The following is a 54544-nucleotide window of genomic DNA, read 5'->3' as shown; positions in this document are numbered from 1 at the left end:
TGTACGCGCGGAAGCCCATGGACTCGTAGAGCCGTTTGGGGAGGGGATAGGCGGCGTCTCCGCGCGAGTAGACGACGGCGCGCCGGCCGCCCGCATCGGCGAAGGCATGCAGTACGGCGGTGCAGACGGAGCGGGCGAGGCCGAGGCGACGGTGGCCCGGATGTGTGCCGACCGGTTCGAACTCGCCGGTTCCGTTGGCCTCGTCGTACCAGCCCTGGCAGTAGGCCACGACGTCACCGGCGGGTGACACCACGACGAGGTCCAGTTCGGGGCGGTAGGGCCACGTCTCCCTCATGCGGGCGTGCCGCTCGGCTGTGACCCGGGTCGACCCGAAGGCGGCGCGGTGCGCCGCGGCCCGCCCGGCCACGTCGGCGTGGTCCCGCTGGGCTCGCATCGTGTAATCGTCCGGCAGGCGGGGCGCATCCGGCAGATCGATGAGCGGACGGTCGAGACACACCATGAAAGGGCCATCGGCGGCACGGGCGTAGCCGCGCCGTTCCAGCGCGGCGGCCAGATGCGGTTCGGTCTCGGCGACCTCGGCACTCAGCGGGCCGGCGGCCACCCGTTCGGCCCAGTCGAGCACCTCGTCGGCCAGTTCGGGGTGGCCGGGATCCACCTGGAGCATCAGGCCGTCAGGCGATTCCAGCCACCCCCACGCCAGCGTCCGGTCCCCGTGTGTCCAGATCGCCGTCGGGCATTCGGCTTCCCGGTCGAGGGACAGACACCAGTTCCAGGTGAGGTCACCGATGTGCCGATATCCGGTCGCGGGGAAACTCCGGACGGCCAGAGCCTGCATGGCGCGCAGCGCCACGGGACCGGCGTACTCGCTGCGTCGCATGGCCGCCATGCTGCCCAACCTGCTCTCGGACCGGCAACGAGTTATCCCGGCGCCGGACATCGCGGCCGATGGGCAGGCCGCCGTTCCGCCCGACGGGTCAGGTCACCGTCCCGTGCCCCCGAAGGAACACTCGTCCTTCGATCCCAGCCACCTCTTGACCGATCCCCACGCGGAGAGGCTGTCGGCGATGCAGGCACCGTCGACGCTGTTGGACACGCCGGGGAACCCACTCGCGGCCCGGGCCACGGCGGAGAAGTCCGCACCCGGTCTGACCTGGATGCGGAAGGCCTCGGGAAGGTCCGACGGGACGACCGTCCATAAGAGTTCCGGCTTGTCGGTCATGTTCCTGCGGAAGTTCTCCCATGCCTGCTGCTGGTCTTCGAAGGAGACACTTTCCACGTCGGGCCGTCTCTCCAGCGCCCGCCGAAGCTTCTCCCGTTCCGCATCGGTCGCCTCGCCGCTCTTGCAACTCGCGAAGACGTCGTCCTCCATGCAGAGGAAGACCGACACCACAGGCCTACCGGATGACTCGACGGCGCTCAGGGATACGGCGAGGGTGCTCTCCTCCTGCGGTTCCGGGGACGGCGACGCGAGCCGTACCAACCCGAAAGCCGTCACGGTCACGGCCAGAGCCGCGGCGGCGATCTTGAATCGGCCTCCTCCGGCACGCGGCGCGGGCAACGGGAGGTCGTCGTCCCGGACGGTCCGCGCGCGGGCGGCCATGGCGTCACGCAGTCGATCCTCGATGGCGCTCATACGTCCTCTCCAGATTCGTCTTGTCCGTCTCCCAGTTCGCGGAGCAGCCTGGCCAGGGCTCGTGCGGTCGTGGACCTGACCGTGCTCCGCCTGACGCGCATGATCTCCGCGATCTCGGACTCGGGCAGGTCGAGGTAGTAGCGCAGGACCAGGGCCTCTCGCTGGCGTCGCGGCAACCGGCCGAGCGCCACCAGCACCTCTCGTCGTGACTCTCCGACCAACGCGGCGGTCTCCGCGGAGTCGACCAGGTCCGTGACCCGCTCGGTCCGCCGCAGGGCGACCGCCCTGCGGCGGAGCACCGATCGGGCGGCGTTCAGGACACAGGTCCTCACGTACGCGAGTGTCGTGACGCCCGGCCGCCACTTGCCGTGCAGCCGGGCGAACACGTCCTGCACGATGTCCTCGGCTGTCTCCTGGTCACCGACGAGGAGCACCGCCAGCCGGACCAGGTGGAGCCGGTGGTCGCGATAGAGGGCGACCACCTCGACGTCGGGGGAGCCGGGGATCAGGACTGACGGAGTGGGCGCCTGGGGCACCCGCTCCGTCAGTCGTAAGGTTTCACCGTCCATGTCGTATGAACGCGGGCCTCCGCCGATCCGCTGCTTCTCCACTGAATTCGCCTGGTTCCTCGGCCGTGACGGGGCTGCCGCCTTCGGCGGTGTGGCTGCGCACCGTCCCGCCGGCGGCTGTCCCGTACCGCCGAGTTACGAGGCCGGGTTTCGGGGGGATTCCGGGCAGAAGCCCGTCTCGAAGAGCTTGGTGAAGGTCTCCAGGAAGTCGTTCCAGTCGCCGTTCAGGTTGCTCACCATCGTGTGGGTGCCCTGGCGGTTGCCCATCACGTACGACATCGAGCCCTGGATGAAGCCGCCGCCGCCCCAGACTGTGACCCCGCACGGAAGCGTCTGGGAGTAGACGCCGAGGCCGTACCTGGTGTTCGGGACCCAGCCCGAGCCTTCCGTCGACACGGTGGTGAACATCTCCTTCTGCTGGGCGGGAGGGAGGAGGCGGCCGTGCAGCAGCGCGCTCAGGAACAGGTGCAGATCCGAGGTCGTCGAGATCATGCCGCCGGCGGCCCAGGCCCAGCTCAGGTCCATTTCGGTCACGTCGTGGATCTCCGCGTCGGGGCCGGTCCGTCCCAGCTTCGAGTAGTGCCGCGCATGCGGGTCGCGGATCGTCTGTTCATCGCCTGGGAGGTAGGTCCCCGTCAGACGCAGCGGGCGGGCGATGCGGCGCTCGATCTCATCCGCGAGAGTCGAGCCTGTCGCACTCTCGACGATCATTCCCGCGAGGTTGTAGTTGACCTTGGAGTAGATGAAGCGCTTCCCTGGCTCTTCGGGGCGCGGGGTCTCCTGGCCGAGGATTGCGTCGGGGAGTCCGCTGGTGTGGTTGAGCAGTTGCCTGATGGTGATCTCGGTGCCGTCCGCGCCGAGGGACTCCTCCACGACGCCGGGCAGCCACTTGGCCACCGTGTCATCGAGGGCCGGCTTTCCTTCGGCCGCCAGTTGCAGGACCACCGTGCCGGTGAACGCCTTGGTGAAGCTGCCGACGCGAAAGTGCTCACCTGGTTGGCGTTTACGGCCGGTCGTCATGTCGGCCACCCCCGCCGTGCCGAACCACGGTGTCGCGTGGCCGTCTCTGATCTCGGCGACCATGCCGGGGCCGCCCCCGTCGGCCACGACCTGGTCGAGCGCGTGCTGAATGTCGGCGTGGCCTCGGCCGCGGTCGGCCGCGGGGGTCATCAGGCGCTCCCGGCCACAGTCGGCGCGCCGGCGAGCAGGCCTGTGCGGGCATGGAACATGGACATTCTGCCTCCTTGGGCATGGAAGAACGGTCGGAGACGGCGGGGGTCAGGCATGGCTCTGCCGCCGGCGACTCGTTACTCGCTGTCGTCGTCGGTGATGGTGTCTTGGACGCGGGTCAGCAGGTCCGTACGGTCGACGCCCGCCAGGGCCAGGGCGCGTGGCACCGTGCCGGCCTCGGCCTGCAGGATTCCGAGCAGTACGTGCGCCGACCGCAGGTCCTTCTTGCGGGGAACCGAGGCGAAGCCGCGCTCAAGGGCGAGCTTGCCCGTCGCGCCCATGGTGGGCAGGCGCTTGAGTGTGGCGCTCGGCCGGGAGAGGCCGAAGGAGTCGCGGAACACTCCGACCGTGCTCAGGCTGTGGTCGAACTCCCGGTCGAGAGCAGCCTGGATCGCCTCGTGGTCGAGGCCGGCGGCGGCCAGGACGCGCTGCGGGGCGGTGCCCTCCTGGGCCGCGACGGCCAGCAGCAGATGCTGCGCCTCGACCGTGGCTGATCCGTGCCTCTGCGCCTCGACCGCTCCTTCCATGATGATCGTATGGATGTACTCGTCGAACGGGCTCATGGTGAACGTCTCCTCAGCTTGACGCCCGCGGCGATGAGCCGCTTGGCGTGCTTCCTGTGGACGGCTTGACGGGTCACGCCGAGTGCCTCGGCGACGTGCGGCCAGCTCCAGCCCGCGCGCATCGCCTGTTCGACGGCGGCGTCCTCCAGCTGGTCGGCCAGGCGCCGTAGTGCCACTACGGCCGCCAGCGCGTCGGCAGGGTCCTGGGGGACGGGGATGTCGGTCGCGGGCATGTAAGCAACATTAATTGACTAATCTGGAGATAGTCAACATGAGTTGCTTATAAGGGCCGCTCCATCGCAAAAACCCGGCCATGGTCGGCAAAGGGTCGGCCGACGAGGCGTTTCGGACCGGCGAGCGGTCACATAACACGTCGACGAGGGCCCCGTCGCCGCGCCCGGCCTCGTACGTGTGGACCCGCGAACGACGTCGCCCCCGCCATAGAGGTGCCGGCCTGGTTCACCCGCCCCGAGCGATCCATGACGCCCGCGCCCCGGAACGTGGACCAAGGAGTCGGAGGAATCATGAGCCAGTCGGTGCACAACAGAATCGAAACCGTGCCGCATCGGGTGAATCGCCTGTCCATCGCGGTCGGCGAGCCGTTCGACGTCTTCCGCGCCAGGTACGAGAGCGCCGTCCCCCGATTCGAGGCCGAACGCTTCAGGCGGCTCGTCGAGGACGAGGCCGACTGGGACACCATTCTCCAGGCGACGGCCGAGAACGCCCCGCACACGTTCATCATCTACTGGGCGGGAGACTTCAACGCGCTCATGCGGCTGGCGGGGGACCGGTTGCGCTGCGTCGAATACCTGATGGGCAACCATACGATCGCCCAGCGGATGTTCCACCACAATCCCGCCATCCTGCTGTACGCCCCGCTCCGCACAACGATCCACGAGGACGCCGCGGGTGAGACCTGGTTCACGGTGGAGCAGCCCAGCAGCCACTTCTCCAGCTTCGGCAGTCCGGACATCACCGAGGTCGGCCTCGAACTCGACCGGGAACTCGCCGCACTGCTCGAGTACCTCGACGTACCGGTCCCGGCCGCCCTCACCTGACGGCGGCGGCGCTCGCACCTGATCAGGGCAGACAGGTCGTTCAGCTAGCGAGGCGACGTGCGAGCTCGAGCAGGTCCGGCAGCCTCAGTACCCGGCCGTCGAAGCCGGGCAGGGGAACGTGCAGAGGTTCGGTCCAACGCGCAGGGATGGCGTCCACTCCGTAATACGCACCCGCAAGCCCGCCCGTGACGGCGGCGACGGTGTCGGTGTCACCGCCGAGGTCCACCGCCGCGCGGAGCGCGTCCTCGTAGGAGGTGGTGGTGCGGAAGGCCCAGACGGCCGAGCCCAGGCACGGCCACACGGCGCCGTTGAACTCTGTCGCCTGATCGGGGTGCCAATCATCGGCCAGGACAGTGGCATATCTGCGGCGGTGGTCAGGGTGAACGAGGGTGAGGGTGCCGGGGAGGGCGGCCAGCGGATCGCCACCGCGCAGCGCCACGCGGACGAGTTCGTGGAAGACGGCGGTGCCCTCCCAGGCGGCGCGGTCGCCGTGAGTGAGGGCGGCGACGCGGCGAGCCGCGTCCATGGTGGCTTCCCGGCCATCGCGAGCGAAGTACACCGCGGAGGTCGTGGCTCTCATCAGGGAGCCGTTGCCCGCCGCTCGCTGGTTGGTCTGGAAGTGGTGCGCCGCTGCGCGGTCCCATGCCAGGCCGTTGGTCAGGACGTCCTCGGTCTGCAGGCCGATGTCCTTCGGGTCCGACGTCGCCCACCTCTGGAAGCGGGCGAACATGTCGGGGAGGTCCAGGCCACGGCGTTCCAGCAGCGACTCCGCGATCAGAACGGCCATCTGTGTGTCGTCGGTGGCCTCACCGGGGTCCCAGCCGCCGCCACCACACATCTCATCCCTCGACGTGCGCACGGGGAAGCGCGCGGAGAACGCTCCTGCCGGTCCGAACTCGAAAGGGGCTCCCAGAGCGTCACCGACCGCGGAACCGATCACCGCACCGGCGACGCGCCGGGCATGATCAAGGTTCTCGGCACGGGCCGGGGCGGGTGGGCTCAACTCTGCTGGAGCACCGACAGGATGTTGCCGGCGGGGTCCTTGAACCAGGCGATGGGCGGTCCGACGCGGCGGAAGATGCCCTTGTCGTCCGCACCGTCGTAGAACTCGAAGCGGACTCCCCGTGAGACGAGTTCGTCGACGGCGGACTCGATGTCGTCGACGGGGAAGTTGAGGATCGTGAACGTGGCCGGCGTGTGGTCCGGCTTGGGGTAGATCAGCGTGTTCCGGTCGCCGGCGATGTGCAGCGTGAGCATGCCGTTCTCCTCGGACACCCGGATGCCGAGGGTCTCGCCGTAGAACCGCTTGGCCGCCGGGATGTCGTCCACGGAGAATCCGCTGAACGCCCTGGTGTGCTCGAACATCTCGCTCCGATCCAGGTGCCGGGCCGAATGTGGGGCGGGCCCACACTATCCAGATCTCCCGCCGATGGGGCGTCGGCGGCGGAAACACTTGATGATCTTGAGCTGGCCGGCGCGGCCGGCGTGACGGACTGGTCCGCTCACGCGGGGGCCCGTCGAGACGATCGAACAATCAGCGAGGGCGCCGGTGGAGGGAGTCCAGGAGGGCCAGGTCGTCCTCGGACAGACGCAATGCGCCGGCGGCCACGTTGGCGGCCAGGTGGTCCGGGTCGCCGGTGCCGGGAATGGCCAGCACGTGCGGCCCGCGGTGCAACGTCCACGCCAGCCGGACCTGTGCCGCGCTCATCCCGTGTGCCCGCGCGACGGCCAGCACCTCCTCGTCGTCGGCGCCGGTGGTGCCCGCCGTACGCCCGGCGCCGGCGATCGCGTAGAACGGGACGAACGCGATTCCCTGTTCACCGCAGGCGCGTACGAACTCGTCCTGGTCGGGCCGCACGCCGATGCCGTACATGTTCTGCACGCATGCCACCGGGGCGATGGACTGGGCCTCGGCGAGGTGTCCGGGGGTGACGTTGGAGATGCCGAGATGGCGGATGAGCCCGGCGTCGCGCAGTTCGGCCAGCGCGCCGAAACGCTCGGCGATCGAGCCGGTCCCGACGATGCGCAGGTTGACCACGTCGAGATGGTCACGGCCGAGCTGGCGCAGGTTCTCCTCGACCTGACCGCGCAGTCGCTCGGGGGTGGCGTGGGGCAGCCATTCACCGGAGGGGTCCCGGCCGGGCCCGACCTTGGTGGCGATGACGAGATCGTCGGGGTAGGGGGCGAGTGCCCGGTTGATCAGCTCGTTGGCCGACCGCAGCGGAGAGAAGTAGAACGCGGCGGTGTCGATGTGGTTCACCCCGAGCTCGACCGCTCGGCGCAGCACGCTGACGGCCTGGCCGCGGTCGCGGGGTGTGGCGCCGGCGGTGAGCGCCTCGCCGGTCTGCGTCAGGCGCATCGCGCCGAACCCGATCCGGTTGATCTCCATGTCGCCGAGCTTCCAGGTGCCCGATGCCGCCGCAGTGATCGTCTGTGAGGTCATGCCGGAATGATCCCCGCGCGGTAGGGTGGCCGCCATTGATTCAGACATGTGTTAATCGTGGAGGTGGCCGCGCTGGCGGAGCTGGCGTTCTCGGCGAGCGATCTGGCGCAGATGCGGTTCGCCGTCTCGCCGATGTGGGAGGTCGGGACCAGCTTCAAGCTGCTGAGCTCCGGCGCGGCGCATGCCGTGCACCGCCCCTGGATCGAGCAGGTGCGCCCACGGGTGGCCGCCGCCGGGCTGTTCCGGGGGTGGCTCGCCGAGCTGATCCCGACCTCGGGTTACGTCCCCGACTTCCTCAATCCGGCTCCCACCGGACCGGCCCTCGCCCTGCCGGCGGAGTTGACCCGCCTCCTGGCCACTCCCGTCGGCCAGGTCCGCCATGACCTCGACCGTCTGTCGCGCCACCAAGGAGGCCTGGGACCCCGGCTGCGGACCCTCTACGCCGAGCCGCAGGACCGTATGGCGCGAGTCGCGGAGGAGATCGAGACCTATTGGGAGCTGGCGCTCGCCCCCTACTGGGCGCGGATCCGGACCGTGCTCGACGCCGACGTCTTCCACCGGGCCCGGCAGGTCGCCGAGCACGGCGCGGCCCACCTCTTCAACGAGCTGCACGCCTCGGTGAGCTGGGATGACGACACACTGCGGCTGATCCGCCGGCAGCGGACCCTGTCCCGTGAGACGGCCGGCCCGGGACTGCTGCTCATTCCCTCGGTCTTCACCGGGCCGGAATTGCTCACCCGGGTGACGCCGCCGGACCCGCCGCAACTCGCCTACCCGGCACGCGGCATCGGCTCGCTCTGGGAACCCCAGCCGACCACCGGGCTCGACGCCCTCGCCGCCGTCCTCGGCCGCTCGCGGACCCGGCTGCTGGCCGAACTGGACGCCCCGGCCTCCACCGCCGAACTCGCCCGGCGCACCGGCCTGTCCCCGGCCGGGGTGTCCCAGTACCTCACCGCGCTGCGCGACGCGGGCCTGGTCAGCGCCCACCGGGCCGGCCGTTCGGTGTTGTACGCCCGCACCTCCGCCGCCGTGTCCCTCCTCGCCGCCTCGCCGGACAGACGGGCAGCCTCGCCGCTGCCGAGACCGGCATCCCGACATCTTTCATCGCCTTGACTATAAAAGTGTTCGGTGGCAGGCTTTCGACCTGTTCGCGAAGGGCCGGGGTCGCCCGGCCGCCGGTCGACCATGACGGAGACGGGGAGCACCGATGGCCCACGAGTTCGAACTGCGCAAGGAAATCGAGCTGGACGCGACGCCCGAACAGGTGTGGGAGGCCATCTCCACCGGCCCGGGGGTCGACTCGTGGTTCATGGGCCACAACGAGATCGAGCCGGGTGTGGGCGGCACGATCCGGATGACCGTGGCCGGGCACACCGACGAGTCCACGGTGACCGCGTGGGAGCCGGAGAAACGGCTCGCGCACCAGAGTCCGGTCGGGGCCGAGGGGGCCTTCATGGCCTTCGAGTACCTCATCGAGGGACGAGCCGGCGGCAGCACCGTGCTCCGGATGGTGCAGAGCGGAGTGCTGGGCGGCGACTGGGAGACCGAGTACGACGCGCTGAACGAGGGCTGGAACGTCTACCTGCACAGCCTGGCCCAGTACCTGGCGCACTTCCCCGGCCGGCATGGAGCCGTGGTCACGGTCGTCAAGCCACAGGCGGCCGATCGCGACAGGGCGTGGGCCGTGATCAAGTCGGAGCTCGGCCTGGCCGGAGAGATCGCCGTGGGCGACCGTGTGCACCTGGAGATCAAGGGGGCCGCCCCCGTCGAGGGGGTCGTCGACTACGCCGGCCTGCCCACCTTCATCGGCGTGCGCACCGCCGACGGGCTCTACCGCTTCATCCACTCCGGGCCGCAGCGCGGCGACGTCGTGGTCCTCGGGCATCACATCTACTCGGCGGACGTGGACCGTGATCAGGCCCAGCAGACCTGGCAGTCCTGGGTGGACGGGCTGTTCGCCTAGCCGTCCGAGCCGGGTGTCCCATCCGGGAGGGGGCCGGCCTCGCCTGCCGTACGGCGGGGCCTCCGGCCTCGGGCGACCTCGGTGCCGAGCGCGTCGAGGCGCTGGGTCCAGAACCGGCGGAAGTGCTCCAGCCAGATGTCGACCTCGCGCAAGGGCGCGGGGTCGACGGAGTAGAGGCGTCGTGTGCCGGCGGCCCGCACGGTGGCGAACCCGCTCTCCCGCAACACCCGCAGGTGTTGCGACACCCCGGGCTGGGAGATTCCGAACTCGTCCTGGACGATCGTGCCGATCTCACCGGCCGAGCGCTCGCCGCCGGCGAGCAGTTCCAGGATCCGGCGCCTCACCGGGTCTCCGAGAACGTCGAACGCGTGCATGGACGCAGCGTCTCAGCTGTGGCTTATATAAATCAACTTCGAAGCTTGCCGTCCGGCCCAGAAGATCGTAAACCGAAAGCGCGCCCGGAACGCCTCCGGGCGCGCTTTCGGTTTGAGATCCGATCAGGCGCTGTCACTCGCCGTGTAGTACGGGTAGCCGTATCCGGCCACCTCTGAGGTCGGCCTGGTGCGGATCTGCACGGCGTTGCCGGTGTTGCCTTCGACCGTCTGGATGGTGCCGTTGCCGTTGTCCTTGATGACAAAGCCGACGTGGTTGATCGAGTCGATGCTCTTGCTGCCGCTCCAGCTGAAGAACACCACGGCGCCCGGCTTGGGGACGGTGCCCCAGCGGCCGTTCTGCGCGAACCAGCGTGCGTGCGTGACGGTGTAGGCGTCCGCTCCGAGGACGGGCTGGATGCCGAGCTGGTTGCCCACCCAGGAGACGAACATGTCGCACCACTCAGCGTTGGCGTAGTCGGCCGGGCGCCCGCCGTCGCGGGCCACGGTCTCCCTGGCGCGCGGCGAGGACATGTACCAGGCCTGGAACTTGGTGCCGCCGCCGAGAGAGTTCTCTCGCACGCCGACCTGGCTTTCGGCCAGCTTCAGCAGTTGAGACGGGCTGACCTTGGGCAGTCCCGCAGCCTCCTTGGCCAGGGGCGTCGTGTTGTCGCTACCGGCCACGATGTGGTCGGAGTTCTGGGCGTGAGCCGTTGCCGCCATCGGTCCGGCGGCCACCGCCGAAGCGAGAGCGCCGGTCACGAGAGCAGCGTTGATGCAGGTCTTCAGGGCTCGCATGCTGGGGTCTACTCCCTTGCTTCCAGGCCGCCTACCGGGTTAGCTGACGGGTTCGGGCTGGAAGGCGCCCTACGGCACGATGTGTGCCGATTCACCCCAGGAGAGGTGGGTCCCCGGCTCCGCGCTGGCGCGGACTCGGCGGTGGACGGTCCTTCTTGACGGAAGGAACCGCCATCCGAGAGGGCACATCTGCCGTTGATTGAAACGGACAGGTATGCCCTGAGTTACCTAAAAGGTAATAGACGCATCCATACCGGTCAAGTAAGGACAAGTCAGATTTTACTTGTCAGCCTTCGACAAACGCTCGGATGATCGGGCGTGGCAGATCCTTCCCCTACTGCTGCGGGGAAAGGGACATCGGGTAAAGAAGTCGCGCGATCACCCGCGGGTCACCGGGGTTTTACGGTTTTCCGCCATCGGAGCCGGAGGTTCGCCACCATGGTGGCCGCATCACCGGCTGCCCAGCGTTATCGGCATGATCACTCTAGACGGATTGTGTAAACGCTGCGGTGACCGGACGGTCGGCGCGCTCCTGGACGCCCGCGCCCCGCATCCCGGGCACAGCGGGCACGCGCATCACCACCCACGCCGACCCGATGAGCAGGCTGAGCCCGCGCGAGGCGGAGGTGCTGAGAGACCTCGCGCAGGGCTACGTCAAACGCGGCGATCGCCGAACCCCCGCATGTGTCGCTCAACACCGTCGAAAGGCACGTCAACGCCATCATGGACAAGTTCGACCTGCCCCGTGATCCCGGCTACAGCCGCAGGATGCTCGCCATCCTGCGGCTACCTCGACGGCTGAGGCCCGTCAGCGCCAGCCCTGCGGGTCGACACCTCCCGGCACCGGGACGGCCGCGTCGTACGGCTCCCGCGTGAAGACGAACGTGTTGAGGTCCAGGTGCACACCGCCGTCGGTCCTGACGACCTGGAGCGTCTCGCCCGCGTAGTAGCCGTCGAGCCCCAGCCAGGTGCCGTCGGCCCGGGCGGCGAAGCGGGAGGCCCGGCCCTGGGCGCTCACCGGGGTGAGCGACAGCCCCCGCCCCGGCAGCACCCGGCAGACATATGCCGTCGGGCCCCAGTACCACGGCCCGGTCAACGCCAGGAGGTCCTCGTCGACGGGGGCCGGCGACCATTCGGCCGGCAACGGCGGCTCGTGCTGGGTCAGGATGTCGAGCAGATCGGTGAGCAGGGAGGCGCGCATCCCCGAGGTGGTGTTCGCCAGGAACAGCACGCCCGTGCCGTCCGCCGGATCCGCCCAGACGGTGGCCAGGAAGCCCGGCATGGAACCGGTGTGCCCGGCGAGCCTGCGAGAACCGGCCGGGCCGGTGTACCGGCTCAGCTGAAGGCCGAGGCCGTATCCCCGCGTCCAGACGTCTCCGTCCTCGACGGCGGCGGGCTCGCGCATCTCCGCGACCGTCTCCGGCCGCAGCACGCCGCCGGTGTCGCCGCCCACGAACGCCGCCCATCGGGCCAGATCGGTCGCCGTCGACCAGAGCTGCCCGGCCGGCGCCATCGCCCCGTGGTCGTTTTCCGGCTCGGGGAGCAGCACGTCGGCCCACGGGTGGACGGCGAAGCCGGTCGCGTGCGGCGCTCGCGGACGCGGAGTGGTCTCACGCATGCCGAGCGGTTCCAGGACCTCCTCCCGCAGGACCTCCCCCCATGGGGCCGAGCGCCTGCGCGCGACGATCTCGCCGAGCAGGGCGAAGCCGACGTTCGAGTAGTGGTAACGGCGGCCGGGCCGGTGCCTGGCCGACTCCGATCCGAGCGAGCCGATGAGCTCGGCCGCGGGGACTCCCGGGGTGCGTTCCCACCATTCACCCGGCGACTCGGCGGTGAGCCCGGCCGTGTGGGAGAGCAGCTGGGCGATCGTCACGTCGCCGACCGGCGTTCCCGGCAGGAGCTTGTCCAGGGGGTCGAGCAGGTCGAGCTGCCCCTCGTCGCGGAGCCGCATGATCAGGACCGCGACCATGCTCTTGGTGATCGATCCGATGCGGTACTGCGTGTCCTCGCCGGGCTGCTCCCCGCCGACCCGTCCGCGGCCGCCGAACCACGCGACCCGGCCGTCCCGGACCAGCGCCGCCACTATCGACGGAATGCGCGATTCCGCCTGTTCGACCGCCAGTCTCCGCAGCAACGCGCGAGCCGTACCCTCGAGAACCATCTTCGCGACCCTCCCCGTTTCGTGATCGGTCCAGGCTAACGCGCCCCCTGTGCCGGGCCGCCGGGTTCCCGCCGATCCTGGTGCCGGCAGGGACAGGAACGGCCCGTTCGAGCCGGATAGCATCGGCGTCATGGCTGTGACCAGCACACTCGGTGAATATCTGCGGGCCAGGCGTGAGCTCGTCCGTCCCGGCGAGGTCGGCCTTCCCGAGGGGGAGCGGCGCCGGGTCCCCGGGCTGCGGCGCGAGGAGGTCGCGCTGCTGGCCGGGATCAGCACCGAGTACTACCTGCGGCTGGAACAGGGGCGCGACCGGCACCCGTCCGACCAGATCCTCGACTGCATCGCGAAGGCGTTGCGGCTCGACGGCGAGGCGTCGGCGTACCTGCACGACCTCGCCCATCCGGTGCCGCAGAAACGGCGCAGGACCGCACGCCCCGAGCGCGTCAGCGACAGCGTGCGGAACCTGATCGGCAACTGGACGACGACGCCGGCGTACGTCCACGGCCGCAGCGGGGACGTCCTGGCCGCCAACCCGCTGGCCGTCGCGCTGTCACCCCACTACGCGCCCGGCTCCAACACCCTCCGCGCGGCCTTCCTCGAGCCGGAGATGCGCGTCTTCTACCGCGACTGGGACGACATGACCGCCAAGGCCGTGCCGTACCTGCGGTCGGTGATCGGGGCGGGCGTCGACGACCCGCGCCTGGTCAACCTCATCGGGGAGCTGAGCCTGGGCAGCGAACGCTTCCGCACCCTGTGGGCTCGTCACGACGTCCGGCACAAGACCAGCGGCCTGACCCGGCTGCTGCACCCGCAGGTCGGCCCGCTCGACCTGCGCTACGAGAAGCTCGCCCTGTCCGGCGCGGGCCAGATGCTGATCACCTACCACGCCGACCCCGGCTCCGACTCCGAGCAGCGCCTCCACCTCCTCGCCACGCTGGCGGTCCCGCCGGAAGCCGCGTCCATGCTCGCGGTTGAGGCATAGCCGGCCCCGGCCGGACGTCGGCGAGTGAGCACAGGCCCTCGGCCACTGCGGAAGAATGCCGTGCATGACCAATCCTCCTGGCGGCCCCTCCGGCGGGTCCGGCACGGGCTCCGAGGGAGGCAGGCCGCCGGGCGCGGTCCTCGAGGCGGTCCTCGAACGGATCACCTACGCCAACGAGGAGACGGGGTACACGATCGCGCGGGTCGCCACCGACCGCGGCGGCAACGAGTTGCTGACCGTCGTCGGCCCGCTGCTCGGGGCGCAGGTCGGCGAGTCGCTGCGGCTGACCGGCCGGTGGGGCTCTCACCCCCGGTACGGCAGGCAGTTCGAGGTGTGGTCCTACACCACGGTCCTGCCGGCCACGATCCAGGGAATCCAGCGGTACCTCGGCTCGGGGCTGATCAAGGGCATCGGCCCCAAGATGGCCGAGCGCATCGTGGACCATTTCGGCACCGACACCCTGCGCGTGATCGAAGAGGAACCGGGCCGGCTCGTCGAAGTGCCGGGGCTCGGCCCGAAGCGGACGAAGATGATCGGCGCCGCCTGGGAGGAACAGAAGATCATCAAGGAAGTGATGATCTTCCTGCAGGGCGTCGGCGTCTCCACCTCGATCGCGGTGCGGATCTTCAAGCAGTACGGCGACGAGTCGATCGACGTGGTCCGCAAGGAGCCCTACCGGCTCGCCGACGACGTGTGGGGCATCGGCTTCAAGACCGCCGACACCATCGCCCAGGCGGTGGGCATCCCGCACGACAGCCCCGAACGGGTGAAGGCCGGCCTGCGCTACACCCTGTCGCAGGCGGCCGACGACGGCCACTGTTACCTCCCCGCGCCCAACCTCGTGGCGGACGCGGTGAAGATCCTCGAGGTGGCGCCCGACCTCACCGCCACCTGCCTCGACGAACTCGTCGCCGAGGAGGGCGTGGTCCGCGAGGAGGTGCCGGTCGGGGAGGGCTCCGTGCCCGCCGTCTACCTGGTGCCCTTCCACCGCGCCGAGCTCTCACTGGCGGGCACGCTGCGCGGGCTCCTGGCCTCCGGCCACGACCGGATGAAGGCGTTCGCCGACGTCGACTGGCCCGCCGCCCTCGACTGGCTGCGCGGCAGAACCGGTTCCGACCTCGCCCCCGAGCAGGCCCAGGCCGTACGGCTGGCCCTGACGGAGAAGGTGGCCGTCCTCACCGGCGGCCCCGGCTGCGGCAAGAGCTTCACCGTCCGCTCGGTCGTCACACTGGCCAAGGCCAAACGGGCCAAGGTCATCTTGGCGGCGCCCACCGGGCGCGCCGCCAAGCGCCTGTCGGAGCTGACCGGCCACGAGGCCACCACCGTCCACCGGTTGCTGCAGTTGCGCCCGGGCGGCGACGCCACGTTCGACCGCGACAATCCGCTCGACGCCGACCTGGTCGTCGTCGACGAGGCGTCCATGCTCGACCTGCTGCTCGCCAACAAGCTGGCCAAGGCCGTGGCACCCGGCGCGCACCTGCTGTTCGTCGGCGACGTCGACCAACTTCCCTCGGTCGGCGCGGGCGAGGTGCTGCGTGACCTGCTGGCCGCTCCGGAGATCCCCCGGGTACGGCTGACGCAGATCTTCCGCCAGGCGCAGGAGTCCGGGGTCGTCGTCAACGCCCACCGGGTCAACACCGGCCAGTCCCCCCTGGTCAGGGATTTCCCGGACTTCTTCCTCTTCCCCTGCGAGGAGCCGGAGGAGATCGCCTCCCTGACGGTCGACGTGGTGGCGCGGCGCATTCCGGCGAAGTTCGGTCTCAACCCGCGGCGCGACGTCCAGGTGCTCGCTCCGATGCACCGCGGGGCCGCCGGCGCGGGAGCGCTCAACATCGCCCTGCAGGAGGCGCTGACGCCGGCACGAGAGGGCATGCCCGAGCGCCGCTACGGCGGGCGGGTCTTCCGCGTGGGCGACAAGGTCACACAGCTGCGCAACAACTACGACAAGGGCGCCGCCGGGGTGTTCAACGGCACGGTCGGCGTGGTCACCGGCATGTCGCCGGAGGAGAGCAAGCTGACCGTCCTCACCGACGAGGACGAGAACGTCGACTACTCCTTCGACGAACTCGACGAGCTCGCCCACGCGTACGCGGTCAGCATCCACCGGTCCCAGGGGAGCGAGTATCCGGCCGTCGTCATCCCGCTCGCGACGAGTGCGTGGATGATGCTGCAGCGCAACCTGCTCTACACCGCCATCACCCGGGCCAAGAAGCTCGTGGTCATCGTGGGGTCCCGGCGCGCGCTCGCGCAGGCCGTACGGACGAAGGGGGCGGGCCGCCGGCACACCGGCCTGACCCATCGCCTCGACGCCCCGGCGCGACCCTGACGACCGGCCCGGGTGCCGCGGCCCGCCCTCGGGACCGGCTCTAACGCCGGAGTTCGGCCTCCAGCGCGGTGAGCTGGTCGAGCGTGCCCTGCTGCCGCCAGGAGGGCTGTTCGTGCCCGTCGAGGAACGTGCCCTGCTCGGTGAGCAGCAGCCGGGTGCCCTCACCGTCCGGGGTGAGCTCCACGGCTGTGACGGACACCGTGGCCATGGTGTCGCCGGACTTGAGGACGGAGGCCGCGACGATCCGCTGGTCGGGGATGATGTCGTGGTAGACGGACTCGAACGTCAGCGCCGAGCCGTCCGCCGCGTGCCCGCGGGTGACCTCTCTGCCGCCGATGCGGAAGTCGAGCTCGTGCTCGGCGGCGGGTCCGGCGAACCAGCGGGCCTTCGCCTCGGGGTCGGCCCACGCGGCGAAGACGCGGGCCGGTGACGCCTTGTAGACGCGTTCGAGGGTGAACGTGGTGTGGGTGACGGAACGGTCGCTCATGATGTGCTCCTGTTCTCTGGTTCCTGGCCTGGTGCCGCCTGGGGATCTTCGGTCAGGTAGTCGCCGAGTCGGTCGAGACTCCGCTCCCAGGACGTGCGCTGCCGCGTGATCCACTCCTCGGCGGCCCGCAGCACCTCCGGCTCGATGTGGCAGGTGCGGACGCGGCCGGTCTTGCCGGACCTGACCAGGCCGCATGCTTCCAGGACCTGCAGGTGCTGCATGACGGCCGGCAGGGACATGTCCAGCGGCCTGGCCAGATCGCTCACCGAGGCCGGCCCGCGGACCAGCCGCTCGACCATGCTCCGGCGGGTCGTGTCCGCCAGCGCCTGGAAGACCCGATCCAACTCATACTTAGGCACGTACTTAACTATCCGTTGCGAGGGCTCAATAGTCAAGTGGTTGCTTAACCATTCTGGAATTGGCCCGCCGGGGGAGGATGTGCCGTCCACGGGCAGAGGGGGCACACGCTTCGCCTCGCACCGAAACGTCGCGCGCCTAGCGTTCCGGGCATGACACACGAACCTCCCGTGATCACACGGCACGCCGACGTTCGAGCCGTGTTGTCCGATGCGCGCTTCGAGGTGCCCGCGGCCTCGCCCGTGACGGACGGCACACACGGCATCGCCTGGCTCCGGGGAGCGGTGAGCAGGTTCAGCAACGGGGAGGAGCACGCCCGGCGCAGGTCACGCGCGATCGGACTGCTGTCCCCGATCAGTCCAACCCGACTGCGCGCGGACGCTTTCGACCTGGCCTCCGCCGACCTGGCCTCCGCCGACCTGTCCTCGTCCGGGCCCTCTTCTGCTGAGCCGTCTTCCGCCGGGTCGTCCTCGCCCTGGTCGTCCTCGTCTGGGCCGGCCGAGGCGGTCGTCGTCGACGTGATGGCACGGCTCGCCCGCCGCGTACCGGTCGGCGTTCTCGCCACGCACCTGGGCATCGTCCCGGAGCGCCGGGAGGAGGCCGTCGGCGCCGTCACCGCGATGGCCGCCGCCTACCACCCGCGGCCCGCTACGGCACGGCACGGCCCCGGGGCCGATGAGCGGGACGAACATGCCGACCGGGCCGTGGTTGTACTGGCGGACCTGCTCGGACACCCGGAGCCGGAACGGCTGGCCGCCGTGGCGGCGCTGTTGATCCAGGCGTGCGACGCGACGGCGGGCCTGATCGGCAACGCTCTCGATCTGCTGACGCGACTGCCGCGCGCCGTGGTCGCCCGGTGGCCGGCCGAGGCGATCCTCACGGAGGCTCTCCGCCACACCCCTCCCGTACGGCTGACGCGCAGGGTGGCCACGGCGGACACGATCGTGGGCGGAGTGCTCGTTCCCGCGGGCACCGTGGTCGTCCTCGACCTCGCGTCCGCCAACCGCGATCCCGACGCGTTCCCTGATCCTCACCGGTTCGATCCCGACCGGTTCGATCCCCGAAGATCCGATGCCGATCGCCGGCACACGGGCGAGGACACGGAGGGCGAACCTGCCGGCTGTCCGCATTTCGGATTCGGCGCCGGAATCAGGTCGTGTCCCGGCGATGCGCCCGCGACCGCCCTCGCGGCGGGAGTGGTCGAAGCAGCGGCCTCGTGGGTGCTTGTCAACCCGGAGATCCACTACGAGCCGTCGCCCAATCTGCGGGTTCCCGCACGCCTTGATCTGCGGCGGACGAGCCCCGGAAAAACAGCTGACTGACGCTCATGATCAGGTTTGACGCGGACTTTACCGGTGATCGAGATAGGTGTGAACATTCGGCGACCAAACTGTGACCTAACCGACCCAGAAATTGCACATATCAACGGCTACCCCTAATAAGGTCTTGTGTGCACTTTGCGCCCATGGGGGAGAAGTTGTGACGAGCACTCACACCCGGTCTAAGTTGCCCATCGCCGGGGTCGCCGTGGCCATGGTCACGGCATTGGCAGCATGTTCCAGTGGGTCGGGATCGGGATCCACCGTGTCGCCGGGGGGCGACTCCGGTGAGTCCACGCCCGCGAAGCCGGTACCGACCATCAAGATCAGTCCGGTCAAGGGCACCGCGAAGGTGCGCCCGGACAAAGCCGTGGTCGTGACGGCCGACAACGGTTCCCTCGAAGAGGTCGTCGTCCAGGCCGGCGGCGTGCCGGTCGAGGGTGAGTTCGACTCCACTCGCACCAAGTGGACGTCGAAGGGCCCGTTGAAGCCGTCGAGCAAGTACACCGTGTCGGCCAAGGCCAGCGGTGAGGGCGGCCCCGCCGAGGCGACCAGCCAGTTCAGCACACTGAAGCCCAAGTTTCCTTTGGCCGTCGCCGACATCACCCCGGGCGTCAAGGGCGAGTCGGTGGGTGTCGGAATGCCGATCATGGTGACCTTCAACCAGGCGGTGACCGACAAGGCGTCCGTCGAGAAGGCCCTGAAGGTCAAGGCCCAGAAGCCGGTCGACGGTGCCTGGCGCTGGATGAGCGCCAAGCAGGTGATCTACCGTCCCGCCAAGTACTGGCCCGCCCACCAGCAGGTGAAGTTCACCGCGAACCTCGCGGGCGTGCGCGGCGGCAAGGACATGTACGGCGTCAAGAACTCCAGCGCGACCATCAACATCGGCGCGGCGTTGATCAGCACCGTCAACGTGAAGACGCACATGATGTACGTCAAGAAGGACGGCAAGACCGTCCAGACGATGAAGATCAGTGCCGGCAAGGGCGACACCCGCGAGTACACGACGACCAGCGGCATCCACCTCACGATGGAGCGCGCGAACCCGGTCACGATGATCTCTCCGGGTAAGAAGGAGGGCGACCCCGGCTACTACAAGGAGATCGTCAACTACGCCGTCCGCATCTCCAACAGTGGCGAGTACGTCCACAGCGCACCGTGGTCGGTCGGCTCGCAGGGCTACGCCAACGTCAGCCACGGCTGCGTGAACGCCAGCCCGGCGCAGGCCAAGTGGTTCTACGACAACTTCCACCGCGGTGACGTCGTCAAGGTCACCGGCACCACCCGCATCCTGGAGTCGTGGAACGGCTGGGGCTTCTGGCAGATGCCGTTCAAGGAGTGGGAGAAGGGCAGCGCGCTCAAGTAGCGGCGCCTCGGCATCAGGGCCCTCGGGTGTTCACCGGAGGGCCCTTTTCGCTGCCCTCGGCAGGGGGTCTGACGTCGGCGGGGGTGGCGATCCTCCTTCCACGCCGAGCGCCTTGGGACAATGCCAGGTATGCATGGCAATGCGATACGGCTCCTACGCCGGCTCGGCGCGGAGACCGTCCCCCACCCCGGTGGCATGTTGCTGGACCATCTGATTCGGGTGCGTGACCGCCTGACCCGCTGGAAGGCCTCACCCGCACTGCGGACAGCCGGACTGTGCCACGCCTTCTACGGAACCGACGGCTTCCCGACTGGCCTGCTCGGCCTCGCCGGGCGGGACCTGCTCGAGGAGGTCATCGGATCGGAGGCCGAAGACCTGGTCTACCGGTACGGCGCCTGCAATCGTGCACACGTCTACCCCCAGTTGGGGGTCGCCGACCCAGTCGAATTCCGCGACAGGTTCACCGGCCGGACCGCGCCGATCGCGGCGGCCGAGCTGGCCTGGTTCGCCGAGCTGACCGCGGCCAACGAGCTCGACCTGGCCGACCACGACCCTGACTTCGCCGTGAAGTACGGATCTGATCTGCTGACGCTGTTCACTCGCGCCCGGCCGCTGTTGTCGGTGGCGGCCTGGACAGACTGCCAGACGATCCTGGCCGGGAAGGAGGTGGCCGATGCGGATTGACCGGCTCGATCACCTGGTGCTGACCGTCGCCGATCTGGAGGCCACGGTCGACTTCTACACCCGGGTACTGGGGATGACCCCGATCACCTTCGGAGGTGGCCGCCGGGCGCTGGTCTTCGGCCACTCGAAGATCAACCTGCACCAGGCGGGTCAGGAGTTCGAACCCAAGGCCACTCACCCGATCCCGGGCAGCGCCGATCTGTGCTTGATCACGACAGACTCGCTGGAGCAGGTGATCACCGAGCTGACCGCGCACGGTGTGCCGATCGAGGAAGGGCCGGTCCCGCGCACGGGCGCGATCGGCCCGATGGACAGCGTCTACCTGCGCGATCCCGATGGCAACCTGATCGAGATCAGCGTCTACTCATCGGGTTGAACGCCGGGGATCTCCTGTCGGTCAGCCTGTGAGGCCGAGCCGTATCGCCCGGGACAGGGGTGTGGACTCGCCGGCCCGCAGGGGCTCGGACAGGAAGAACGGGACCTGCGACATGAACCTCGGCCGCGTCCCGTGGTGCGGCTGGGCCGCGTGGACCAGGAACGGGTGGCACAGGTAGACGTCGCCGGGCAGTCCGGTGGCGAGGGCCACCGGACGGTCCGCGCCCGCCGCATCCATGACGGGGCCGGACTCGAGGAACGGCAGGGCACGCTCAGCGTACGGCTCCAGGACGCGGGCCGTGTCGAGATGGGAGCCCACCCGGATCCGAGTGGGGGCGTCCTGCTCGGTGACCTCGGAGTAGAGCAGCAGCGCCAGCATGGTGTGCGGTCTGGCCGAGATGATCCCCCAGGCGCCGTCCGGACCGGGATCGTTCTGGTCGATGTGCCAGCCGGTGTCCCCGGCATCCTCCGGGTGCGGGAAGCGGATCGGTGCCATGCCGACGGTGCCGCGCGGGAGCCAGCCGCCCTTGCCCGCGATCTGATCCAGCGCCGCGGCAATCTTCGGGCCGCGGATCGCCTCCCCGAACGGGCCTTGTCCCGTCTCGTCGACCGCCCAGATGACCGGCTTGACCCACTCCGACGGCCTGTCCGGCGACAGCCCGATCTGCTCCCAGAACGACTCCCGGATACGGTCGCCGACCGCCCGCGGGAAGGCCTCTTCGACCTTGATGAATCCGTCCGCCACGAACCGCTCGACGTCCACGTCGACCGCCGGGCCATCCACCGTACTCATGCCATGAACGCTAACGATCCGGAGCCCCCACGTCTCCTCATTATTTTCGGCCGCCGGGCCGAACGGCGTTGCGGCCCAGACTTCGGCCCAGACTTCGACTCTGGACAGGGCTCGCACCAGAGCACAGACGAAAACTCAGACCAGGACTCAGACCAGGGCGAGTTGCCTGGCCGGTGATCGGCGGCGGCGCCACCGTCTGGCCGACTGCCCGATGCCGTACGCCTCCGTCAAGCTGCGGACCTGGTCGGCGATCCGGCGCCGGTAGTCGGCGTCGGCCGTGGGGCCCTTGCCGTACAGCGCCTGGTATCGGGGGACGAGCCCGGGGTGTTCGCGCTCCAGCCAGCCCATGTACCACTCCCGGGCCCCGGAGGGGAGCCGCAGGACGACCGGGGTCACGCTGACCGCGCCCGCCTCGGCCGCCCGCCGCACCGTGGACAGGAGGTGGTCGGCCGAGTCGGTGATCAGGGGGAGGATCGGCGCCATCAGGACACCGCAGGGGATGCCGCCGTCGTTCAGCGCGGCGCACACCTCCAGCCGTCGCTGGGGGGTCGCCGCGCCCGGCTCGACGGCCCGGCGGATGCGGTCGTCGACGAAGCCCACCGACACCGAGGCGTTCACCTGGGTCATCTTGGCCGCCTCGCGCAGCACGTCGAGATCGCGGAGGATGAGCGGGCTCTTGGTCAGAACGGTGAAGGGGTTGCCCGCCTCCGCGAGGGCGCGGATGACGCGGGGCATCAGCTGGTAGGTCTCCTCGGCGGGCTGGTAGCAGTCGCCGGTCAGCCCGAGCGCGACCGGATCACCGTGCCAGCGAGGTGAGGTGAGCTCGCGGCGTAACCGATCGGCCAGGTTGGTCTTGACGACGATCCGCGAGGCGAAGTCCTCTCCCGCGTCGAGCCCGAGGTAGCGGTGGCCGCGCCTGGCCATGCAGTAGCTGCACGCGGCCTGACAGCCGCGATAGGGGCTGACCGCCCATTGATAGGGAAGCTCCGCGGCCTCGGGGACCTTGTCGATCGCGACCCGGGCGGGCACCTCGTAGCAGGTGATTCCGTCGAAGGCCCGCATGACGGCCTGCCGTTCGACCCGGGGCCGCGAGGGCCCTCCGTCGAGGAGCGACTGCTGAACCCCTGGAGTGATGGCGGGGCCGGGAGAGGCGTCGCGACGCATGGGGATCAGTAGAACACGCATTCGACCCTGACGCCAAGTGCCGCGCCGTACGGGAGTGGCCCCCGCCCGGCGGGGGCATGGAGGGACAGGATTCGCCGCCTGGAAAGAGTGGCGAAATGCCCATGGCCCTGACCATGGGAAACCCTTAAACTGGTACAAGCGTACCGCTTAAGTGGAGGTTCCCATGGCGTGGATCCTGCTCGTCGCCGCCATCGCCACGGAGGTCCTGGCCACCTCCGCTCTCAAGTTGAGCAACGGGCTGTCCAACGTCGGGTGGACCATCGTGGTCGTCATCGGATACGTGGCGTCCCTCGTCCTGCTCGCACGTGCCCTCAAGCTGGAGATGCCGGTCGGCGTGGCCTACGCCGTGTGGGCGGGCATCGGCACGGCGGCCATCGCCCTGATCGGCACGTTATTCCTCGGCGAGGGGATGAACCTGACCAAGGCCGCCGGTATCGTTTTGATCATCTGTGGCGTCGTGGTGCTGAACCTGGCCGGCTCCCACTGAGCCGGATGGCACCTCGAGTCGGTACGTCGCATCGGCTCTGTTTCGTGAGGTCGTTCCTTGGATGAGGTGGACGAGCGGCGCGAGGGGCACGCCGGCGCGGAGGTCGTGACCCAGCGGCGGCGCAGGCAGGAACGTGCCCTCCGCCGTCGCGAGGCGCTGTTGGGCGCGGCCGCCGATCTGCTGGGGGAGGGCGGCTTCGCCGCCGCGACGCACCGTGCCGTCGCCCGGCGGGCCGGGATCCCCCTCGCGGCGACCACCTACTACTTCGCCGGTCGTGACGAGTTGCTCGCCCAGGCGTTCGCCCTGCTCGTCGAGCGGGAACTGGCCGACATGCGCCTGTCGCTGGAAGACGTGCGCGAGCGGTCTCCCGAGGTTCTCGCGGACAAGCTCGCCACGGTCTACGCCGTCGACCGGCCACGGCAGCTCGGCCTGTGGGAGCTCTATCTGCAGGCGGGCCGGGATCCGGCTCTTCAGGACGTCGCGCGGGCGTGGACGGACGGCTGCGACGAGATCGTCGCGTCGGTGCTCGAACGGGCCGGATACGCCTGCGGGCGGTCCGAGGTCCGGTTCGTCACCACCGTGTTGTCGGGTCTGTGGCTGGAGGACATCGTGGAGGCGCGGCCCGAGGGCCTCGAGCGTGCCCGCGACGTGGTGGCCCGCGCGCTCAATGCCATCAGCTGACCCCTAGGCTCCGTGTCATGATTTTTCACCTTGCACTGGCGGCCGACTGGGAACACGCCGAGAAGGCGGGCGAGTATCGGGTGTCCACCCTCGGCCGCACGCTCGACGAGGAGGGCTTCATCCACGCCTCCGCCGACCTGGCCCAGGCCGAGGGGGTGGCCCGGCGTTTCTATCTGGACGTCACCGAGCCGCTGCTGCTCCTGGCCATCGATGAGAGCCTGCTGAACTGCCCGCTGAAGTTCGAGGTCGCCGAGGGGACGACCGAGGCCTTCCCTCACATCTACGGCCCGATCCCCGTCGCCGCCGTCACCGACGCGACCCCCTTCACCCCCCGCCCGTAGCCACGCACGACCGTCCATGGTGATCACGCACCCTCGGTCGTGATCATGCGCAGGTTCGGCGGAATACCCCTTGAGCTGGTACAACGCGAATCGTGATCATGCACGGATTCGGCATTGGACCGTCCGACCTGGGCGGACACATTCGGTGATCATGCAATCGGCCAGGAAATGCATTTGCGGTAGATCCAGCGATTCGCTACTTATTACCGGTAGATGCCCCAACGGAACCGCGGGGCCGATGATCGATGAGAGGAGGGATAAGCCCATGATCCCCATGATCACTGCGCTTGTGTCCTCCCGGGGCGCGCACCGCGTTTGACCCCGGAACACAGGCGCCCTCACTGGAGTGTGCCTTAACTTGTACCCGAACGACCTGATCATGCGTCCGATCACCGGACGCGAAGAACTCGACCTCTTCTCCCGGCTGCCCTACACCCTCAACGAGGAACTGGCGGACGACCTCGACACCGGCCGCCGACGGCCGCCGTGGATGTGGGTCGCCCTGCGTGGCGACCGTCTCGTGGCCAGGGCCGCCTGGTGGGGCCGGCCAGACGAAGAGTCACCGTCCTTCCTGGACGTCTTCGACGTCGACGACGCGGAACCCGATCGCGTGGACATCGGCGTACGGCTGTTGCGGACGGCCATGCCCGAAACTCTCCGGGCGGGGACGACGCCGCCCGAGTACATGCGGTTCATCCCGCCCGACTGGCACGAAGACGCGGCGTCCAGGGGCGTGGTCGAGGACCGCATGGCGGCGCTGGAAAAGGTCGGTGCCCGCCTGTTCGTCGAACGGCTCCGGCTGGTCTGGCGTCCCGGGACACCGGTTCCCGAGCCGGACGGCCGTCTGGAGTTCCGGCCGGTCCGCGACACCGAAGAGATCCTCGACCTGATGACCCTGACGATGGACGGGACTCTCGACGCGCACGGTCGCGACGACCTGACGCGTTTTTCCGCCCGTGAAGCGGCGGTCAGACATCACGACGACGAGCTCGCGCATTACACGAGCCCGCGGGAGTGGTGGCGGATCGCGACTCTGTCCGGCGGCGAGCCGGTGGGGTTCGTCATCGCGGCCCGCAACGACTACAACCCGATCATCGCCTACATCGGCGTGCTGCCCGCCCACCGCGGCAACGGCTACGTCGACGGCATCCTCGCCGAGGGCACCCGTGTGCTCGCCGGACAGGACGTTCCGCGTATCCGGGCCGCCACGGACGTCGGCAACGTCCCCATGGCGAAGGCCTTCCAGCGGGCCGGGTATGCCAACGACGAACGTCAGATCACGATGACGTGGAGCTGACCAGGGCACCGGGTGTCTGATTCGTTCAAGACGGTGCCATGCGGGTCCCGTAGCGTGACCCGCATGGCACCTTCCTTCAATCTGATCGGCCTCGTGGTGGCCGACATGGGCAAATCACTCGCCTTCTACCGCCACCTCGGGCTCGACATCCCGGCGACGGCCGACGCGGAACCGCACGTCGAGGTGGTACTGCCCGGCGGCATACGGCTCGCGTGGGACGACGTCGAGACCATTCGTTCCTTCGACCCGGCCTGGACACCGCCGAGCGCCGGCTCCAAGATCAGCCTGGCCTTCCTGTGCGACGATCCCGCGGACGTGGACCGCGCCTACGCGGGACTCGTCGAAGCCGGATACGAAGGGCATAACCCTCCGTGGGACGCGTTCTGGGGCCAGCGCTACGCGACCGTGTTCGATCCGGACGGCAACAACGTCGAACTGTTCGCGCCGCTTCCCGTCAGCGGATGAGCGTGCCGAGGGGCACCCCGGTCAGCGCCTTCACGTCACGGGCGAGATGGGCCTGGTCGGCATAACCGGCCACGGCGGCCACGGTCGCGAACGACGTGCCAGTGCGTGCCAGGTCGACCGCGCGGTTCATGCGGAGGATCCGTCCCAAGGTCTTGGGACCGTACCCGAAGGCCGTCAGGCACCGCCGGTGCAACTGCCGCTCGCTGATCCCCGTCGCCTCGGCCACTCCCGCGGCGGGCAGGCCCGCACGCACCAGCGCGACCATGTTCGCCACCACGGGGTCCGGCGGACCCGCCTGCTGGTAGCGATCCCCCGCGACCTGCTCCATCGCCGCGCCGAGATCCGTCAGCGTGCCTGACTCCAGCACCGCGTGCAGGTGGCCGGCCAGCCGCCGGACTCGTACGGCCGGCCACAGATCAGCGAGTGGAACCCGGCGGTCACGCAGCTCGTGCGCGGGCGCTCCGAGGATGGCGGGGCCGGTGCCCGGCGCGAACCGAAGCCCGACATAGCGCGTGCCCGCCGGATCCGAGGCCAGGTGCGCCTCGGTGTCGGGCCCGGCGATCATCAACTCGCCGTCCGCCCAGATGAGGTCCATGCAGCCGTCCGGGAGCACCCGCTGCGCGGACTCCGAAGCCGGCATCACCCGTCGCCACAGGACCGCGCCGGGGACGTGCGAGGCCCGCTCCCGGTACGCACCGGGATCGGGATCCGTCACCACGCCGCCGTCACGCGCGTCCGTCACCGGCACCCGGTCACGACATCCGGGACTCGGCGCCGGACGGGATCCGGACGCGGCAGGCGGGACACACTAGAGGCACAACATCTTCTCCACGCGGCGCGAGGCGAGCCACAACCCGCCCACACCCATGACGGCCAGGTAGGCGATGTTCACCAGGATGCCAGGCCCGACGATTCCCGTGCACAGCGCCCGCACCAACTCGACCGCGTGGTAAAGCGGAGTGAGCTGGATCAGGATCTCCACCCCGACGGGGTAATTCTGCACAGGCGAGAAAGTGCCGGAGAACAGGAACAGCGCGAACTGGCCCGTGCCCAGCAGGTCGAAGTCCTGCCATCCGCGCATCAGCGTGCTGACCCACATGCCGACGGCGCCGAAGGCCAGGCCGACCAGCACGGTCGCCGGGAACGCGGCAAGAGCCCCGGCCACCGTCGTCAGTCCCATCGCGACCATGAACCCCAGGAAGATCGCGGTGTACAGCGAACCGCGGATCACCGCCCAGACGAGCTCACCCACCGCGATCTCGAAGGGCCGCACCGGGGTGGCGAGGACCGCTTCGAACGTCTTCATGTATTTGAGCTTGAAGAAGAAGTTGAACGTGGTCTCCGCCAGCGCGCCGGACATGGCCGACACGGCGAGCATCGCCGGGGCGACGAACGCCGCGTAGGACATGGTCTGCCCGTCGAAGGTCAGATCCCCGACGAGGGCGCCCACCCCCACACCGATGGACAGCAGGTACAGCAGCGGCTCGAAGAAGCCGGATATGAGCACGACCCAGTAGGAGGGGCCCGACCGGAGCGCGCCCACGTTCCGGTTGATCACGGCGCCCACCCGGCCCGGTGAGACCGAGATCCGGGCGGCCACAAGGGTGGTCATCATCAGTCTTCCAGCCTCCGGGCGAACGCTCGTCTCGCCGCCAGCAGCCCGACCACGGCCCACAGCAGCAGATATCCGATGTGCACGACTATCGGCCAGCTCGGCGCGCGGCCGAGCGTGGCGGCCCGGCTCAGCTCCACCGCATGCCACACCGGCGACGCGTACGCCACGGGCCGGATCGCGACGGGAAGCTGCTCGACGGGGAAGAACACGCCGGAGAACAACGTCGCGGGGATCACGACGAACCGGAAGAGCAACGCGAAGTAGCTGTCACTCTCGATCGTGGCGGCGAAGGCGGTGACCGGAGTCACGACCGCGGCCGTCAGCAGGGCGCAGATGGGCAGGGTGGCGAGCGCCCAGGGTGAGTGCAGACCGCCGAAGAAGACGACCACCAGCAGGAACGCCACGATGGAGAGCTGCACCCGGAAGATCATGTAGAGCAGGTGCCCGTGGACGATGTCCTTCGGCTGGACCGGCGCGGCGCGCATGGCGTGGTAGGCCCGCACCCATTTGAAATCGCCCAGGACCGGATAGGTCGACTCGCCGACGCAGATCTGGAACGCCGTGGAAACGAGCACTCCGGGGACGATCCACGACAGGTAGTCGACTCCCTCGATGGATCCGACGTATCCGCCGACACCGATGCCGATGCTGACGAGGAACAGGATCGGCAGGATGAACGACGAGAAGACCGATGCCTGCCAGAGCCGCCGGTAGAGCGTCAGATAACGCTCCACGACGGCGACGACGGGACGCAGCGGGCGCGGATCGCCGGCGCCCCTCACCGTGGTCGTTTCCGTGGTCATCGTCAGTCCACCAGCGTCCGGCCGGTCAGGTGCAGGAACACGTCTTCCAGGGTGGAGCGGCGCACGAGCACGCTCGCCGGTGACAGGCCGCGGCGGTGCACCTCGGCCACGGCGGCGTCGCCGTCGTCGGCGTAGAGGAGCACCCTGTCGGGCAGCGGGTCGACCCGCTCGCCGATCCCGTCGAGCTTGGCGGCGTACTGGGCGTTGGAGTCGAGCCCGTCGGCGAAGCGCAACTCGACGACCTCGGCCGTCGAATAGTTCTCGATGAGCGCGCGCGGGGAGCCCTCAGCGACGATCTTCCCGCCGTCCATGACGACGAGCCGGTCGCATAACTGCTCCGCCTCGTCCATGTAGTGCGTGGTCAGCACCAGGGTGGTGCCGCGCTGCTTGAGCCGGAACAGGCGCTCCCACACCAGATGGCGGGCCTGCGGGTCGAGGCCGGTCGTGGGCTCGTCGAGCAGCACCAGGTCGGGCTCGTTGACCATCGCCCTGGCGATCGTCAGGCGCCGCTTCATGCCGCCGGACAGCGGCTCCACCTTGCCGTTGGCCCGGTCGGACAGCTGGACGAACTCCAGAAGCTCGTCGGCCCGCCTGCGCGCCTCGGCCCTGCTCACCCCGAAATAGCGCGCATAGGTCGTCAGGTTCTCCCGGACGGACAGATCGGGATCGAGGTTGTCCAGCTGCGGGCAGACTCCGAGCCTGGCCCGGATCCGGGTGCCGTCGCGAACCGGATCCATCCCCAGGATGCGCAGCTCACCGGCGGTCGGCGTGGAAACGCAGCCGATCATGCGCATCGTCGAGGACTTACCGGCGCCGTTGGGCCCGAGGAAGCCGAAGGCCTCACCCGGAGCCACCTCCAGGTCGATCCCGTCGACGGCGGTGAAGTCCCCGAAGCGCTTGACCAGGCCGCGAGCAGAGATCAGAGATTGGTCAGCCACGTGTCGAGACCTTAACCAACGGCACCGACATTTCCGCAACAGGTTTTCAGCCGCCACCATGGCCGGGCACCGGGCGCACGGTCCGCGCCGTTCACCGCCCCTGCGGTGGATCAGCGTCTCCGCCGGGCCATAAGCTCTCGATATGAGCGGGTTCGAGTTAGGCACCGACGGCCCTCAGGTGATCGTCGTGGGAATCGACGGCTCGGACACCTCGATGCGCGCGACGGCCTACGCGTGGGGGCTCGCCCGCCGGCAGGGCTCCCGGCTGGTCTTCGTGTTCGCCGCCTCCTCCAACACGATCACCTCGTTCCTGCCCGATGCCACCGCCTCCGCCATCATGGCCGGCCAGGAGGTGGCGACCGATCTGGTCGAGCGGGTGAGCAGGGTCTCGGAGACCATCCATCCCCCGGTTCCGTACACCTTCCGCGTCGAGCAGGGCGACGCCGCGTCCATGCTGATCCGCGTCGCCGACGAGGTCAGAGCCGACGCCGTCGTCGTCGGCGCCTCGGTTCAGGCGGGTCACCGCATCATGGGCTCGGTGGCGATCCGCCTCGTCCGCGCCGGCCGGTGGCCCGTGACCGTCGTGCCCTGAGCACTAGTCGTGCCCTGAGCAGTATCAGTGCGCCGTGAGTTCCTGAGCGCTGTGAGTTCTGAGCGTCATGGATGCCACGACCGGGAGAACCCGCCCTCACCGTTCCCAATCACCGTTCTCCGTCGCGCCGTCACCTGTAGGCCGGCGACGCCTCTTCGGGCGCACGACCCCGCCCGCATCCAGCTCATGACGGGCTCGCAATCGTCCCGCCGCCTGAGGCCGCGGCGTGGCCCGGCGCTCTGCCGTTCACGCGTCTGCGGATCGCCTCCCGGATGAACCCCCAGCCAGGAAAGCCGGTCCGGTCGACCGATCACTACCGACAATTTCCAGTGTCTTGACACTATTACTTGTCGGTGGAATGGTAGGGGGCATGTTCGAGGTGGCGGTGATCGAGGATGCGGCGGCGGCTGAGGTGTCGCTGGATCCGGTGCGGGCGCGGTTGCTGGCGGAGTTGGCGGTGGCGGGGTCGGCGACGATGCTGGCGGCGAAGGTGGGGTTGCCGCGGCAGAAGGTGAATTATCACCTGAGGGCGTTGGAGCGGCATGGTCTGGTGGAGTTGGTGGAGGAGCGCCGTAAGGGCAATATGACCGAGCGGGTGATGCGGGCGACGGCGGCGTCGTATGTGATCTCGCCGGCGGCGTTGGCGGCGGTGCAGCCGGATCCGTCGCGTTCGCCGGATCGGTTGTCGGCGCGGTGGTTGCTGGCGGTGGCGGCGCGGTTGGTGCGGGACGTGGGTGTGCTGATCACGGGCGCGGCGGCGGCGCGCAGGCGGGTGGCCACGTTCGCTCTGGACGGGGAGGTCCGCTTCGCGTCGGCGGCCGACCGGGCGGCGTTCGCGGAGGAGTTGGCGGGTGCGGTGGCGGCGCTGGTCGGCAAGTACCACGACGAGACCGCCGAGGGCGGGCGTGACCACCGGGTGATCGTCGCCGTCCACCCCACCGTCCATCGCGCCCCGGACATCGGCCCCGCGAACGTCCCCTCCGTGGACACGGACGGGTCGCCCGACCCGGACATCACTACAGAAGGTAAGGAGTCTTGATATGACGCACCCGTTCGAGGTAAACGAGGAAATCGAGCTGAACGCCACCCCTGAGCAGGTGTGGGAGGCGATCTCCAGCGGGCCGGGCGTCGACTCCTGGTTCATGGGACACACCGAGATCGAGCCGCGGGAGGGCGGCAGGGGCCACATGACCCTGATGGGTTTCACCGCCCATTCCACCGTGACCGCATGGGAGCCGGGCAAGCGGTTCGCCTATCGCGGCGACGAGAACCCCGACGGCACGTTCATGGCGTTCGAATACATCATCGAGGGGCGTGAGGGAAGCGGCACCACCCTCAGGTTCGTGCACAGCGGCTTCCTCGGCGACGACTGGGAGGCGGAGTACGACGCGCTGTCCAAGGGCGACGGCATGTACCTGCGCAAGCTCGCCGCCTACCTCGAGCACTTCTCCGGCCGGACCTCCACGTCCAACCTGTTCGCTCCAGGTCCGCAGGTGGCCGACGCCGAGCGGGCCCTCCGGATCGTCACCGCCGCGCTCGGGCTGACCGGCACGCCCGCCGTTGGCGACAGCGTCACGCTCGGCGTCGACGGGCTCGTGCCGGAGGAGGGTATCGTCGTCTTCGCCGACCTGCCCGGCTCCGTGATCGTGGTCACTCGCGACGCGCTCTACACCTTCATCCACGGCTACCAGGAGTCCGTCTTCGTGGAACGCCACGGCTTCTCGGACGAGGCGGACGCCAAGAAGGCCGAGCAGGCCTGGCAGTCCTGGCTCTCACACGCCTTCGCCTGACACCCGCCCGGTACGGCCTGGGCCCCCGGAGGACTTCGCCCCGGGGGCCCACCTCGACCAATGATGATCATGGAGAGCGGACGACAGGGGCACCATGACCGGCTCGGGGACCGGCCAGAAGGCCCGGAGACGGGGAATGCGCCGGGTCGGCCGTTGTCAGCCGGGACCGTCCAGCACATCACGGCCGGGAGCGGCGACATCGAGGTTGCGCAGACCGTCGAGGACGCGTAGCAGCGTCATCTCATCCGGCCCCGCGGCCCGCTCGGCCTGCGGATGTTGCCGGACCCTCCGGGGCAGGCCCCTGTACGCGTCGTCGGCGCCGGCCGGGCCCTTCCTCCGGCCGATGGCGGCCGCGACGCGGGCCGGCCTGGCGGCGGATCTTGCCAGAACGGGCGGCGGGAGAGGGACCTCGCACCAGACGATCTTCCCCCGGTCGCGCGCGGTGTAGTGGCCCCAGCTCGTCGACAACGTGCCGACGAGGGCGAGCCCCCGACCGCCCTCGGCGGACGTGTCGTTCTCGGCCACCACCGGCGCCCGCTCACTCCCGTCCCACACCTCGATGAACAGGCTGCGCGGGCCGGAGGAGACGCGCAGCCGGAGCGCGACCATCCGCAACGCCACAGGGAACATCGACGACGCGATCGGGGCGTTGCGGACGAGGTTGGTGGCGTGCACGGCGTTGGTCACCAGCTCCGACACCAGTAGTTCGGCGGTGTCGGCGAGGTTGGCCAGCTCCCACCTGCCGAGTTGACAGCGCACGAAGGCCCGGGCCCGTCTCGGCGCGGTCAGCGCGGAGCCGAACACCCTGTCGGCGACCCGCCGGTCGCCATGGGACGAGAACGGTGAGGTCAACATCCTCGGAGTGACTCCCGGAAGGCCCCGGCGGACGCGGGCTGCGGGAGCAGCCGAGGAAGACGCATGCCTCCGATCATCTGTCATGGAACGTTGAGAAGTGACGGGGTTTTCAGGATTCAGACAAGTTTCTTGTCGGATGCGCTCATGTCATCACCGAACAGGACGAAGTCCGTCGAACACGATGTCGAGCGCCCGAAGCCGGACGTCCGGACTCACCCGCTCCGCCGCCCGGGATGCTCCGATCAGCAACGCGATCAACTCGGCCGGACCGATGTCCGTACGGACGGCTCCGGCCTGCTGCGCGCGGACCAGCAACGTCTCGACGGTGGCCGCCAGTTCCGCCCCGACCACGGACGGCTCCTCGCCGCCGCCCGCGACCGCGGCCTCCGACAGCACGTCGGCGTAGGCGCTCTGTGTCGCCGCCTGCTCCACCGCGTAGGTGAAGAACCCGTAGAACGCCGGGCCCGCCTGAGCCTCCGACAACGCCGCCGCCTTGTCGGCCAGTTTGCGCACCCGGGCGAGGAAGACCGCCTCGATCAGCGATTCCTTCACGGGGAAATGGCGGAAGACGGTGCCGATGCCGACGCCGGCCTCCTTCGCCACATCCTCCGTGGAGGCAGACAGGCCCTGGGCCGCGAAGACGGATTCGGCCGCGTCGAGGATCTTCGCGCGGTTTCGCTGGGCGTCCGCTCGCAGCGGCCGTCCCTCACCCATTGACAAACGGAGTCGTCGCTCCGTATTTTCTAAGCGGAGTCACGACTCCGAGTGTACGGCATGCAGTCCGGACCCCACGGAAAGGAATCAGGACGTCATGACCCTCACCCCACGCGACGCCTTCACCCGGTGGCAGCACGCCGTGCTGTCCGGTTTCCCGGAAGACGCCGACACGGACCGTGCGACGAGCACGGCCGGCCCCACGGCGTACGGCGGCGACCTCGCGGACGACCTGGTGGTCGAGTGGCCCTTCAACCCGCCGGGACGGCCGCGCCGCGTCGAGGGCAGAGCAGCGTTCGAGGCGATCGCCGGGCCCGGCCGGGCCGCACTGCCTGTGCGGTTCGAGGAGTTTCGCGACCTCGTCATCCATGAGACCGCCGATCCCGAGGTGATCATCGCCGAATACCTTCTCGCGGGCACGGTGCTCACGACCGGCCGCCAGGCGTCGGCGGGGTTCGTCACCGTTCTCCGCGTCCGTGACGGGAAGGTCGTGCACGTCCGGGAGTATCAGGATGGGGCGGCCATGGCCGCGGCGCTCGGCGAACTGCCCGGATGACGGCGTGGCGGCGTGACGGCATGGCGGATGATGGCTGCGGGCGGCGCCGGGCGATGGGCGGCGCGGGCGGAGAGTGCGGCCGGAGGCCGTGTGGGCCTGTCGCCGCGGCCGCCGGTCATACCTGACGCCGGTCATACCTGACGGCGGATGACAGGAAGATGCGGCATGGTCGAGACATGACGAATCACGCGACGGGCATGTTCGACATCACCGGTTGGGAAGAGGTGGCCACCGAGGAGAAGACAGGCGCCACGATCGGGCGGACGCGCATCACCAAGGCATTCCGCGGCGACCTCGAGGGCACCAGCACCACCGAGATCATGACCGTCGGCACCGAGGCCGGCCCTGCGGCCTACGTCGGCATCGAGCATGTCGAAGGAACCCTCGGCGGCCGCAAGGGCACCTTCGTCCTGCAGCACAGCGCGGGCGGCGGCGACGACGACGGCAAGCCCTGGATGCGATGGCTGATCGTCTCCACCTCGGGAACCGGTGAACTCACCGGGCTGCGCGGCGAGGGCCGGATCGAGATCCTGGAGGACGGCGGCCACGCCTACACGCTCGACTACGCCGTGGAGTAGGCCACAGCCCCCCGGCCGGGACCTCACGCAGGCCCGATCATGTTCCGGCGAGAAGCCTGTCCTCCTCCTCCGGGGACAGGCCTACGGACAGCGGCGGCAGGCCCCGCTCGCGATCCCAGGCCAGGACGTCGGCGGCGGTGACGGCCAACGGCGTCGCGGGCATGCCGGCCGCACGGGCGCGCGCGGCGCTGCGCTGGAACGTCAGCCCCCAGACCGGGTCGGTGCGCACCAGCGGGAACCGGGGCGGCGCCGACTCGGGCGGCACCGGCACGATCTCGACGTGGGCGCCGGCCGCGGCCGCGCACGTCTCGACGAGCCCGGCCAGCGTCACCGCTTCGGCCGGACCCACCGCGTTGAAGGCCCCCGGCCGGTCGTCGGCGAGCAGGCGCAGGACGAGGCGGGCGAGGTCACGTGAGTCGACCACCTGCACCGGCTGTTCGGGACGTCCGGGCAGGGCGACCCGTCCACCGCGCGCGGCCCGGCGCACCCAGTACGTGAACAGGTCCTGGTTGTCGTACGGCCCGGCCACGACCCCGGGCCGCACGATCGTCGCCCGCTGCCCGAACCTGTCCAGCAGGTCGTCCTCGCAGGCCACCTTGAGCGGTCCGTAGGTGTCGGCCCCGATCTGTTCGGTGTCCCGCTCGGCCGGGAGGCGCGGCGCGTCCTCGTCCGAGCCCGGCCCGTAACCGGGCCGGTAGACCGCGTTGCTGGAGATGAACAGGTACCGGCCGACCTGCTCGCCGATCGCGTCGGAGGCCTGCCGTACGTGCCGGGGCACGTAGCCGCTGACGTCCACCACCGCGTCCCAGGCACCGTCACGCAGCGCCGTGTAGTCGCCGGCGTCACGGTCGCCGATGCGGCGCGGCAGGTCGGGGAACAACTCGGGGCCGGTTCTGCCGCGGGAGAAGAGAGTCACGTCGGCGCCGGTCTGCCGCGCTTCGTCGACGATGGCCCGGCCCACGAACGAGGTGCCGCCCAGAATCAGAATCCGCATAGCGGCGGATGGTAGTCCTGCCGCGTCCCCGCTGCCCCGGTGGCACGCGTCGCGATGTCCTGCCGGAGACAGGGGATTACGCCCGCGATAAGAGCTTTACTCGGGGTTGTGACGCTCGAGGTATCTCGTCCTCGGACACCCACCGTAGCCTGACGACTACCGTCAAGGAGCGTCACATGTCCGTCGCATCGCTCGAGCAGGTCGCACGTGAGGCCTTCGCCCGCCGGAACACCGCCGGCGGCGCTCTGGCGCGCGACGCGGAGCTGATCACCCGCACGGCCCGTGACATGGCCGTGCGGTTCCGCCGCGGCGGGAAGCTCATCGTCTTCGGCAGCGGAGGGGCGGGCACCGACGCCGCCCACGTCGCCGTCGAGTTCATGCACCCCGTCATCGTGGGCAAACCGGCGTTGCCCGCCATGGCGCTCAGCAACGACGCCGCGACGGTCTCCGCGGTCGGCACCGACGACGGGATTGCCGAGGTGTTCGCCCATCAGGTGCGCCACTGGGCGGACCCGGGCGACATCGCGCTGGGGATCTCCCGGGACGGCGGATGCTCCGCCGTACGGCAGGGCCTTGCGGCCGCCCGTGATCTGGGCCTGCTGACCGTCGCCCTGACGGGTGCACACCATGCAGACCGTGCGGACCATGCAGATCGTGCCGGACCCATGACGCGCGCCGACCACGTCATAGCCGTCGCCTCGACCGACCCCGCCGTGGTCAAAGAGATCCACGTCACGACCTATCACCTGCTGTGGGAACTGGTCCACGTCTTTCTCGAACAGGGCGGGGAGGCCCTCACATGAACGAACCCACCGGCGAGCCCGGCGGCCGTCCGCGCGACGGCTCGGATAACGGCTCGGACGACCGCTTGAGCGACCTCTTCATCGGCGAATTCGGCGAGATCGGCGACCCTGACGACCCCGACGACGCTTTCGGCGGCCCGGCTGACGACTGCCACTCGACCGGAGGCTGCGTCACGTGTTCCGACGAGGCCATACCGGTCACGGTCGTGCGCCTGAAGTACCGGGACATGGCGGTCGTCGACACCGGCGACGGCGAGCCGGAGGAGGTCAGCGTGGCGCTGGTGGAGACCGCCGTGGGCGACACCATCCTGGTGCACGCCAAGGAGGCGATCGCCGTCGTCACGAGGGTGGACGACGATGGGTGCCGCTGAGGACCCGGCACGCGGCCGGGGGATGCGGGAGCTGTACCCGTTCCTCTACGAGGTCTCCGCCGACCCGGCCCCGGTCTGGGCCGACGCCACCCGGTCCTCCGAGGGCAAGGCCACCGAGATCGTGCTGCTGCGCCGCCGGATGGCCGAGTTGTGCGGCGACCGCGTCGCCGTGTGCGCCGAGCGGATGGCCGGCGCCTTCGCCGGAGGCGGGCGGATGTTCACGTTCGGCAACGGCGGAAGCAGCACCGACGCCCAGGAGGTGGCGACCGCGTTCCTGCGTCCCGCCCATGGCCGTCCGCTGCCCGCCCTGTCGCTGACCACCGACGTCGCCGTCGTCACGGCACTGTCCAACGACGTGGGCTTCGACGCGGTCTTCGCCCGCCAACTCGCCGCGCTCGGCCGCCGCGGCGACGTCGCGCTCGGGCTGTCCACCAGCGGGGGCTCGGCCAACGTGGCCCGGGCCTTCGAGGAGGCGGCACGCCGGGGCATGCTCACGGTCGGCCTGGCCGGCGGGCACGGCGGGATGCTCACCGAACTTTCCGAAGCAGGGGTGCTCGACCACCTCTTCGTCGTCCCGTCGTCGTCGGTGCACCGCATCCAGGAGACGCAGACGACGGTCTACCACGTGCTGTGGGAGGTCATCCAGCACGTCCTGGCCGGCCGTCCGGCGGCGGAGCACGACTGTGCCGCGGCCACGCCGGCGTCCAGCCCACCGTGACCGGGCAGACCGGCACACCGGGGAAGGCGCACCCGCAGATCACGCGACGAACCCGGCACGAGGCACGGCGTCCGAAGCCCTAGACAGCCAGACACAGCCAGCGACAGTCACCGACACGGTATCGAGACGGGGAGGCGTCATGACAACGCCGACGAAGTCAGCGACCAGCAAGCAGCGCAAGCAGGAAGAGCCGGTCATCCACATTCTCTGGATGAACGCCGGCCTGAGCTGTGACGGCGATTCCGTGGCCCTCACCGCCGCGACCCAGCCGAGCATCGAGGACATCGTGCTCGGCGTGTTCCCCGGGCTGCCCAAGGTGGCCGTGCACTGGCCTCTGATCGACTACGAGTCCGGCCCGATGCAGGGCGCCGACGCCTTCATCGAATGGTTCTTCAAGGCCGCGCGCGGCGAACTCGACCCGTTCGTCCTCGTCGTCGAGGGGTCGATCCCCAACGAGTCGCTCAAGCGGGAGGGCTACTGGACCGGGTTCGGCAACAACCCCGACACCGGCCAGCCCATGACGGTCCCCGAATGGCTCGACCGGCTCGCGCCGAACGCGACCGGCATCATCGCCGCGGGCACGTGCGCCACCTACGGCGGCATCCACGCCATGGCGGGCAACCCGACCGGTGCCATGGGCGTGGCCGACTACCTCGGCTGGGACTGGCGGTCGAAGGCCGGCCTGCCCATCGTCAACGTGCCCGGCTGCCCCATCCAGCCGGACAACCTGTCGGAGACCGTGCTCTACCTGCTCTACCAGCTCGCCGGGCAGGCGCCGATGATCCCGCTGGACCAGGCGCTCCGCCCGACCTGGCTGTTCACCGCCACCGTCCACGAGGGCTGCGACCGGGCGGGCTACTACGAGCAGGGCCAGTTCGCCACCGAGTACGGCACACCCGAGTGCCTCGTCAAGATCGGCTGCTGGGGGCCGGTCGTGAAGTGCAACGTCCCCAAACGCGGCTGGATGAACGGCATCGGCGGCTGCCCCAACGTCGGCGGCATCTGCATCGCCTGCACCATGCCGGGCTTCCCGGACAAGTTCATGCCCTTCATGGACGAGCCGCCCGGCGCGCACGTCTCCTCCACCATCAGCGAAGCGTACGGCTCGGTCATCCGGACGCTGCGCGGCTTCACGTTCAGAACCGTCGACAAAGAGCCGAAGTGGCGCAGGAAGGGCCGCGAGCTGCTCACCGGATACAAGGCGCCCTGGAGCTGACATGACGACCTCATCGGAGCAAGGCCGTGAGCTGGTCGAGATGGCCTGGGATCCCATCACCCGGATCGTCGGCAGTCTCGGCGTCTACTGCAAGATCGACTTCGCCAATCGGCAGGTGGCCGAGTGTTACAGCACCTCGTCCATCTTCCGCGGCTACAGCATCTTCATGAAGGGCAAGGACCCCCGCGACGCCCACTTCATCACCAGCAGGATCTGCGGCATCTGCGGCGACAACCACGCCACCTGCTCGGTCTACGCGCAGAACATGGCCTACGGCGTACGCCCGCCGCACCTCGCCGAATGGATCATCAACTGCGGCGAGGCCGCCGAATACATGTTCGACCACAACATCTACCAGGAGAACCTGGTGGGGGTGGACTACTGCGAGAAGATGGTCCGCGAGACCAACCCCGGCGTCCTGGCCAAGGCCGAGCGGACCGAGGCGCCGCACGCCGAGGACCACGGCTACAAGACGATCGCCGACATCATGCGCTCGCTCAACCCCCTGGAGGGGGACTTCTACCGCGAGGCGCTGGCGATGAGCCGCCTCACCCGCGAGATGTTCTGCCTGATGGAGGGCAGGCACGTGCATCCCTCCACCCTCTACCCGGGCGGGGTCGGCACGGTCGCGACCGTGCAGTTGTTCACCGACTACATGACCCGGCTGATGCGCTACGTCGAGTTCATGAAGCGGGTCGTGCCGATGCACGACGACCTGTTCGACTTCTTCTACGACGCGCTGCCCGGCTACGAGAACGTCGGCCGCCGCCGTGTGCTGCTCGGCTGCTGGGGAAGCCTGAACGACCCCGACCACTGCGACTTCACCTACGAGAACATGGGCGACTGGGGCCGGAAGATGTTCGTCACGCCGGGCGTCATCGTCGACGGACGGCTGGTCACCAACGACCTCGTCGACATCAACCTCGGCATCCGCATCCTGCTCGGCAGTTCCTACTACGACGACTGGGTGGGCGCCACCGACCCGTTCGTCACCCACGACCCGCTCGGCAACCCCGTCGACATCCGCCATCCGTGGAACCAGCACACCATCCCGCGGCCGCAGAAACGCGACTTCACCGACAAGTACAGCTGGGTCATGTCACCCCGCTGGTTCGACGGGAAGGACATGCTCGCCCTCGACACCGGCGGCGGACCCATCGCGCGGCTGTGGTCGACGGCGCTCAACGGGCTCGTCGACATCGGTTACGTCAAGTCCACCGGGCACAGCGTGCTGATCAACCTCCCGCGGACGGCCACCAAGCCGGAGAAGACGTTCGAGTGGAAGATCCCGACGTACAAGGGTGAGCCGCTGTCCAACGCCCTCGAACGCAATCGCGCGCGTTCCTACTTCCAGGCCTACGTCGCGGCCTGCGCGCTCCACTTCGCCGAGCAGGGCCTCAACGAGGTACGGCAGGGCCGCACGCAGACCTGGGAGCCGTTCACCGTTCCCGACGAGGCGATCAGCTGCGGGTTCACCGAGGCCGTCCGCGGCGTCCTGTCCCACCACATGGTCATCAGGAACGGCAAGATCGCCAACTACCATCCGTACCCGCCGACGCCGTGGAACGCCAGCGTCCGCGACAGCTACGGCACGCCCGGGCCGTACGAGGACGCGGTGCAGAACACGCCCATCTTCGAGGAGAACTCCCCGGAGAACTTCAAGGGCATCGACATCATGCGCGCCATCCGCAGCTTCGACCCGTGCCTGCCGTGCGGCGTGCACATGTACCTCGGCGAAGGGAAGCTGCTGCGCACGTTGCACAGCCCCCACGCCTTCACCGCGCCGTGACCGGCGCCCGGTGACCGGCTGACGACCGACTGACGGAAAGGAACCCGGGGCAGATGCCCGAAGCCAGCGACCACAACACCAGGGCCGGCGCGGCCTCCGACGGGCCCATGGCGGACGTCCACGAGGCGGGGGCCCGGGTCGAGGCGCTCATCGCCGAACTCGCCGAACTCGGCCCGCATGGCACGCGGTCGAAGGCCGAGGAACTCGTCAGGGTCCTCGTCGGCCTGTACGGCGAGGCCCTCGAGCGTGTCATGCGGACGGTCACCGGGGCCGAGGCCGCCGAGGTCCTGCACCGGCTCACCACCGACGACCTCGTCTCCGGCCTGCTCATCGTGCACGACCTGCACCCGCTGGGGACGGCCGACCGGGTGCTGGCCGCGCTGGAGGAGGTCCGGCCGCATCTCGGGCTGCACGACGGGGGAGTGGAACTGGTCGGGGTCGATCCCTCGGGAGTGGTGCGGCTGCGGCTCGAAGGAACCTGTCACGGCTGCCCGTCCTCCCGGTTGACCGTCACCGGCGCCATCGAACGGGCCATCACGCGGGCGGCACCCGAGGTGACCAGGGTCGACGTCGAAGGACTCGACCCCGACGACGACATCAACGGCGGCGCCGGGCGTCACGATCATGACCACGGCGCCGGGCCCGGACCCTCGAACGGACATGGCGCCGGCCGGCCGCTGCTGCAGATCCAGCGGCGCCCGCCGGGGCCCTGCCCGGTGCCGGAGGAGATCTCGTGACGGGGAGCGGGCTGCGCCGGTTCCGTGAGCCGCCGCCGCGAACCCACCACCAGGACCAGCACCAGGATCCACACCAGAACCACCATCTGGACCGCCATCAGGACCGCCAGGACCATCAGCGCGCCCAGCAGCAGGCTCACCCGGCACCGGTGTCTCCGGCCGCCGGTCCTGGAACGGCGCGGCGCCCGGCGGAGGGCACCCGGTGCGAGCTGTGCTCCGAACCCGTCGGACAGGACCACGGCCACGTCGTCGACATGGACGACAGGGCACTGCTGTGCGCCTGCCCCGGCTGTCACCTGCTCTTCGCGCCCGCCGCGCAGGGCCGCTACCGCGCCGTGCCGCGCCGCTACCTGCACGCCCCGGCGTTCCGGATGTCGGCCGCCGACTGGGACGAACTGCAGATCCCGGTCCGCACGGCGTTCTTCTTCCACAACTCCGCGCTCGGCCACGCCGTCGCGTTCTATCCCAGCCCCGCCGGCGCCACCGAATCGCTGCTCCCGATCCCGGCCTGGGAGCGGATCCTCGCGGCCAACCCCGAGCTTCCCGGGGCGGAGCCCGATGTCGAGGCGCTGCTCATCGACCGCGGCGCCGGCACCGACCGCGCGGGAGCCTTCGTCTGCCACCTCGTGCCGATCTCCGCCTGCTACGAACTGGTCGGCCTCGTCCGGCTGCACTGGAAGGGGTTCAGCGGAGGCGAGGAGGCCTGGGCCGCCATCGACGGCTTCTTCGCCGAACTCGTACGGCAGGGCCAGGCCGTGCCGTACGAACCGGGCGGCGACGACCGGGGAGGCGGGCGCTCGTGAGCGAACCGCGGTTCGACTGCCTGGGCGCACGGCCGGAGCCCTACGCGGCCTCGCCCACCATGGACTTCCGCCTCCGGATCACCGACCCCTCACCGGTCCACGCCATCCTGCTGCACTGCCAGATCCGCATCGAGCCCCAGCGCAGGAGGTACGGCCCCGCCGAAGCCGCGCTGCTCGGCGACCTGTTCGGAGAGCCGTCCCGCTGGGGGGAGACCCTCAAACCCCTGCACCTCGCCGGCGTCTCCGTCATGGTCCCCGGCTTCGAGGGCTCCACCGAGATCGACCTGCAGGTGCCGTTCACCTACGACCTGGAAGTCGCCGCCGGGAAGTACTTCGCCGCGCTCGACGACGGCGAGATCCCGCTCATCCTGCTGTTCAGCGGCACGGTGTTCGTCCGGACCGAGAGCGGCTTCACCGTACGGCAGGTGCCCTGGCACTGCGAGAGCCGCCATCGGCTGCCGGTCGCGGTGTGGCGCGAACTCATGGACCGCTACTTCCCCGGCTCCGGCTGGCTGCTGCTGCGGCGCGACACCCTGCGGGCGCTCCACCGCTACAAATCCGAACACGCCGTTCCCACCTGGGACGACGCCATCGACATGCTTCTGGGCGAGGCCCGGGGACTCAAGGAGGCCCAGAAGTGAGCGTCCCCATGGACATCGCCCGGCGGGTGGCCGACGCCGTCCTGTACGAGGGCTACCTGCTCTACCCGTATCGCGCCTCGGCGGCCAAGAACCAGCTCCGCTGGCAGTTCGGCGTGCTCGTCCCGGCCGGCTACCCGGCCACCGCCGAGCCGTCCAGGAGCGTGACCGAATGTCTCCTCGAGGCCGGCGGCGACGCCGAGGACGCCGACGTCCATCTGCGTCTGCGGTTCCTCCACATCAGATCCCGCACCGTCGAGGAGCCGACCGGCGACGGCGGCTACCGGGCCGTGCCCGAGCTGACCAGCGGCGAGACCGTGTACCTCGGCTTCGACGACGCGACCGAGCGTGAGGCGGAGGCCGTCCTGCCGCTGCGTGACCTCCTCGCCGAGGAACACTCCGTCGAGGTCCAGGTCGCCGGGGGCAGGACGGCCGAGCCGATCCTGTCGCCGGCGGGCGAACCTCTGGGCCGGGTGGTGTCGGAGCAGCAGCCCATCGACGCCAGGCTCCGCGTCTCCGCGGCGCGGCAGGCCGGGCCGTACGGGCTGGTCAAGCTGCACATCGAGACGAGGAACACGAGTTCCTGGGACGAGCCGGGGGCGCCTCGTGAGGAGGCGCTGCGCCGGTCGCTGATCGCGGCGCACCTGCTCATCGGGACCACCCGGGGAGGATTCGTCTCCCTGATCGACCCACCGGAATGGGCGGGTCCCGCCGTCGACGGCTGCAGGAACCAGCATGTCTGGCCGGTCCTGGTCGGCGAGCCGGGCGACCGCTCGCTGATGTTGTCCTCGCCGATCATCCTCTACGACTACCCGGACATCGCCCCGGAGAGCCAGGGCGACATGTTCGACTCGACCGAGATCGACGAGATGCTCCACCTGCGGGCGATCACGCTGACCGACGAGGAGACGCGGGAGGCGGCGGCGACCGACCCGCGAGCGGCCGAGATCCTCCGCAGGGCGCGGGAGTTGCCGCCCGAACTGGTCGAGCGGCTGCACGGCGTCATCAGATACCTCGGCGCGCCGTCGCATCCCGCCGCTCCCGCCACGACGATGCCTGCTTCGACAGGCCCCGGCGGTCCGGCCCTGGCGGGCTTCCCCGGCTTCTCCGGTGATTCCGGTGTCTCCGGCCCCGGCGGTGCCCCCGGGGTTCCTGGTGTTCCCGGGCTGGCCGGCGGCCGCACGAACGGTCATGCCGCGGACCCGGGCATTGCGGGTGCGGCACCCGGCAAACCGTGGTGGGACCCCGGCACCGACGCGCGCGTCTCACCGGAGACCGACACCGTCACCGTCTCCGGAGTCCCGCTCGCCAAGGGCAGCCGCGTCCGCCTCAATCCCGGCAAACGCCGCGCCGACGCCCACGACATGTTCCTCACCGGGAAGGTCGCCCATGTCGAGGCGGTGTTCCTCGACGTGGACGGATCACGTCACCTGGCGGTCACCCTCGCCGACGACCCGGCCGCCGACCTGCAACGAACCCAAGGGCGTTTCCTCTACTTCGCACCCGACGAGGTGGAGCCGCTCGGCGACGAGGAGGCGCACCCATGAAGATCCTGGTCGCGGGAGTGGGAAACATCTTCCTGCGCGACGACGGGTTCGGCGTCGCCGTCGCCAGGCACCTGGCCGACGTCGACCTGCCCGAACAGGCGCGGGTCGCCGACTTCGGCATCCGCGGCATCCACCTCGCCTACGAGCTCACCAGCGGCGGCTACGACCTCACCATCCTGGTCGACGCCACCGCCCGCGGCGGCGCACCCGGCACCGTCTACGTGCTGGAACCCCCACCTGAGCGGCAGCGCGGGGCGGCCTTCGTCGACGCCCACGCCCTGACGCCGGACACCGTGCTCGCCCTGGCCGGCACCTTCGGCGGGGGAGCGGGCCAGGTGCTGATCGTCGGCTGCGAACCCGCCGACACCTCACCCGGCATGGAGCTCACCCCGCCCGTCGCCGACGCCGTGCCCAAGGCCGCGTCCGTCGTCGCCGACCTCATCGAACAGCACATCAACGCGGACCACCACGACCACGCACCCGCCCACCCACCTGCCCAGCAAGAGGAGCGGACATGTTGAGACGACTCGTCATCGGCGCCGCCGTCGTCACCGTCGGAGTCATGGTCTACCGGGCGATGCCCGACCTGAGGCGCTACATGGAGATCCGCAAGATGTGACACCCCTCGCCGACCAGGAAGGCACGACATGCACGAGTTCGGAATCGCCGAAGCCATCCTCTCCGCGGTCGAGCAACGCGCCGCCGGCCGCCGCGTCCGGCAGGCACGCGTACGCGCCGGAGCCCTGCTGCGCATCACCGAGCCCGCGATCAACCAGGCGTTCGCCATGGTCGCCGAGGGATCGCCCGCCGAGGGCGCCCGCGTGGACCTGGTCATCGTCCCGGCCCGGCTGACCTGCCGGTCCTGCGGACAGACCACGACCTCACACGACCCGTTCGTCACGTGCCCGGGCTGCGGCGGCGCGGACATCGACACCGAGGGCGGCGACGACCTCATCCTCGAATCCATTGAGATGGCGGAGGCCACCCATGTGCCTGGGAATTCCCGGCGAGATCGTGGAAATCCTGAATGACCGTCCCGACCTCGCCATGGTCGCCGTCAGCGGCGTACGGCGCGCGATCAACATCGGCCTGCTCGAGGACGAGACCGTCGCGCCCGGCGACTGGATCCTCATCCACGTCGGCTTCGCCCTGTCCAAGATCGACGAGACCGAGGCCAAGGCCGCTCTCGACTTCCTCGAGAGCATCGGCCAGGCCTACGACGACGAGATCGCGGCGCTCCGAGAATCCATGATCGAACAGGGGTGACACCTGAATGCGCTTCGTCGACGAATATCGCGACGCCGACACGGCCAGAGCACTGGCCGCCCGGATCACCGCGCTGTGCGAACCCGGCCGCGCCTACAAGTTCATGGAGGTCTGCGGCGGCCACACCCACACGATCTACAAGCACGGCATCGAGGACTACCTGCCGGAAGCGGTCACGCTCGTCCACGGACCCGGATGCCCCGTCTGCGTCATCCCGATGGGACGGGTCGACGACGCCATCCACATCGCCGCGCAGCCCGACGTCATCATGACGTCGTTCGGCGACATGATGCGCGTCCCCGGCGGCAAGGGCTCGTTCCTCGACGCCAAGGCACGCGGCGCCGACATCCGCATGGTCTACTCACCGCTCGACGCACTGAAGATCGCCAAGCAGAACCCGTCCAAACGCGTCGTCTTCATGGCCATCGGCTTCGAGACGACCGCACCGTCGACCGCCATGACCGTCCTGCGGGCCAAGGCCGACGGCGTCGACAACTTCTCGGTCTTCTGCAACCACGTCACGATCATCCCGGCCATCAAGGCCATCCTCGACTCGCCCGACCTGCGCCTGGACGCCTTCATCGGCCCCGGCCACGTCTCCACCGTCATCGGCTGCCGGCCGTACCGGTTCATCGCCCGCGACTACGGCAAGCCCATCGTCGTGGCCGGGTTCGAACCGCTCGACGTCCTGCAGTCGGTCCACCAGATCCTCACCCAACTCGCGCAGCGCCGGTGCGAAGTGGAGAACCAGTACGCCCGCGTCGTGCCCTGGGACGGCAACCCCAAGGCCCTGGCCGCCATCAACGAGGTCATGGAGTTGCGGCCCCACTTCGAATGGCGCGGCCTCGGATTCATCTCCCAGTCCGCGCTCAGGGTCAGCGCCAAATACGCCCGCTACGACGCGGAACGGATCTTCCAGATCCCCGGCGGCCGCGTCGCCGACCCCACCTCCTGCCAGTGCGGCGAGGTGCTCAAGGGAGTGCTCAAACCCTGGGAGTGCAAAGTCTTCGGCACCGCCTGCACGCCGGAGACGCCGATCGGCACCTGCATGGTCTCCTCCGAAGGAGCATGCGCCGCCTACTACAACTTCGGGCGCTTCTCCCGTGAGCGCGTCAAGGAGGCGACCCGCCAGTGACAGGAGACACCGGCCTGGAGGAGCAGGTCCTCGAACGCATCGAGCGGGCCCGCCGCCGCAAGGCCCGCGTGCGCGAGGAGTACATCACCCTCGCCCACGGAGCGGGCGGCAAGGCGACCCACACCCTGATCGAAGGGGTGTTCCTCGAGGCCTTCCGCAACCCCCTCCTCGAACCGCTGGAGGACGGCGCGGTCATCGACGAGATGGCCTTCACGACCGACTCGTTCGTCGTCACCCCGCTGTTCTTCCCCGGCGGCGACATCGGCGACCTGGCCGTCAACGGCACCGTCAACGACCTCGCCATGTGCGGAGCCCGGCCCCGATACCTGTCGGCCGGCTTCATCCTCGAGGAAGGCTTCCCCATCGCCCACCTGCGGCGCATCGCCGCGTCCATGGCCACGGCGGCGCAGGCGGCGGGCGTGCAGATCGTCACCGGCGACACCAAGGTCGTCGAGAGGGGGAAGGCCGACGGCTGCTACGTCGTCACCGCGGGCGTCGGCACGCTCGACCGGCCGACCCGGCTGAGCGCCGCCGCCGCCCGGCCCGGCGACGCGGTCATCGTGTCCGGGCCCATCGGCGAACACGGCATCACGATCATGCTGGCCAGGGGAGAGCTCGACATCCAGGCCGACCTCACCTCCGACACCGCGCCGCTCAACGAGCTCACCGCGCGACTGCTGGACGCCTGCGACGACGGCGAGGTCCGCTGCCTGCGCGACGCCACCCGCGGGGGAGTGGCCACCGTCCTCAACGAGATCGCCGAGGCATCCAAAGCGGCAATTGTCGTGAATGAGGACATAATTCCGGTTCGTCCTGACGTTCGCGGGGCATGTGAACTCCTAGGCATCGACCCGCTGTACGTCGCCTGCGAAGGCCGGATGGTCGCGATCGTGTCCCAGGCGTCCGCCGAGACGGCGCTCACCGCGCTGCACTCGCACCCGCTCGGCCACGAAGCCGCCGTCGTCGGCCGGGTCAACGACGACCCGCCCGGCCTCGTCCTGCTGAAAACCGCATTCGGCGGAACCCGCATCGTCGACCTGCTGGTCGGTGACCCGCTACCGCGGATCTGCTGAGATCCGCCGACCCGGGGGAGTCGGACATGAGCAAAACCACCAAGCCCGGCCGGTTCGAGGGCAAACACCAGCACGGATTCTCACCCGACGTCGGCAAGGCCAGCGAAGAGGTCGTCCGAGCGGGCGACCGCGCCTTCCGCAAGCCCTCCGCCGACCAGGGACCCGGACGCGAAGTCGGCGCCACCGAACGCCACGGCGTCCCGTCCACCGACGTCACCGCCTCCTCACCCCTCGGCGTCGGCGTCAGCACCACCACCCGCGCCGAGGACATCGCCCACAAGAAGGAATCAGCCCACCACCCGACCGGCACCCACGACAAGACCGGCCGGCCGCACGGAAAGACCCCCGTGGGACACGGAACGGGCGTCGGACGGCCCCATCTCGTCGAGGACAAGAGCCCAGGTTCCCCTCCCGGCGACCAAGCAGGCTGAGCCCAACCGGCCCGGGCAGCCCAGACCGCCCTCCCGTCGCCCAGCCGATCTGGACCGGAGGGAGCCGAAGCTCCTGGACCAGGTCTCCAAAGCGAAGCCGTGACCCGTCGAGCGGCTCAGTCGAGGCGGCTCAGAATCTCGCCCAGAGCCACCCGGTCACCCACACCGAGCCGCTCATACACCGCCCCGAGATGGTTCGCCACCGTACGGATCGACAACACCAGCCGATCGGCGATCTGCCGGTTGGTCAACCCCTCAGCGGCCAGCGCCGCCACCTCACGCTGCCGCGCGGTCAACTCGGGAAGCACCAGACGCACCAACGCCGGAGTCCGCACCCCCGGACAGTCACGCGCCAGCGACCACGCCCTCGTCCTCGACGCCTGAGCCGCCCGCACATTCCCCTCCCCATCGTGGACGACCGCCGCCTGAGCAGCCGCCTCCGCCGCGTGCACACGCAACTCCAGCGCCGCGAACTCGGCCGACAACGCGTCCAGACCCACCCCGTCCTTCGACACGCACGCCGTGGCATGCCGGGACAACAACCCGACCAAAGGACCCTCGACCTCGCCCGCCAGCCGAGCCAGACGCGACTCCGCCAAATGAGCCGCACCCAGCCGTACAAGGTCATGCCACGCGGTCACCTCGTAGGCCCGCAACCCCCGAGACGCCGCCTCACCGGCCGTCTCCACCCCGTTCCTGACGGCCGCCGCGAGATCACCCCCCACAGCGAGAACCCACGTACGGGCAAGCCGCACAGGGAACACCACAGAATGACCCTGCGACACCGTCATCTCCGCGGCGGCCCGCAACGCGTCCCCCGCCGCCGCGGCGTCCCCCCGCATCGCCAGCACATGGGCCAACTCACCCAGACACCCGCCCGCGTACACGCTGCGCCGCGGCAACCTCGCCGCCGCCTCCCGGCACAGACGCAGCGCCTCATCCGACTCACCACGCAACCGGCACACCCGCGCGCGGTCGACACCGAACCCCACCAACGCCCGGTTCCACGCGCCGAACTCCTCCGCCAACCGGAGCCCCGCCGCCGAATACCGTTCAGCCGCCCGCAGATCACCGACCAGCAACGCGGCCACCACCCCATACTCGAGCAACGCCGCCTGATAACTCGGAAAGGCCTCAGAAGAGTTCCCTTCGACGAGCTCCAGAGCCTGAACGGCCCGCCCGTCGAAGGCACAGACACTCACCCGCAACGGCGTCAACGACCGAGCACCCTCCTCCGGCAACGGCCCCAGCGCCACCACCCGCGCCAGCCCCGCCTCCGCCGCGACCAGATCCCCGGCGAACGAATCCATCACCGCCCGCAGGACATCCATACCCTGCCGGTAGACGGGCTCCGACATGCCCGCACCCACCTCATCGGCCAGAGCCCGCGCCTCACCCTCCCGCCCGAGACCCCAGTACAGATTGAACGACCGGGCCGCGACGTACTCCATCCGCTGGAGGTCGTCAGCCAACCGCACCCCCTGAAGCACCTCCTCCGCCTCCTCATACCGGTCCATGTAGTGCAGAATCCGCGACAGATGAAGGTCGGCCTCGGCTCCGCCACCCGCCGCCGACGCCGCCCGCGCCAACCGCTCGGCCAACCCCAGATCACGCGCGAGCCGCGCCACCCGACAGGCCTCCAGCAACAGACGCGGATCAGCCGCCGTCCCACTGTCCAGCCGCCACAACGCCACCCGCAACGCGTCCTCACGCCGCCGCAACCCCGCCGCCTCCACCGCCTCGGCCAGCCGCAACAACACCCGCCGTGTCCGCAACGTCCCACACCTGGCCCGTACGGCCTGGCCGTACAGAGGATGCGCGAGCCGCACCTGCAGCCGCCGCCCCTCCACCACGACCGACACGAGCTGACGATCCTCCAGCCCCTCCAGCACCTGCGCCGACCCCAACCGGCCCAGCAACTCCGCCCCGAACGGCTCCCCATACGCCACCAACTCCAGGACCTCCCGCTCGGCATCGGTCACCGCCCCGATACGCCGATCGACGAGCTCCCGCAGCCGCGTCGTGACCGCAAGCTCCCCCTGCCACCGCCACGACCCACCGCCGACCCCGAGCGAACCGGTGGCCTGCCCCGCCAGCACCAGCTCACGCAAGAACAACGGATTACCCTGACTGACCTCCCACAGCCGCCGAACCGTCCGCTCCTCGACCGGCCCGCCCAGCGCCCCGCCCAGCGCGTCGCCCGCCTCCTCCACCGACAACGGAGCCAACTCCAGCCGCGGGACCAGACCGTCCTTCCACAAAGCGATCACCGCGTCAGCGGTCGCCTCCCCGGTCCGGACGGTCGCCACCACCCGCACCCCGCCGTACCTCACCAGATGATGAACCAACGCGGCAGAGGCACCATCGAGCAGATGAGCGTCATCGACCAGCAGCAGACCCGTCGCGCTCAGCTCCCCGGCCGCCCACTGAAGAGGATTGACCCGATCAGACGGGGGAGCGGGCAGCAGATGAGCGAACGCACCGAACGGAAGCTCCGCCGCCGCCTCCGTCGCCCGGACCGCGGCCACCGAAAAACCCGCCGCCTCACTCACGGCCCGCGCGGCCAGACGGCTCTTACCCACCCCCGCCGGACCGGCCACAACCACGCCACGGCCACCGCGGATCGCCGCGCCCATCGCCGCCAACTGCGCCATACGGCCCGCGAAGGGCCAGGTGGTCCGCACGGCGTCGAGCGTAAATGAGTACGCCATACTCATGCCAGAGCCCGCACCCCCAGCGCACCCTCAGTCCATGACACAACTCGACGACCCCGCGATCACGGCACTGACCACACTGCTCGGCGCACGGCTGACCACGGCCACCGTCACCGAAGTGGTCCGCGCCGCGATCGGACGCGACACCGCCGACGTCGCCGAGTGGCGGTTCACACCGGTCGACCACCCCCTGTCCACCCCGTCCACCACCGCACTCGCCCGCATGACCGGAACGACGGCATGGGGGGAGAGGTGGTCGGTGTTCATCAAGGCCATCGGATCCGCCCGCCACTGGCCGCTCATCGACCAGATCCCCGAACAGGCGAGAGACGAGTTCGTCGCCCAGTTCCCCTGGCGCGCGGAACTCGACGCCCACGCCTGCGACCTGCCCCTTCCCGACGGCCTCCGGCTGCCCCGGCTGTACCGGGTGGACGACATCGGCGACGACCGCCTCGTCCTGTGGATGGAAGACGTACGCGTCGCCCCCCGCGACTGGGACCTGCCCCGATACCGCACCGCCGCCCGGCTGCTGGGCCGGCTCGCCGCCCTGCGACAGGTGACGGACGCCACCGGGCCCGGCCTTCGCCCCTACTGGCTCGGCCGGGTCACCCAGGGGCTGCTGCCGATCCTGCGCGACCCGGCCACCTGGGAACATCCACTCGTCGCCCGGCACGCGGACCCGCACCTCCGCACCGACCTCGCCACCCTCGCCGAACGCACCCCCGCCCTGCTCGACGCGCTCGACCGCCTCCCACAGACCTTCGTCCACGGCGACGCCTGCCCCCAGAACCTGCTGATCCCCGCCGACGGCTCAGCCGAGTTCGTCGCGATCGACTGGGGCTGGTCCGGCTCCCACCCCCTCGCCTTCGACCTCGCCCAACTGCTGGCCGGACTCGCCTACAGCGGCACGACCGACCCCCTCGACCTGCCCGCGATAAACACCGAAATCCTCAACGCGTACACCGAAGGATCCGGGGGAGACCCCGCCCACGTCGCCTTCGGCCACACCGCGACGACACTGATCCGCTGCGGCTTCAGCGCGCTGCCCGGCGAACTGCTGGGGGAGGAGCCGACACCCGAACTGGACGAACTGTTCCGCAAACGGATCGCCCTCACCAGATTCATCGCCGACCTCGCCCTCGCCCTGCCCGTCAGGCCCTGACCCGGGAACGGCCCCGGATTTCGAGCGCGGATTTCGAGGGTTGCCCGGATTTGAGTACGGGCCTACTCACGCGGACCCACCCGCCCGCGAACCAGGATCGGGAGCCACGCCCCTCCGCGCCCACCCAGCTCAGCCATCCCAGGACGGAGACGACATGATGGCTGTCGTCCTGATCATCATCTTCCTCAGCATCCTCCTCACCCTGCTCGCCAAACACCTCCGCAGGCGACGCGCCACCGGCCCGCTCACCGTCACCGAAACGATCCCGACCTTCAACGTCGTCGCCCTCGGCCTGCAGGGGTCGGGGAAGACACTGCTGCTCGCCAGCATGTACCACCGGCTCAAGGCCCCGACCGGCCAGTGCTACTTCATCACCGCGACCCGCGACGACGTCCTGCAGCTCAACGACTGGTACCTCCAGATGGCCGACACCGCCGCCACCGGCGCCTGGCCACGCGGCACAGCCAAAGGCGAGACACGCCACTTCACCTTCACCGTGAAGACGCACATCGACGGTGCGGCGCACCCCATCCTCGACCTGAAGTACCTCGAATACGCGGGGGAGCTGCTCACCGACCTCCAGGACGCCGGATCCACCAAGCAGCAGGAACTGTTCGCCCACATCGACTCCGCCGACGCCCTCATCGGAGTCCTCGACGGCTACCGCATACGCCAGCACGTCGACGGCCACCCCGAAGGCCCGCTCCACCTCGAACGAACCCTCAACGCGCTCCTGCCCGTCATGCTCGAGGCGACCGCCCCCATCAGCTTCGTCATCACCAAATGGGACCTGCTCACCGACCTCCACCCCGACGAGAGCACCCGACTCAACATCGTCCGCAACCTGCTGACGTCCAACGACCACTTCCGCTCACTGGTGAACCTGCACGGCGCCACCCGGGTGGTCCGCCTCATCCCCGTCAGCGCCGTCGGACCCGGCTTCGCCACCATCGACCCGAACGGGGAGATCGTCAAAACCCCGCAGAGCGCGGTACAGCCGACCAACGTGGACGTCCCACTGTCGGCCGTCGTCCCCGGACTCTTCGAACAGATCGAAACCCGCCTCGACCACGACAGCATCGCCGCCATCAGAGCCGAGGTCGACCGGCGCACCCGGCAGGGCGCCCTCGAGGCGTTCGCCTCGCTCACCAACTTCGCCGGCCAACTGGCCGGCCGTACGGTGCTCGCCATGCTCGGCACCCCAGGCGCGGCATTCGGCGACACCGTGCTCGGCTTCTTCCTCGACTCACGCATGGGCGCACCCGACGACGAACGAGCACGCCTCGGCCGAGAGCTGAACGAGGTGGAACAGCGCATCGAAAGCCTCCAGCTCGCCCGCAGACGTGTCATGTACGACATGCGCCGCAAAGTGGACGCCCTGGAAGGCCGTCTGCCGTACTCCCGGCTGTCCGAAGGCGGGTGGTGACATGAGCGGATACGCCTGGCCGTTCCTGGTAGCCCGGGGGCGGCGCCTCGGATACCGCACCCTTCTCGCGCCCGGCTTCCTCATATCGGCGGGGGAGCACGGCGTCCTCGACGACACCGTGGTGCCGGACAGCCAGGAGGACCGGGCGGCCGTCGTCGAAACGGAGACACCCTCCGGACGGAGGATCTCGATCGTCCACGCCACCCACATCGTCACCGCCGCGGACGTCGCCGAACCGGGAACGCCGCCGACCGAGCGCGCACCCCGGGACACGCACAGCCGGCCCCTCCAGTTGATCTACGGATTCGTCTACGTGGGCGGGGGAGCAGGCCCGCCGGGCGCCGACGACCTGCGGATCTGCCGGGAGCTGTCACTGGCCGCCTACCGGAGGTTCCTGGCGGACGAGGAGGCGTTCCGGGTGGAGTCCGGGCACGGGTTTGCACTGCGTTCCGCCTTGAACGGCGGCGTCACGGAGCCTGAGGAACTGGCCCAGTCGTCGATGCCGGGAATCGAGGACTCCGACGAGACACCCGACCCGGTGGGGCCTTCTTACACCGTTGTGATTCTCCTGGTCGGCGCCGTGGTGCTGATCGGCGTCGTGATCCTGGCCATGCTGCGGCTCACGACGACCCCAGAACCGATCAAACCATGTCCGAGCGTGCCGGTTCTGGCGAGCCAGACCGACCCGAAGCAACCAGCACCAGCGCCGCAACCCGCGCAAATCAAGCCCACCCCAAAACCGCCGGCGACGGCACCCTGCCTCCTCCCGAGAGAGAAGCCCCAATCGAAGTAACTTGACATAATGTTCCTTATCAAGCACTCCACCTTAGGCGTGATCATGCAAAGATTCGCGATCACACCGAACGACCTCGCCGCCTCTTCCGCGTGATCATGCACGCCTTCGGGAACGTGCGGCGTGAGCTGCACCGCCACCGTTCGTGATCATGCGCAGGTTCGGTCGCACCCGTGGTGACCTGGCCTTTGGTCATCCGTGATCATGCACACTTTCCGGCAGACCCCTACCGAGCCGGCTGCGCCCAACCGGACGAGACAGCTGGCGGCCATGTGCACAGGCGATGGTTTTGGATTTGAGAGGCTGACTTATTTCTAAAACCGGACTCCTTTACAATGTAGATCAAACATCAATCCGGACGAGATTCACTGCTTGTTGCATGATCACGGGCTACGTCCTCGCAGGTCAGCGCTGTTCTTCAGAATCGGCGCATGATCACGGAACGTGTCCCCGCAGCTCACGCGGCACGTTGCCGAAGGCGTGCATGATCACGCCGAGGGGGGTGGGGCAATGGGTAGGTAAAGCCGTACGATCACGACATGTTCGGCCTCACGATCGAGTTAGTCGTCTTGGTGCTCGCCGCCCTTCTCAC

63 protein-coding genes and 1 riboswitch (2 of these 64 running past the window's edge) are annotated in these 54544 nt (G+C 69.5%); of the genes, 39 read left to right on the top strand and 24 right to left on the bottom strand.

Annotated elements, in window-relative coordinates:
* The 6 genes from Psi02_RS28110 to Psi02_RS28085 all read right to left on the bottom strand — a co-directional run.
* Positions 1–838 carry the 5' portion of a GNAT family N-acetyltransferase gene (locus tag Psi02_RS28110; protein WP_203978760.1) on the bottom strand. Its footprint begins 38 nt before the window's first position, so 838 of the gene's 876 nt are visible here — the first part of the coding sequence; the start codon lies at positions 836–838; its stop codon lies off the left edge, out of view.
* Positions 839–940: 102 nt separating this feature from the next.
* Positions 941–1594, bottom strand: a complete 654-nt coding sequence (locus Psi02_RS28105) for a permease-like cell division protein FtsX (RefSeq protein ID WP_203978758.1) — start codon at positions 1592–1594, stop codon at positions 941–943.
* The gene (locus Psi02_RS28100; protein ID WP_239095215.1) at positions 1591–2205 is read right to left on the bottom strand and encodes a sigma-70 family RNA polymerase sigma factor; all 615 of its coding nucleotides are present in this window, start codon (positions 2203–2205) and stop codon (positions 1591–1593) included. The genes Psi02_RS28105 and Psi02_RS28100 overlap by 4 nt, the downstream gene beginning before the upstream one ends.
* 93 nt (positions 2206–2298) lie before the next feature.
* Positions 2299–3333 carry a serine hydrolase domain-containing protein gene (locus Psi02_RS28095; protein ID WP_203978756.1) on the bottom strand — a complete coding sequence of 345 codons (1035 nt, stop codon included), beginning with the start codon at positions 3331–3333 and terminating at the stop codon, positions 2299–2301.
* 137 nt (positions 3334–3470) lie between these two features.
* Entirely contained in the window at positions 3471–3956 is a 486-nt protein-coding gene (locus tag Psi02_RS28090; RefSeq protein WP_203978754.1) for a Clp protease N-terminal domain-containing protein, read from the bottom strand.
* Complete coding sequence (locus Psi02_RS28085; protein ID WP_203978746.1) at positions 3953–4189, bottom strand: hypothetical protein; 237 nt, start codon at positions 4187–4189, stop codon at positions 3953–3955. Before Psi02_RS28085 ends, Psi02_RS28090 begins: the two co-directional genes overlap by 4 nt.
* A gap of 291 nt (positions 4190–4480) precedes the next feature.
* Here Psi02_RS28085 and Psi02_RS28080 point away from each other — a divergent pair, with 291 nt between their 5' ends.
* Positions 4481–5014, top strand: a complete 534-nt coding sequence (locus Psi02_RS28080; protein WP_203978744.1) for a DUF302 domain-containing protein — start codon at positions 4481–4483, stop codon at positions 5012–5014.
* A 40-nt stretch (positions 5015–5054) separates the two neighbouring features.
* On the opposite strand, the gene Psi02_RS28075 is transcribed toward Psi02_RS28080, so the two are convergent.
* From Psi02_RS28075 to Psi02_RS28065, 3 genes are all read right to left on the bottom strand, one after another.
* Positions 5055–6017 (bottom strand): ADP-ribosylglycohydrolase family protein, encoded by a 963-nt coding sequence (locus Psi02_RS28075; RefSeq protein ID WP_203978743.1) that lies wholly within the window; start codon positions 6015–6017, stop codon positions 5055–5057.
* Positions 6014–6379, bottom strand: coding sequence for a VOC family protein (locus Psi02_RS28070; RefSeq protein WP_203978741.1), 366 nt, complete (start codon positions 6377–6379; stop codon positions 6014–6016). The genes Psi02_RS28075 and Psi02_RS28070 overlap by 4 nt, the downstream gene beginning before the upstream one ends.
* 169 nt (positions 6380–6548) lie before the next feature.
* Positions 6549–7457 carry an oxidoreductase gene (locus Psi02_RS28065; RefSeq protein ID WP_203978739.1) on the bottom strand — a complete coding sequence of 303 codons (909 nt, stop codon included), beginning with the start codon at positions 7455–7457 and terminating at the stop codon, positions 6549–6551.
* Positions 7458–7505: 48 nt separating this feature from the next.
* Between Psi02_RS28065 and Psi02_RS28060 the strand changes: the two genes are divergently transcribed.
* A complete protein-coding gene (locus Psi02_RS28060; protein WP_239095214.1) occupies positions 7506–8570 on the top strand; it encodes an ArsR/SmtB family transcription factor in 1065 nt (354 codons plus the stop codon).
* 94 nt (positions 8571–8664) lie between these two features.
* Positions 8665–9420, top strand: coding sequence for an SRPBCC family protein (locus tag Psi02_RS28055; protein ID WP_203978737.1), 756 nt, complete (start codon positions 8665–8667; stop codon positions 9418–9420).
* Here Psi02_RS28055 and Psi02_RS28050 read toward each other — a convergent pair.
* From Psi02_RS28050 to Psi02_RS28040, 3 genes are all read right to left on the bottom strand, one after another.
* Complete coding sequence (locus Psi02_RS28050) at positions 9417–9794, bottom strand: ArsR/SmtB family transcription factor (RefSeq protein ID WP_203978735.1); 378 nt, start codon at positions 9792–9794, stop codon at positions 9417–9419. The two genes, Psi02_RS28055 and Psi02_RS28050, sit on opposite strands and share 4 nt — an antisense overlap.
* Before the next feature lie 123 nt (positions 9795–9917).
* Positions 9918–10589 (bottom strand): CHAP domain-containing protein, encoded by a 672-nt coding sequence (locus Psi02_RS28045; RefSeq protein ID WP_203978733.1) that lies wholly within the window; start codon positions 10587–10589, stop codon positions 9918–9920.
* A gap of 14 nt (positions 10590–10603) precedes the next feature.
* Positions 10604–10740: riboswitch (cyclic di-AMP (ydaO/yuaA leader) on the bottom strand.
* Between the two features lie 657 nt (positions 10741–11397).
* Positions 11398–12750, bottom strand: a complete 1353-nt coding sequence (locus tag Psi02_RS28040; protein WP_203978731.1) for a serine hydrolase domain-containing protein — start codon at positions 12748–12750, stop codon at positions 11398–11400.
* Between the two features lie 130 nt (positions 12751–12880).
* On the opposite strand from Psi02_RS28040, the gene Psi02_RS28035 reads away from it, so the two are divergent.
* Both Psi02_RS28035 and recD2 read left to right on the top strand, forming a co-directional pair.
* Positions 12881–13732 carry a helix-turn-helix domain-containing protein gene (locus tag Psi02_RS28035; RefSeq protein WP_203978729.1) on the top strand — a complete coding sequence of 284 codons (852 nt, stop codon included), beginning with the start codon at positions 12881–12883 and terminating at the stop codon, positions 13730–13732.
* 64 nt (positions 13733–13796) lie between these two features.
* Positions 13797–16058, top strand: a complete 2262-nt coding sequence (gene recD2 / locus Psi02_RS28030) for an SF1B family DNA helicase RecD2 (RefSeq protein WP_203978727.1) — start codon at positions 13797–13799, stop codon at positions 16056–16058.
* A 40-nt stretch (positions 16059–16098) separates the two neighbouring features.
* On the opposite strand, the gene Psi02_RS28025 is transcribed toward recD2, so the two are convergent.
* Both Psi02_RS28025 and Psi02_RS28020 read right to left on the bottom strand, forming a co-directional pair.
* Positions 16099–16545: an SRPBCC family protein gene (locus Psi02_RS28025; RefSeq protein ID WP_203978725.1), complete on the bottom strand. Its 447-nt coding sequence runs from the start codon at positions 16543–16545 to the stop codon at positions 16099–16101.
* Positions 16542–16904, bottom strand: a complete 363-nt coding sequence (locus tag Psi02_RS28020) for an ArsR/SmtB family transcription factor (RefSeq protein ID WP_239095213.1) — start codon at positions 16902–16904, stop codon at positions 16542–16544. Before Psi02_RS28020 ends, Psi02_RS28025 begins: the two co-directional genes overlap by 4 nt.
* 150 nt (positions 16905–17054) lie before the next feature.
* On the opposite strand from Psi02_RS28020, the gene Psi02_RS28015 reads away from it, so the two are divergent.
* The 4 genes from Psi02_RS28015 to Psi02_RS28000 all read left to right on the top strand — a co-directional run bounded on the left by Psi02_RS28015 (position 17055) and on the right by Psi02_RS28000 (position 20647).
* Entirely contained in the window at positions 17055–18224 is a 1170-nt protein-coding gene (locus Psi02_RS28015) for a cytochrome P450 (RefSeq protein WP_203978723.1), read from the top strand.
* A 262-nt stretch (positions 18225–18486) separates the two neighbouring features.
* Entirely contained in the window at positions 18487–19587 is a 1101-nt protein-coding gene (locus Psi02_RS28010; RefSeq protein WP_239095212.1) for a L,D-transpeptidase, read from the top strand.
* Positions 19588–19716: 129 nt separating this feature from the next.
* A complete protein-coding gene (locus Psi02_RS28005; RefSeq protein WP_203978722.1) occupies positions 19717–20271 on the top strand; it encodes a DUF6817 domain-containing protein in 555 nt (184 codons plus the stop codon).
* Positions 20261–20647 carry a VOC family protein gene (locus Psi02_RS28000; protein ID WP_203978720.1) on the top strand — a complete coding sequence of 129 codons (387 nt, stop codon included), beginning with the start codon at positions 20261–20263 and terminating at the stop codon, positions 20645–20647. Before Psi02_RS28005 ends, Psi02_RS28000 begins: the two co-directional genes overlap by 11 nt.
* Before the next feature lie 21 nt (positions 20648–20668).
* Here the strand turns inward: Psi02_RS28000 and Psi02_RS27995 are convergent, their stop codons facing one another.
* Complete coding sequence (locus Psi02_RS27995) at positions 20669–21439, bottom strand: phytanoyl-CoA dioxygenase family protein (protein ID WP_203978718.1); 771 nt, start codon at positions 21437–21439, stop codon at positions 20669–20671.
* A gap of 147 nt (positions 21440–21586) precedes the next feature.
* Positions 21587–22603, bottom strand: a complete 1017-nt coding sequence (locus Psi02_RS27990) for a radical SAM protein (protein ID WP_203978716.1) — start codon at positions 22601–22603, stop codon at positions 21587–21589.
* A gap of 184 nt (positions 22604–22787) precedes the next feature.
* Here Psi02_RS27990 and Psi02_RS27985 point away from each other — a divergent pair, with 184 nt between their 5' ends.
* The 5 genes from Psi02_RS27985 to Psi02_RS27965 all read left to right on the top strand — a co-directional run bounded on the left by Psi02_RS27985 (position 22788) and on the right by Psi02_RS27965 (position 25895).
* A complete protein-coding gene (locus tag Psi02_RS27985; protein ID WP_203978708.1) occupies positions 22788–23111 on the top strand; it encodes a DMT family transporter in 324 nt (107 codons plus the stop codon).
* Between the two features lie 66 nt (positions 23112–23177).
* Complete coding sequence (locus Psi02_RS27980; protein ID WP_239095224.1) at positions 23178–23792, top strand: TetR/AcrR family transcriptional regulator; 615 nt, start codon at positions 23178–23180, stop codon at positions 23790–23792.
* A 17-nt stretch (positions 23793–23809) separates the two neighbouring features.
* The gene (locus Psi02_RS27975) at positions 23810–24133 is read left to right on the top strand and encodes a DUF952 domain-containing protein (RefSeq protein ID WP_203978704.1); all 324 of its coding nucleotides are present in this window, start codon (positions 23810–23812) and stop codon (positions 24131–24133) included.
* A gap of 358 nt (positions 24134–24491) precedes the next feature.
* A complete protein-coding gene (locus tag Psi02_RS27970; RefSeq protein WP_239095211.1) occupies positions 24492–25430 on the top strand; it encodes a GNAT family N-acetyltransferase in 939 nt (312 codons plus the stop codon).
* A gap of 63 nt (positions 25431–25493) precedes the next feature.
* Positions 25494–25895: a VOC family protein gene (locus Psi02_RS27965; RefSeq protein WP_203978702.1), complete on the top strand. Its 402-nt coding sequence runs from the start codon at positions 25494–25496 to the stop codon at positions 25893–25895.
* On the opposite strand, the gene Psi02_RS27960 is transcribed toward Psi02_RS27965, so the two are convergent.
* From Psi02_RS27960 to Psi02_RS27945, 4 genes are read right to left on the bottom strand one after another with little or no spacing between them, the layout of a single operon-like run.
* Positions 25885–26643: a helix-turn-helix transcriptional regulator gene (locus Psi02_RS27960; RefSeq protein ID WP_203978695.1), complete on the bottom strand. Its 759-nt coding sequence runs from the start codon at positions 26641–26643 to the stop codon at positions 25885–25887. The two genes, Psi02_RS27965 and Psi02_RS27960, sit on opposite strands and share 11 nt — an antisense overlap.
* Before the next feature lie 60 nt (positions 26644–26703).
* Entirely contained in the window at positions 26704–27510 is an 807-nt protein-coding gene (locus Psi02_RS27955) for an ABC transporter permease (RefSeq protein WP_203978694.1), read from the bottom strand.
* Positions 27510–28313 (bottom strand): ABC transporter permease, encoded by an 804-nt coding sequence (locus Psi02_RS27950; RefSeq protein WP_203978686.1) that lies wholly within the window; start codon positions 28311–28313, stop codon positions 27510–27512. The genes Psi02_RS27955 and Psi02_RS27950 overlap by 1 nt, the downstream gene beginning before the upstream one ends.
* Positions 28314–28315: 2 nt before the next feature.
* A complete protein-coding gene (locus Psi02_RS27945; protein ID WP_239095210.1) occupies positions 28316–29251 on the bottom strand; it encodes an ABC transporter ATP-binding protein in 936 nt (311 codons plus the stop codon).
* A gap of 142 nt (positions 29252–29393) precedes the next feature.
* On the opposite strand from Psi02_RS27945, the gene Psi02_RS27940 reads away from it, so the two are divergent.
* The 3 genes from Psi02_RS27940 to Psi02_RS27930 all read left to right on the top strand — a co-directional run bounded on the left by Psi02_RS27940 (position 29394) and on the right by Psi02_RS27930 (position 31633).
* Entirely contained in the window at positions 29394–29843 is a 450-nt protein-coding gene (locus Psi02_RS27940) for a universal stress protein (RefSeq protein ID WP_203978670.1), read from the top strand.
* A gap of 370 nt (positions 29844–30213) precedes the next feature.
* Complete coding sequence (locus Psi02_RS40815) at positions 30214–30882, top strand: winged helix-turn-helix domain-containing protein (protein WP_203978668.1); 669 nt, start codon at positions 30214–30216, stop codon at positions 30880–30882.
* A 1-nt stretch (position 30883) separates the two neighbouring features.
* A complete protein-coding gene (locus tag Psi02_RS27930; RefSeq protein ID WP_203978666.1) occupies positions 30884–31633 on the top strand; it encodes an SRPBCC family protein in 750 nt (249 codons plus the stop codon).
* Between the two features lie 156 nt (positions 31634–31789).
* On the opposite strand, the gene Psi02_RS27925 is transcribed toward Psi02_RS27930, so the two are convergent.
* Both Psi02_RS27925 and Psi02_RS27920 read right to left on the bottom strand, forming a co-directional pair.
* On the bottom strand, positions 31790–32488 hold the full coding sequence (locus Psi02_RS27925) for an ATP-binding protein (RefSeq protein ID WP_203978656.1): 699 nt from the start codon (positions 32486–32488) through the stop codon (positions 31790–31792).
* A gap of 150 nt (positions 32489–32638) precedes the next feature.
* A complete protein-coding gene (locus Psi02_RS27920; protein WP_203978649.1) occupies positions 32639–33202 on the bottom strand; it encodes a TetR/AcrR family transcriptional regulator in 564 nt (187 codons plus the stop codon).
* Between the two features lie 97 nt (positions 33203–33299).
* Between Psi02_RS27920 and Psi02_RS27915 the strand changes: the two genes are divergently transcribed.
* Positions 33300–33758: a nuclear transport factor 2 family protein gene (locus Psi02_RS27915; RefSeq protein ID WP_203978648.1), complete on the top strand. Its 459-nt coding sequence runs from the start codon at positions 33300–33302 to the stop codon at positions 33756–33758.
* A gap of 176 nt (positions 33759–33934) precedes the next feature.
* Positions 33935–34336, top strand: a complete 402-nt coding sequence (locus Psi02_RS27910) for a DUF3224 domain-containing protein (protein WP_203978647.1) — start codon at positions 33935–33937, stop codon at positions 34334–34336.
* Positions 34337–34373: 37 nt separating this feature from the next.
* On the opposite strand, the gene Psi02_RS27905 is transcribed toward Psi02_RS27910, so the two are convergent.
* Entirely contained in the window at positions 34374–35330 is a 957-nt protein-coding gene (locus Psi02_RS27905; RefSeq protein WP_203978646.1) for an NAD-dependent epimerase/dehydratase family protein, read from the bottom strand.
* A gap of 176 nt (positions 35331–35506) precedes the next feature.
* Between Psi02_RS27905 and Psi02_RS27900 the strand changes: the two genes are divergently transcribed.
* From Psi02_RS27900 to Psi02_RS27830, 16 genes are all read left to right on the top strand, one after another.
* Positions 35507–36133 (top strand): D-sedoheptulose-7-phosphate isomerase, encoded by a 627-nt coding sequence (locus Psi02_RS27900; RefSeq protein ID WP_203978645.1) that lies wholly within the window; start codon positions 35507–35509, stop codon positions 36131–36133.
* A complete protein-coding gene (locus tag Psi02_RS27895; protein WP_203978644.1) occupies positions 36130–36504 on the top strand; it encodes a HypC/HybG/HupF family hydrogenase formation chaperone in 375 nt (124 codons plus the stop codon). Before Psi02_RS27900 ends, Psi02_RS27895 begins: the two co-directional genes overlap by 4 nt.
* A complete protein-coding gene (locus Psi02_RS27890; protein WP_203978643.1) occupies positions 36491–37222 on the top strand; it encodes a D-sedoheptulose-7-phosphate isomerase in 732 nt (243 codons plus the stop codon). Before Psi02_RS27895 ends, Psi02_RS27890 begins: the two co-directional genes overlap by 14 nt.
* Positions 37223–37361: 139 nt before the next feature.
* Positions 37362–38438, top strand: coding sequence for an NADH-quinone oxidoreductase subunit B family protein (locus Psi02_RS27885; RefSeq protein ID WP_203978642.1), 1077 nt, complete (start codon positions 37362–37364; stop codon positions 38436–38438).
* Between the two features lies 1 nt (position 38439).
* Positions 38440–40227 (top strand): nickel-dependent hydrogenase large subunit, encoded by a 1788-nt coding sequence (locus Psi02_RS27880; RefSeq protein ID WP_203978641.1) that lies wholly within the window; start codon positions 38440–38442, stop codon positions 40225–40227.
* 53 nt (positions 40228–40280) lie between these two features.
* A complete protein-coding gene (locus Psi02_RS27875; protein WP_203978640.1) occupies positions 40281–40964 on the top strand; it encodes a NifU family protein in 684 nt (227 codons plus the stop codon).
* Positions 40961–41767, top strand: a complete 807-nt coding sequence (locus tag Psi02_RS27870) for a DUF5947 family protein (protein ID WP_239095209.1) — start codon at positions 40961–40963, stop codon at positions 41765–41767. The genes Psi02_RS27875 and Psi02_RS27870 overlap by 4 nt, the downstream gene beginning before the upstream one ends.
* On the top strand, positions 41764–42408 hold the full coding sequence (locus Psi02_RS27865) for a DUF6084 family protein (RefSeq protein ID WP_203978639.1): 645 nt from the start codon (positions 41764–41766) through the stop codon (positions 42406–42408). The genes Psi02_RS27870 and Psi02_RS27865 overlap by 4 nt, the downstream gene beginning before the upstream one ends.
* Positions 42405–43952 carry a hypothetical protein gene (locus Psi02_RS27860; protein ID WP_203978638.1) on the top strand — a complete coding sequence of 516 codons (1548 nt, stop codon included), beginning with the start codon at positions 42405–42407 and terminating at the stop codon, positions 43950–43952. The genes Psi02_RS27865 and Psi02_RS27860 overlap by 4 nt, the downstream gene beginning before the upstream one ends.
* Positions 43949–44473, top strand: a complete 525-nt coding sequence (locus Psi02_RS27855) for a hydrogenase maturation protease (RefSeq protein WP_203978637.1) — start codon at positions 43949–43951, stop codon at positions 44471–44473. The genes Psi02_RS27860 and Psi02_RS27855 overlap by 4 nt, the downstream gene beginning before the upstream one ends.
* Positions 44467–44571 (top strand): DUF6893 family small protein, encoded by a 105-nt coding sequence (locus tag Psi02_RS41145; RefSeq protein WP_373317340.1) that lies wholly within the window; start codon positions 44467–44469, stop codon positions 44569–44571. Before Psi02_RS27855 ends, Psi02_RS41145 begins: the two co-directional genes overlap by 7 nt.
* Positions 44572–44599: 28 nt before the next feature.
* On the top strand, positions 44600–44983 hold the full coding sequence (locus Psi02_RS27850) for a hydrogenase maturation nickel metallochaperone HypA/HybF (protein ID WP_203978636.1): 384 nt from the start codon (positions 44600–44602) through the stop codon (positions 44981–44983).
* Positions 44967–45218: a HypC/HybG/HupF family hydrogenase formation chaperone gene (locus Psi02_RS27845; protein WP_308441936.1), complete on the top strand. Its 252-nt coding sequence runs from the start codon at positions 44967–44969 to the stop codon at positions 45216–45218. Before Psi02_RS27850 ends, Psi02_RS27845 begins: the two co-directional genes overlap by 17 nt.
* 7 nt (positions 45219–45225) lie before the next feature.
* On the top strand, positions 45226–46353 hold the full coding sequence (gene hypD, locus Psi02_RS27840; protein ID WP_203978635.1) for a hydrogenase formation protein HypD: 1128 nt from the start codon (positions 45226–45228) through the stop codon (positions 46351–46353).
* Positions 46350–47426, top strand: coding sequence for a hydrogenase expression/formation protein HypE (hypE, locus tag Psi02_RS27835; RefSeq protein WP_275415277.1), 1077 nt, complete (start codon positions 46350–46352; stop codon positions 47424–47426). The genes hypD and hypE overlap by 4 nt, the downstream gene beginning before the upstream one ends.
* Positions 47427–47452: 26 nt before the next feature.
* Positions 47453–47857, top strand: coding sequence for a hypothetical protein (locus Psi02_RS27830; protein ID WP_203978634.1), 405 nt, complete (start codon positions 47453–47455; stop codon positions 47855–47857).
* Between the two features lie 116 nt (positions 47858–47973).
* Here Psi02_RS27830 and Psi02_RS40810 read toward each other — a convergent pair whose 3' ends face one another.
* Positions 47974–50541 (bottom strand): helix-turn-helix transcriptional regulator, encoded by a 2568-nt coding sequence (locus Psi02_RS40810; protein ID WP_203978633.1) that lies wholly within the window; start codon positions 50539–50541, stop codon positions 47974–47976.
* Positions 50542–50608: 67 nt separating this feature from the next.
* Between Psi02_RS40810 and Psi02_RS27820 the strand changes: the two genes are divergently transcribed.
* The 4 genes from Psi02_RS27820 to Psi02_RS27805 form a co-directional block, all read left to right on the top strand.
* Positions 50609–51733 (top strand): phosphotransferase, encoded by a 1125-nt coding sequence (locus Psi02_RS27820; RefSeq protein ID WP_203978632.1) that lies wholly within the window; start codon positions 50609–50611, stop codon positions 51731–51733.
* A 154-nt stretch (positions 51734–51887) separates the two neighbouring features.
* On the top strand, positions 51888–53159 hold the full coding sequence (locus Psi02_RS27815; protein ID WP_203978631.1) for a hypothetical protein: 1272 nt from the start codon (positions 51888–51890) through the stop codon (positions 53157–53159).
* Position 53160: 1 nt separating this feature from the next.
* Positions 53161–53952: a hypothetical protein gene (locus Psi02_RS27810; RefSeq protein WP_203978630.1), complete on the top strand. Its 792-nt coding sequence runs from the start codon at positions 53161–53163 to the stop codon at positions 53950–53952.
* A 539-nt stretch (positions 53953–54491) separates the two neighbouring features.
* Positions 54492–54544, top strand: partial view of a 50S ribosomal protein L7/L12 gene (locus Psi02_RS27805; RefSeq protein ID WP_203978629.1) — the 5' portion only. 388 nt of this gene lie beyond the right edge of the window; only the first 53 of its 441 coding nucleotides appear in the window; the start codon lies at positions 54492–54494; its stop codon lies beyond the right edge, outside the window.

The sequence above is a fragment of the Planotetraspora silvatica genome (assembly GCF_016863315.1).
Lineage (GTDB): Bacteria > Actinomycetota > Actinomycetes > Streptosporangiales > Streptosporangiaceae > Planotetraspora > Planotetraspora silvatica.
Note: the sequence above shows the minus strand (reverse complement) of the source record. Positions and strands in the feature narration are given on the sequence as shown.

Coding starts and splice junctions, on each gene's coding strand:
- Psi02_RS27985 (WP_203978708.1), top strand. CDS start 22,788: ATGGCGTGGATCCTGCTCGTCGCCGCCATCGCCACGGAGGTCCTGGCC.
- hypD (WP_203978635.1), top strand. CDS start 45,226: ATGCGCTTCGTCGACGAATATCGCGACGCCGACACGGCCAGAGCACTG.
- Psi02_RS28040 (WP_203978731.1), bottom strand. CDS start 12,750: ATGGTTCTCGAGGGTACGGCTCGCGCGTTGCTGCGGAGACTGGCGGTC.
- Psi02_RS27950 (WP_203978686.1), bottom strand. CDS start 28,313: ATGACCACGGAAACGACCACGGTGAGGGGCGCCGGCGATCCGCGCCCG.
- Psi02_RS28095 (WP_203978756.1), bottom strand. CDS start 3,333: ATGACCCCCGCGGCCGACCGCGGCCGAGGCCACGCCGACATTCAGCAC.
- Psi02_RS27820 (WP_203978632.1), top strand. CDS start 50,609: ATGACACAACTCGACGACCCCGCGATCACGGCACTGACCACACTGCTC.
- Psi02_RS27895 (WP_203978644.1), top strand. CDS start 36,130: ATGAACGAACCCACCGGCGAGCCCGGCGGCCGTCCGCGCGACGGCTCG.
- Psi02_RS27885 (WP_203978642.1), top strand. CDS start 37,362: ATGACAACGCCGACGAAGTCAGCGACCAGCAAGCAGCGCAAGCAGGAA.
- Psi02_RS28050 (WP_203978735.1), bottom strand. CDS start 9,794: ATGCACGCGTTCGACGTTCTCGGAGACCCGGTGAGGCGCCGGATCCTG.
- Psi02_RS27925 (WP_203978656.1), bottom strand. CDS start 32,488: ATGTTGACCTCACCGTTCTCGTCCCATGGCGACCGGCGGGTCGCCGAC.
- Psi02_RS27855 (WP_203978637.1), top strand. CDS start 43,949: ATGAAGATCCTGGTCGCGGGAGTGGGAAACATCTTCCTGCGCGACGAC.
- Psi02_RS28015 (WP_203978723.1), top strand. CDS start 17,055: ATGACACACGAACCTCCCGTGATCACACGGCACGCCGACGTTCGAGCC.
- Psi02_RS28080 (WP_203978744.1), top strand. CDS start 4,481: ATGAGCCAGTCGGTGCACAACAGAATCGAAACCGTGCCGCATCGGGTG.
- Psi02_RS28105 (WP_203978758.1), bottom strand. CDS start 1,594: ATGAGCGCCATCGAGGATCGACTGCGTGACGCCATGGCCGCCCGCGCG.
- Psi02_RS28085 (WP_203978746.1), bottom strand. CDS start 4,189: ATGCCCGCGACCGACATCCCCGTCCCCCAGGACCCTGCCGACGCGCTG.
- Psi02_RS27955 (WP_203978694.1), bottom strand. CDS start 27,510: ATGATGACCACCCTTGTGGCCGCCCGGATCTCGGTCTCACCGGGCCGG.
- recD2 (WP_203978727.1), top strand. CDS start 13,797: ATGACCAATCCTCCTGGCGGCCCCTCCGGCGGGTCCGGCACGGGCTCC.
- Psi02_RS27815 (WP_203978631.1), top strand. CDS start 51,888: ATGATGGCTGTCGTCCTGATCATCATCTTCCTCAGCATCCTCCTCACC.
- Psi02_RS28005 (WP_203978722.1), top strand. CDS start 19,717: ATGCATGGCAATGCGATACGGCTCCTACGCCGGCTCGGCGCGGAGACC.
- Psi02_RS27810 (WP_203978630.1), top strand. CDS start 53,161: ATGAGCGGATACGCCTGGCCGTTCCTGGTAGCCCGGGGGCGGCGCCTC.
- Psi02_RS27900 (WP_203978645.1), top strand. CDS start 35,507: ATGTCCGTCGCATCGCTCGAGCAGGTCGCACGTGAGGCCTTCGCCCGC.
- Psi02_RS27965 (WP_203978702.1), top strand. CDS start 25,494: ATGGCACCTTCCTTCAATCTGATCGGCCTCGTGGTGGCCGACATGGGC.
- Psi02_RS28000 (WP_203978720.1), top strand. CDS start 20,261: ATGCGGATTGACCGGCTCGATCACCTGGTGCTGACCGTCGCCGATCTG.
- Psi02_RS27990 (WP_203978716.1), bottom strand. CDS start 22,603: ATGCGTCGCGACGCCTCTCCCGGCCCCGCCATCACTCCAGGGGTTCAG.
- Psi02_RS28090 (WP_203978754.1), bottom strand. CDS start 3,956: ATGAGCCCGTTCGACGAGTACATCCATACGATCATCATGGAAGGAGCG.
- Psi02_RS27890 (WP_203978643.1), top strand. CDS start 36,491: ATGGGTGCCGCTGAGGACCCGGCACGCGGCCGGGGGATGCGGGAGCTG.
- Psi02_RS27915 (WP_203978648.1), top strand. CDS start 33,300: ATGACCCTCACCCCACGCGACGCCTTCACCCGGTGGCAGCACGCCGTG.
- Psi02_RS28070 (WP_203978741.1), bottom strand. CDS start 6,379: ATGTTCGAGCACACCAGGGCGTTCAGCGGATTCTCCGTGGACGACATC.
- Psi02_RS27930 (WP_203978666.1), top strand. CDS start 30,884: ATGACGCACCCGTTCGAGGTAAACGAGGAAATCGAGCTGAACGCCACC.
- Psi02_RS28025 (WP_203978725.1), bottom strand. CDS start 16,545: ATGAGCGACCGTTCCGTCACCCACACCACGTTCACCCTCGAACGCGTC.
- Psi02_RS27830 (WP_203978634.1), top strand. CDS start 47,453: ATGAGCAAAACCACCAAGCCCGGCCGGTTCGAGGGCAAACACCAGCAC.
- Psi02_RS27850 (WP_203978636.1), top strand. CDS start 44,600: ATGCACGAGTTCGGAATCGCCGAAGCCATCCTCTCCGCGGTCGAGCAA.
- Psi02_RS28055 (WP_203978737.1), top strand. CDS start 8,665: ATGGCCCACGAGTTCGAACTGCGCAAGGAAATCGAGCTGGACGCGACG.
- Psi02_RS27940 (WP_203978670.1), top strand. CDS start 29,394: ATGAGCGGGTTCGAGTTAGGCACCGACGGCCCTCAGGTGATCGTCGTG.
- Psi02_RS27910 (WP_203978647.1), top strand. CDS start 33,935: ATGACGAATCACGCGACGGGCATGTTCGACATCACCGGTTGGGAAGAG.
- Psi02_RS28065 (WP_203978739.1), bottom strand. CDS start 7,457: ATGACCTCACAGACGATCACTGCGGCGGCATCGGGCACCTGGAAGCTC.
- Psi02_RS41145 (WP_373317340.1), top strand. CDS start 44,467: ATGTTGAGACGACTCGTCATCGGCGCCGCCGTCGTCACCGTCGGAGTC.
- Psi02_RS27920 (WP_203978649.1), bottom strand. CDS start 33,202: ATGGGTGAGGGACGGCCGCTGCGAGCGGACGCCCAGCGAAACCGCGCG.
- Psi02_RS27975 (WP_203978704.1), top strand. CDS start 23,810: ATGATTTTTCACCTTGCACTGGCGGCCGACTGGGAACACGCCGAGAAG.
- Psi02_RS27995 (WP_203978718.1), bottom strand. CDS start 21,439: ATGAGTACGGTGGATGGCCCGGCGGTCGACGTGGACGTCGAGCGGTTC.
- Psi02_RS27875 (WP_203978640.1), top strand. CDS start 40,281: ATGCCCGAAGCCAGCGACCACAACACCAGGGCCGGCGCGGCCTCCGAC.
- Psi02_RS27880 (WP_203978641.1), top strand. CDS start 38,440: ATGACGACCTCATCGGAGCAAGGCCGTGAGCTGGTCGAGATGGCCTGG.
- Psi02_RS28035 (WP_203978729.1), top strand. CDS start 12,881: ATGGCTGTGACCAGCACACTCGGTGAATATCTGCGGGCCAGGCGTGAG.
- Psi02_RS27905 (WP_203978646.1), bottom strand. CDS start 35,330: ATGCGGATTCTGATTCTGGGCGGCACCTCGTTCGTGGGCCGGGCCATC.
- Psi02_RS40815 (WP_203978668.1), top strand. CDS start 30,214: ATGTTCGAGGTGGCGGTGATCGAGGATGCGGCGGCGGCTGAGGTGTCG.
- Psi02_RS28045 (WP_203978733.1), bottom strand. CDS start 10,589: ATGCGAGCCCTGAAGACCTGCATCAACGCTGCTCTCGTGACCGGCGCT.